Source organism: Paludibacterium purpuratum (genome assembly GCF_004363805.1).
Classification (GTDB): Bacteria; Pseudomonadota; Gammaproteobacteria; order Burkholderiales; family Chromobacteriaceae; genus Paludibacterium; species Paludibacterium purpuratum.
In genome coordinates, this window is record NZ_SNZP01000014.1 from 1 (window position 1) to 57,671 (window position 57,671).

Annotated in this window: 48 protein-coding genes; 20 read left to right on the forward strand and 28 right to left on the reverse strand. The window is 61.5% G+C overall.

The window, feature by feature from the left end:
* From DFP86_RS15615 to DFP86_RS15625, 3 genes are all read right to left on the reverse strand, one after another.
* Window positions 1–641, reverse strand: a 641-nt coding sequence (locus DFP86_RS15615; protein ID WP_208108362.1) for a hypothetical protein, incomplete at its 3' end; no start/stop codon positions are given.
* Between the two features lie 248 nt (window positions 642–889).
* Window positions 890–3,022, reverse strand: a complete 2,133-nt coding sequence (locus DFP86_RS15620) for a putative bifunctional diguanylate cyclase/phosphodiesterase (RefSeq protein ID WP_133682945.1) — start codon at window positions 3,020–3,022, stop codon at window positions 890–892.
* The gene (locus DFP86_RS15625) at window positions 3,019–4,800 is read right to left on the reverse strand and encodes a hybrid sensor histidine kinase/response regulator (RefSeq protein WP_133682947.1); all 1,782 of its coding nucleotides are present in this window, start codon (window positions 4,798–4,800) and stop codon (window positions 3,019–3,021) included. The genes DFP86_RS15620 and DFP86_RS15625 overlap by 4 nt, the downstream gene beginning before the upstream one ends.
* A gap of 405 nt (window positions 4,801–5,205) precedes the next feature.
* On the opposite strand from DFP86_RS15625, the gene DFP86_RS15630 reads away from it, so the two are divergent.
* The 4 genes from DFP86_RS15630 to potE all read left to right on the forward strand — a co-directional run bounded on the left by DFP86_RS15630 (window position 5,206) and on the right by potE (window position 11,912).
* Window positions 5,206–6,342: a histidine decarboxylase gene (locus DFP86_RS15630; protein WP_133682949.1), complete on the forward strand. Its 1,137-nt coding sequence runs from the start codon at window positions 5,206–5,208 to the stop codon at window positions 6,340–6,342.
* Between the two features lie 117 nt (window positions 6,343–6,459).
* Entirely contained in the window at window positions 6,460–7,506 is a 1,047-nt protein-coding gene (locus tag DFP86_RS15635; protein WP_133682951.1) for an ATP phosphoribosyltransferase regulatory subunit, read from the forward strand.
* Between the two features lie 2 nt (window positions 7,507–7,508).
* Window positions 7,509–9,350, forward strand: a complete 1,842-nt coding sequence (locus DFP86_RS15640; RefSeq protein ID WP_133682953.1) for an ATP phosphoribosyltransferase regulatory subunit — start codon at window positions 7,509–7,511, stop codon at window positions 9,348–9,350.
* 1,212 nt (window positions 9,351–10,562) lie between these two features.
* Window positions 10,563–11,912 carry a putrescine-ornithine antiporter gene (gene potE / locus DFP86_RS15645; protein ID WP_166642301.1) on the forward strand — a complete coding sequence of 450 codons (1,350 nt, stop codon included), beginning with the start codon at window positions 10,563–10,565 and terminating at the stop codon, window positions 11,910–11,912.
* A gap of 267 nt (window positions 11,913–12,179) precedes the next feature.
* Here the strand turns inward: potE and DFP86_RS15650 are convergent, their stop codons facing one another.
* Both DFP86_RS15650 and DFP86_RS15655 read right to left on the reverse strand, forming a co-directional pair.
* On the reverse strand, window positions 12,180–13,805 hold the full coding sequence (locus tag DFP86_RS15650) for a GNAT family N-acetyltransferase (RefSeq protein WP_133682956.1): 1,626 nt from the start codon (window positions 13,803–13,805) through the stop codon (window positions 12,180–12,182).
* Between the two features lie 418 nt (window positions 13,806–14,223).
* Window positions 14,224–15,849, reverse strand: coding sequence for a methyl-accepting chemotaxis protein (locus tag DFP86_RS15655; RefSeq protein ID WP_133682959.1), 1,626 nt, complete (start codon window positions 15,847–15,849; stop codon window positions 14,224–14,226).
* 207 nt (window positions 15,850–16,056) lie between these two features.
* On the opposite strand from DFP86_RS15655, the gene DFP86_RS15660 reads away from it, so the two are divergent.
* Complete coding sequence (locus DFP86_RS15660; protein WP_133682960.1) at window positions 16,057–16,416, forward strand: translation initiation factor Sui1; 360 nt, start codon at window positions 16,057–16,059, stop codon at window positions 16,414–16,416.
* Between the two features lie 11 nt (window positions 16,417–16,427).
* Here DFP86_RS15660 and DFP86_RS15665 read toward each other — a convergent pair whose 3' ends face one another.
* Genes DFP86_RS15665 through DFP86_RS15675 form a run of 3 tightly spaced genes read right to left on the reverse strand, consistent with a single transcriptional unit; the run spans window position 16,428 to window position 17,944 of the window.
* Window positions 16,428–16,760 (reverse strand): MGMT family protein, encoded by a 333-nt coding sequence (locus DFP86_RS15665; protein ID WP_133682962.1) that lies wholly within the window; start codon window positions 16,758–16,760, stop codon window positions 16,428–16,430.
* A 12-nt stretch (window positions 16,761–16,772) separates the two neighbouring features.
* Entirely contained in the window at window positions 16,773–17,585 is an 813-nt protein-coding gene (locus tag DFP86_RS15670) for a copper resistance D family protein (RefSeq protein ID WP_133682964.1), read from the reverse strand.
* Window positions 17,582–17,944 carry a copper resistance CopC family protein gene (locus DFP86_RS15675; RefSeq protein ID WP_133682966.1) on the reverse strand — a complete coding sequence of 121 codons (363 nt, stop codon included), beginning with the start codon at window positions 17,942–17,944 and terminating at the stop codon, window positions 17,582–17,584. Before DFP86_RS15675 ends, DFP86_RS15670 begins: the two co-directional genes overlap by 4 nt.
* 637 nt (window positions 17,945–18,581) lie before the next feature.
* On the opposite strand from DFP86_RS15675, the gene DFP86_RS15680 reads away from it, so the two are divergent.
* From DFP86_RS15680 to DFP86_RS15695, 4 genes are all read left to right on the forward strand, one after another.
* Window positions 18,582–19,364, forward strand: coding sequence for an ABC transporter substrate-binding protein (locus tag DFP86_RS15680; protein WP_133682968.1), 783 nt, complete (start codon window positions 18,582–18,584; stop codon window positions 19,362–19,364).
* 158 nt (window positions 19,365–19,522) lie between these two features.
* The gene (locus DFP86_RS15685; RefSeq protein WP_133682970.1) at window positions 19,523–20,212 is read left to right on the forward strand and encodes an ABC transporter permease; all 690 of its coding nucleotides are present in this window, start codon (window positions 19,523–19,525) and stop codon (window positions 20,210–20,212) included.
* Window positions 20,209–20,925: an ABC transporter permease gene (locus DFP86_RS15690; RefSeq protein ID WP_133682973.1), complete on the forward strand. Its 717-nt coding sequence runs from the start codon at window positions 20,209–20,211 to the stop codon at window positions 20,923–20,925. The genes DFP86_RS15685 and DFP86_RS15690 overlap by 4 nt, the downstream gene beginning before the upstream one ends.
* A gap of 12 nt (window positions 20,926–20,937) precedes the next feature.
* Window positions 20,938–21,705: an ABC transporter ATP-binding protein gene (locus DFP86_RS15695; RefSeq protein WP_133682975.1), complete on the forward strand. Its 768-nt coding sequence runs from the start codon at window positions 20,938–20,940 to the stop codon at window positions 21,703–21,705.
* A gap of 32 nt (window positions 21,706–21,737) precedes the next feature.
* Here DFP86_RS15695 and DFP86_RS15700 read toward each other — a convergent pair whose 3' ends face one another.
* A complete protein-coding gene (locus tag DFP86_RS15700) occupies window positions 21,738–22,865 on the reverse strand; it encodes a succinylglutamate desuccinylase/aspartoacylase family protein (protein ID WP_133682977.1) in 1,128 nt (375 codons plus the stop codon).
* 146 nt (window positions 22,866–23,011) lie between these two features.
* On the opposite strand from DFP86_RS15700, the gene DFP86_RS15705 reads away from it, so the two are divergent.
* Complete coding sequence (locus DFP86_RS15705; protein ID WP_166642302.1) at window positions 23,012–23,686, forward strand: TetR/AcrR family transcriptional regulator; 675 nt, start codon at window positions 23,012–23,014, stop codon at window positions 23,684–23,686.
* On the opposite strand, the gene DFP86_RS15710 is transcribed toward DFP86_RS15705, so the two are convergent.
* The 4 genes from DFP86_RS15710 to DFP86_RS15725 all read right to left on the reverse strand — a co-directional run bounded on the left by DFP86_RS15710 (window position 23,654) and on the right by DFP86_RS15725 (window position 29,052).
* Window positions 23,654–24,973 (reverse strand): sigma-54-dependent transcriptional regulator, encoded by a 1,320-nt coding sequence (locus DFP86_RS15710; protein WP_133682981.1) that lies wholly within the window; start codon window positions 24,971–24,973, stop codon window positions 23,654–23,656. The two genes, DFP86_RS15705 and DFP86_RS15710, sit on opposite strands and share 33 nt — an antisense overlap.
* On the reverse strand, window positions 24,966–26,828 hold the full coding sequence (locus tag DFP86_RS15715) for a sensor histidine kinase (RefSeq protein WP_133682983.1): 1,863 nt from the start codon (window positions 26,826–26,828) through the stop codon (window positions 24,966–24,968). The genes DFP86_RS15710 and DFP86_RS15715 overlap by 8 nt, the downstream gene beginning before the upstream one ends.
* Window positions 26,829–26,977: 149 nt before the next feature.
* Window positions 26,978–28,261 carry a dicarboxylate/amino acid:cation symporter gene (locus tag DFP86_RS15720; RefSeq protein WP_133682985.1) on the reverse strand — a complete coding sequence of 428 codons (1,284 nt, stop codon included), beginning with the start codon at window positions 28,259–28,261 and terminating at the stop codon, window positions 26,978–26,980.
* Between the two features lie 335 nt (window positions 28,262–28,596).
* The gene (locus DFP86_RS15725; RefSeq protein WP_133682987.1) at window positions 28,597–29,052 is read right to left on the reverse strand and encodes a MaoC family dehydratase; all 456 of its coding nucleotides are present in this window, start codon (window positions 29,050–29,052) and stop codon (window positions 28,597–28,599) included.
* A 125-nt stretch (window positions 29,053–29,177) separates the two neighbouring features.
* On the opposite strand from DFP86_RS15725, the gene DFP86_RS15730 reads away from it, so the two are divergent.
* Window positions 29,178–29,750, forward strand: a complete 573-nt coding sequence (locus DFP86_RS15730; RefSeq protein ID WP_133682989.1) for a flavodoxin family protein — start codon at window positions 29,178–29,180, stop codon at window positions 29,748–29,750.
* Between the two features lie 14 nt (window positions 29,751–29,764).
* Here DFP86_RS15730 and DFP86_RS15735 read toward each other — a convergent pair whose 3' ends face one another.
* Together DFP86_RS15735 and folE are read right to left on the reverse strand one after the other, a co-directional pair.
* Window positions 29,765–30,190 (reverse strand): BLUF domain-containing protein, encoded by a 426-nt coding sequence (locus DFP86_RS15735; RefSeq protein WP_133682991.1) that lies wholly within the window; start codon window positions 30,188–30,190, stop codon window positions 29,765–29,767.
* A gap of 2 nt (window positions 30,191–30,192) precedes the next feature.
* On the reverse strand, window positions 30,193–30,900 hold the full coding sequence (gene folE / locus DFP86_RS15740) for a GTP cyclohydrolase I (protein WP_133682993.1): 708 nt from the start codon (window positions 30,898–30,900) through the stop codon (window positions 30,193–30,195).
* 78 nt (window positions 30,901–30,978) lie between these two features.
* Here folE and ggt point away from each other — a divergent pair, with 78 nt between their 5' ends.
* The 3 genes from ggt to DFP86_RS15755 all read left to right on the forward strand — a co-directional run bounded on the left by ggt (window position 30,979) and on the right by DFP86_RS15755 (window position 36,022).
* Window positions 30,979–32,742 (forward strand): gamma-glutamyltransferase, encoded by a 1,764-nt coding sequence (gene ggt / locus DFP86_RS15745; protein WP_133682995.1) that lies wholly within the window; start codon window positions 30,979–30,981, stop codon window positions 32,740–32,742.
* 79 nt (window positions 32,743–32,821) lie between these two features.
* Window positions 32,822–34,726, forward strand: coding sequence for an SAM-dependent methyltransferase (locus tag DFP86_RS15750; RefSeq protein ID WP_133682997.1), 1,905 nt, complete (start codon window positions 32,822–32,824; stop codon window positions 34,724–34,726).
* 72 nt (window positions 34,727–34,798) lie between these two features.
* Window positions 34,799–36,022, forward strand: coding sequence for an ArsB/NhaD family transporter (locus DFP86_RS15755; protein ID WP_133682998.1), 1,224 nt, complete (start codon window positions 34,799–34,801; stop codon window positions 36,020–36,022).
* Here the strand turns inward: DFP86_RS15755 and DFP86_RS15760 are convergent.
* Complete coding sequence (locus DFP86_RS15760; protein WP_166642303.1) at window positions 36,019–37,344, reverse strand: HD-GYP domain-containing protein; 1,326 nt, start codon at window positions 37,342–37,344, stop codon at window positions 36,019–36,021. The genes DFP86_RS15755 and DFP86_RS15760 overlap by 4 nt on opposite strands.
* A 133-nt stretch (window positions 37,345–37,477) precedes the next feature.
* On the opposite strand from DFP86_RS15760, the gene DFP86_RS15765 reads away from it, so the two are divergent.
* Window positions 37,478–40,087 carry a M16 family metallopeptidase gene (locus tag DFP86_RS15765; RefSeq protein WP_133683002.1) on the forward strand — a complete coding sequence of 870 codons (2,610 nt, stop codon included), beginning with the start codon at window positions 37,478–37,480 and terminating at the stop codon, window positions 40,085–40,087.
* Window positions 40,088–40,134: 47 nt separating this feature from the next.
* On the opposite strand, the gene DFP86_RS15770 is transcribed toward DFP86_RS15765, so the two are convergent.
* On the reverse strand, window positions 40,135–40,893 hold the full coding sequence (locus tag DFP86_RS15770; RefSeq protein WP_133683004.1) for an SDR family NAD(P)-dependent oxidoreductase: 759 nt from the start codon (window positions 40,891–40,893) through the stop codon (window positions 40,135–40,137).
* Between the two features lie 249 nt (window positions 40,894–41,142).
* Here DFP86_RS15770 and DFP86_RS15775 point away from each other — a divergent pair, with 249 nt between their 5' ends.
* Entirely contained in the window at window positions 41,143–41,994 is an 852-nt protein-coding gene (locus tag DFP86_RS15775; RefSeq protein WP_133683006.1) for an arylamine N-acetyltransferase family protein, read from the forward strand.
* Here the strand turns inward: DFP86_RS15775 and DFP86_RS15780 are convergent.
* Both DFP86_RS15780 and DFP86_RS15785 read right to left on the reverse strand, forming a co-directional pair.
* Window positions 41,954–42,817 carry a pirin family protein gene (locus tag DFP86_RS15780; RefSeq protein ID WP_133683008.1) on the reverse strand — a complete coding sequence of 288 codons (864 nt, stop codon included), beginning with the start codon at window positions 42,815–42,817 and terminating at the stop codon, window positions 41,954–41,956. The genes DFP86_RS15775 and DFP86_RS15780 overlap by 41 nt on opposite strands.
* Complete coding sequence (locus DFP86_RS15785) at window positions 42,814–43,221, reverse strand: OsmC family protein (protein WP_133683010.1); 408 nt, start codon at window positions 43,219–43,221, stop codon at window positions 42,814–42,816. Before DFP86_RS15785 ends, DFP86_RS15780 begins: the two co-directional genes overlap by 4 nt.
* A gap of 86 nt (window positions 43,222–43,307) precedes the next feature.
* Here DFP86_RS15785 and DFP86_RS15790 point away from each other — a divergent pair, with 86 nt between their 5' ends.
* From DFP86_RS15790 to DFP86_RS15805, 4 genes are all read left to right on the forward strand, one after another.
* Window positions 43,308–44,525 carry an MFS transporter gene (locus tag DFP86_RS15790; protein WP_166642305.1) on the forward strand — a complete coding sequence of 406 codons (1,218 nt, stop codon included), beginning with the start codon at window positions 43,308–43,310 and terminating at the stop codon, window positions 44,523–44,525.
* A 125-nt stretch (window positions 44,526–44,650) separates the two neighbouring features.
* A complete protein-coding gene (hcp, locus tag DFP86_RS15795) occupies window positions 44,651–46,300 on the forward strand; it encodes a hydroxylamine reductase (RefSeq protein WP_133683015.1) in 1,650 nt (549 codons plus the stop codon).
* Window positions 46,301–46,346: 46 nt separating this feature from the next.
* Window positions 46,347–47,360, forward strand: a complete 1,014-nt coding sequence (locus tag DFP86_RS15800; protein WP_133683017.1) for a 2Fe-2S iron-sulfur cluster-binding protein — start codon at window positions 46,347–46,349, stop codon at window positions 47,358–47,360.
* Window positions 47,361–47,425: 65 nt separating this feature from the next.
* Window positions 47,426–48,367: an Rpn family recombination-promoting nuclease/putative transposase gene (locus DFP86_RS15805; protein WP_133683156.1), complete on the forward strand. Its 942-nt coding sequence runs from the start codon at window positions 47,426–47,428 to the stop codon at window positions 48,365–48,367.
* Window positions 48,368–48,474: 107 nt separating this feature from the next.
* Here DFP86_RS15805 and mmsB read toward each other — a convergent pair whose 3' ends face one another.
* From mmsB to DFP86_RS15850, 9 genes are all read right to left on the reverse strand, one after another.
* Entirely contained in the window at window positions 48,475–49,359 is an 885-nt protein-coding gene (gene mmsB, locus DFP86_RS15810; protein WP_133683019.1) for a 3-hydroxyisobutyrate dehydrogenase, read from the reverse strand.
* An 11-nt stretch (window positions 49,360–49,370) separates the two neighbouring features.
* Window positions 49,371–50,891, reverse strand: coding sequence for a CoA-acylating methylmalonate-semialdehyde dehydrogenase (locus tag DFP86_RS15815; protein WP_133683021.1), 1,521 nt, complete (start codon window positions 50,889–50,891; stop codon window positions 49,371–49,373).
* A gap of 214 nt (window positions 50,892–51,105) precedes the next feature.
* Window positions 51,106–52,263, reverse strand: a complete 1,158-nt coding sequence (gene nagA, locus DFP86_RS15820) for an N-acetylglucosamine-6-phosphate deacetylase (RefSeq protein ID WP_133683023.1) — start codon at window positions 52,261–52,263, stop codon at window positions 51,106–51,108.
* Entirely contained in the window at window positions 52,253–52,687 is a 435-nt protein-coding gene (gene agaF, locus DFP86_RS15825) for a PTS galactosamine/N-acetylgalactosamine transporter subunit IIA (protein ID WP_133683025.1), read from the reverse strand. The genes nagA and agaF overlap by 11 nt, the downstream gene beginning before the upstream one ends.
* Before the next feature lie 99 nt (window positions 52,688–52,786).
* The gene (locus tag DFP86_RS15830) at window positions 52,787–53,680 is read right to left on the reverse strand and encodes a PTS system mannose/fructose/sorbose family transporter subunit IID (protein WP_133683027.1); all 894 of its coding nucleotides are present in this window, start codon (window positions 53,678–53,680) and stop codon (window positions 52,787–52,789) included.
* Entirely contained in the window at window positions 53,670–54,440 is a 771-nt protein-coding gene (gene agaW, locus DFP86_RS15835; RefSeq protein WP_133683029.1) for a PTS N-acetylgalactosamine transporter subunit IIC, read from the reverse strand. The genes DFP86_RS15830 and agaW overlap by 11 nt, the downstream gene beginning before the upstream one ends.
* Window positions 54,441–54,474: 34 nt before the next feature.
* On the reverse strand, window positions 54,475–54,954 hold the full coding sequence (gene agaV, locus DFP86_RS15840) for a PTS N-acetylgalactosamine transporter subunit IIB (RefSeq protein WP_133683031.1): 480 nt from the start codon (window positions 54,952–54,954) through the stop codon (window positions 54,475–54,477).
* A 71-nt stretch (window positions 54,955–55,025) separates the two neighbouring features.
* Complete coding sequence (locus DFP86_RS15845) at window positions 55,026–56,354, reverse strand: class II D-tagatose-bisphosphate aldolase, non-catalytic subunit (RefSeq protein ID WP_208108363.1); 1,329 nt, start codon at window positions 56,352–56,354, stop codon at window positions 55,026–55,028.
* Entirely contained in the window at window positions 56,351–57,553 is a 1,203-nt protein-coding gene (locus DFP86_RS15850; RefSeq protein WP_133683035.1) for an SIS domain-containing protein, read from the reverse strand. Before DFP86_RS15850 ends, DFP86_RS15845 begins: the two co-directional genes overlap by 4 nt.
* Window positions 57,554–57,671 lie beyond the last annotated feature (118 nt).

Sequence of the window (57,671 nt, forward strand, 5' to 3'; positions counted from 1 at the left end):
CTCAAGGCGCGCGGTTGCGTGTTCCAGGCCTTGACCGCCTCGGCGGCGATGCTTGCATAGTCGGGCGGGCGGTTGTAGCCGGGCGCCTGCGGCGGCGGGGTCGAACTGCCGGCCAAATGACTGAGCATGCCGATTTCCGGCAGCGGATGATTGCCATGCGCCTGCGGCCGGCCCGGCAGGCTGTACTGGTCGTTCAAGCTGATTTCCAGTTGCTGCAGGATCGGGTGGTAACTATCCTGATGCAGCGCGCCCCAGCCACGCCGCTTGGCTTCCGCCGTGGTGAGCCAAAAGAGGCTGTCCGGTACCTGGCACGGGCCGTCCGGGTTGACTTCGGTGTTGTTCGGATCGAAGAGTACTTGGCGCTCGGCTGGATCTTGGAAGGTGCCCTTGGTGGCGGCGCCAATCCCTTCAAGCGTGCCATTGGGCGGCGCCCATGCGGCCCCCTTGTTGTCCGCTAACTTCAAATTCGTCCCCATGATCCCCGGCACGAAGATCACCGGAATCACGTTGTGCGGCGGATTCACGCACAGCGCGCGCTGCTTGAAGCTGTCCGGGCTTTTGACCGATTCGAAATACGGGTTGCCCTGTTTGTCGAACTGCAGTTTGACGCGGCGGGTCGCCGTGTTCAGTACGTCGGCCATTATCCGTTCCGTTTCATAGGCAGGTTTAAGACATCGATCATCTTGCCTTTGGCGACAAACAGTCAGGAGAGATCCATGAGTGCCGAGGCGCTGTCGCTGAACTTCACGACAGGCTTATTTAAAATAAAGTCATGGATTTTAATGGCGTGTTATTGCTCGGGACAAGGAGAACTGGCTTAAAGGACAGGTATTTAAGACGCCTCTGAACAGGCTATTTGCGCCGGTACGTAGCTTGCCCAAAGGAGTTCTCAGGGTTTTTGGGGGGCCGCGAACCGTTGCGCCACAGCTTCCGGCGCCATCGGCTTGGCGCATAGATAACCCTGCACGTAGTCACAGCCCAGCCGGCGGAGGATGTCGAGCTGGGCTTGGCTTTCGACACCTTCCGCCACAACCTTGAGCCGCAGGTTATGCGCCAGTTGGATGATGGACGCCGTGATGGCCACGTCCTTCTCGCTGGTGTCGATATGGTCGATGAACGACTTGTCGATTTTGAGCGCATCGATGTCGAAATCGATCAGGTAGGCCAGCGACGAGTAGCCTGTGCCGAAATCGTCGATCGACAGGCGCACGCCCAATTCGTGCAACTGATCCAGCACCTTGCGATGCACGCTGGTGTTCTCCATCAGGATGCCTTCGGTCACCTCCAATTCCAGCATGGCGGGAGCCAGCCCGTTTTCGCGCAGGATGCGCGCGATGGCCGGCACCAGTTGAGCGTTGGTGAACTGACGCGGCGATAGGTTCACCGCCACCGGGCAGTCGTCCGTCAACAGCCCGGTTTGCTGCCAGACGCGCCGCTGCCGCACTGCGGTTTCCAATACCCACTCGCCGACCCGGTTGATCTGGCCGGTCTGCTCCATCAATGGAATGAAAATGTCGGGTTGGACGGCGACATGATTGCGTCGCCAGCGTAGCAGTGCCTCCAAGCCGACGACCCGCTGGCCGCTAATGTCGAATTGCGGCTGATAATCGAGGTAGAACTCCTGCTGGTCGAGTCCATGGCGGATGCCCTGTTCGAGCAGCATGCTTGCCTTGGCGCGCGCGTTGAGTTCTGGGGTAAAGAACTCGAAGGTGTTGCGTCCCAAGCTCTTGGCGCGGTACATGGCCAGGTCGGCGGCCAGCATCAGACTGTCGGTGTCGCTGCAATTGTCCGGGAACAGCGCGATGCCGATACAGGCCCCCATCGACAGCTTGTGGTCCTGTAACTCGAACGGCGCTTCCATGGCCTGCAGTAGCTTGCGTGCCACCCTCGCCGCGTGCTCCACATCCTCCAAGTCGTCGACGATCACCGTGAACTCGTCGCCGCCCAAGCGGGCGATCACGTCCTTGGCGCGTAGCGCATCCTTCAATCGCTGAGCGGTCGCCTTGAGCACAAGATCGCCAAAATCGTGGCCCAAGGTATCGTTGATATCCTTGAAATGATCCAGATCGATAAAAAACAGGGCCAAGTGCCGCCCGGAGCGGGCGCTGCGCAAGACGCTACCGGCCAGTGTCTGCTTGAGACCATGCCGGTTCAATAAGCCGGTCAGGGCATCGGTGACGGCTTGCTGACGCAACTGCTCTTCCAATTTTTTGCGTTGGCTGATGTCCTGGAAGATGATCACCGATCCGCTGTTTGCGCCCGGCAGCGGCGCGCAACTCAACGTCACCGGCAAAGGGGCGCCGTCCAATCGTTGCAACAGAGTATCGGCCAGGCGTAGTGCCCGGCGCGACTTCCAGTAGCGGTAGAACACGGTGTTTTCCCAACTGGGTTCCTGCGCGGCGGGCGGGTGGCCGATCTCGGTGAAGTGTGTGCCCAGCAACCGATCCGGTTCGGCGGCCAACAAGCGCAGAGCGGTCGGGTTGGCGAAATCGACTCGTCCTTCGGGCGATAGCCCCAGCACGCCTTCGTCGGCGGCGTTGAGCATCGACTCGTAGTAGACTTTCTGCGCTTCCAATAGCAAATTGACACGCTCCAGATCGCGCTTGTAGCGATCCAGTTCGAGAAACTGCTGTACCTTGCCGCGCAGCACGGCGGCACTGACCGGTTTGAGAATGAAATCGATTGCGCCGTCTCGATAGCCTTCCACAATTTCTTGTTCGTCGCGGGCATAGGCGGTGACAAAAATAGTGGGCGTTTCGCGTGTGCGGCGGTTTGCGCGCATGGCGCGTAGTACCTCGAAACCGTCCATACCCGGCATATTGACGTCCAAAAGAACCAGCGCGACTTCCTCGCGGTACAGCACTTCCAGTGCGGCCTCACCCGATTTGGCTTGCAGCAGCGCCGCCCCGCAATCGCTCAGGATGGCGTCCAGTACAGCCAGATTATCGTCACGATCATCGACCAGCAGAATCTGTTGCATGCGTTCATCCGCCAGTTGTTCCCAGTCGATGGCATCGTTCATGGCGACCTCGACATGCCAGCTTCATCCAACATCTTGCCAAGCAAATGCAGTAACGCCTGACGCTGCACCGGTTTGGCCATGTAGTCGTCGGCGCCGGCCGCCAGGCACTTCTCGCGATCGCCTTTCATCGCCAAAGCGGTCAATGCCAGGATCGGCTTGCGGAATTGCAAGTCGTTGCGTAAAGAGGCCGTGGCCTGATAACCGTCCATGACCGGCATCATCATATCCATCATGACCAACTCGATTTCCGGTTGGCGTTTCACCGCTTCCAGCGCTTCCTGACCGTTGCGTGCGACGCGTACATCGAGCCCGGCCTCTTCCAGCAAGCTTGTCATGGCGAAGATATTGCGGATTTCGTCGTCCACCAGCAGCACCTTGCGGCCGGCAAGGAGTTTCAGCAGCTCGGGATCGTGCGGCTGAACCGGGTGATGCGGGTCGTCCAGATGACGCTGCGGCAGGCTGGGCGGCCGCTTGGTCACCAGCGGCAGATACAGCGTGAAGGTACTGCCGACGTCCACCGTACTTTCCACCCCGAGGCTGCCGCCGAGCAAAGAGGCCAATTGGCGGGCAATGGCCAGTCCCAGCCCGCTGCCGCTGTAGCGTCGGCTGGCGGTGCCGTCGAGCTGGACAAAGGCCTGAAAGATCTCTTCCTGCTTGCTGGGTGGGATACCGCTGCCGGTGTCGCTGACCGAGATGCGCAGCTCCTCCGCATTGATGTCGGCATCGATCAGGATGCCGACCCGGCCGCCGGCCGAGGTGAATTTGCTGGCATTGGAAAACAGGTTTTTGACGATCTGGTATAAGCGTTTGAAGTCCACGATCACCACATCGGGCACTTGCGGCGATACCTCGCAGCTCAGGGTCAACTGCCGGGCTTCGGCCACGGGCGTGAACGCCCGGCGCATGTAGTCGCGTAGTTCCTTGGGCGCCAAGGGTTCTTCGTGGATCTCGAGCTTGCCGGCCTCGATGCGCGATAGGTCGAGGATGTCCTCGATCAGCGCCAGCAGATCTTGTCCCGATTGATGGATGATTTCCGCGTAATTGAGCTGCTTGGGCAGCAGATTGTTTTGCGAGTTGGCGCAGAGTTGTTCGCTCAGAATCAGGATGCTGTTGAGCGGCGTGCGTAACTCGTGCGACATATTGGCAAGGAATTCCGATTTATAGCGGCTGGCCTGGGCCACTTGTGCCGCCTGAGCATGAAAGCGCGCTTCGTTGTCCTTGCGCTCGGTGATATCGATGATCGAACTGAGCACCATGGTGCCCTTGCTGGTGGCCAGCGGGTTCAGTCCGATTTCCACCGGAAATTCGCTGCCATCCTTGCGGCAGGCGAACAACTCGCGGCCCTGCCCCATCGGGCGTGCCGCCAGCGCCTGCATGAAGCTTTGCCGTAGATGTACATGGTTGCGGCGCAAATCGGGCGGTAGCAAGGTCTCGATCGGTTTGCCGAGCAATTCGTCGTGCGCGTAGCCGAACCAGGCCTCGGTACGGGCATTGAGCGCCGCGATATGTCCCTCGCTATCTACCACCACGACCGCATTGGGAATGGCTTCGATAAAGGGCGCGAGCCGGCCACGGAAGCGTTGCCATGGTTCCAGCCTGGAAATGAACACGCGGATCTGGCTGGAGAACAACACCGCCAGCAGGGTGAACAATGGCGGCAACCACAACCACTCCTGGCGATGGCCGATGATGAGCAGACCTGTGGCCACGCCGCACAGGATGACCCAGGAGAGGGCGACGCGCCAGGAGGTGGGGGGGAGATAGGCTGAACTTGTCATGTAATCGTCCTCGGCAGATGGCGCGGAGGTTGCGGCCTATCGGCCAGGGCGTGGAGAGCTTGGGATCCTCTGAACCAGGTAGTCGGATCTATTTGATGTGAACTAGATGGTTTTTGAAATATCGACGCTAGCCTATGGCATTGCAAGTCATTTTTATTCTCAACTGACCGCATGAGCAGCCTGATTTTTACCTCACATATTTTCAAAAAAGGGGACGGGGTAAGATAGCGGCCGTTACGCGATAAAATGGCAAAAATTGTGGCCAATACATGGTTGGATTGCGCAGGATTTGGCTTGTATGACTTCCCCTAAGCGAGCAGAGGTTTACATTAGCCCCTTCTTAAAAATGCACGTCAGGACCACCTGGAGGAATTCAGGGACGGCTGGCTCGGAAGGAAGAACAACATGCCTCTGTCCATCGAAAACCAGAACAAGCTGGATGCTTTCTGGGCGCACTGCGTCAAGAACCAGTACTTCAACATCGGCTATCCGGAATCGGCCGACTTCGACTACGGCAGCCTGGAGCGTTTCATGCGCTTCTCGCTCAATAACTGTGGCGATTGGGGGGAGTACTGTAATTACTTGCTCAATTCCTTCGAATTCGAGAAAGACGTCATCAAGCATTTTGCCCAGCTCTATCGCATTCCGTTCAGCCAGTGCTGGGGCTATGTCACCAACGGCGGCACCGAAGGCAATATGTTCGGCTGCTATCTGGCGCGCGAGCTGTTCCCTGACGGCACCTTGTTTTACTCGCGCGATACGCATTATTCGGTTGCCAAGATCGTCAGGTTGTTGCGCATCAAGTCGCAAGTGGTCGACGCTTTGCCCAATGGCGAGATCGATTACCAGGATCTGATGCGTAAGATCGAAGCCAGCGGCGACCGCCACCCGATCCTGTTCGCCAATCTGGGCACCACGGTCAAAGGCGCCGTCGACGACATCGGCCGCATGCAACGCCTGATGAGCCAGGCCGGCTTTGCGCGCGAGGATTACTACATTCACGGCGATGCGGCGTTGAGCGGCATGATTTTGCCGTTTGTCGACCAACCGCAGCCGCATAACTTCGCCGACGGCATCGATTCGATCAGCGTATCGGGCCACAAGATGATCGGTTCGCCGATTCCCTGCGGCATTGCGCTGGCCCGCAAGAAGCTGGTCGATCAAATCTCGGTCGAAATCGACTATATCGCGGCACACGACAAGACCATCACCGGTTCGCGCAACGGCCATACGCCGCTGCTGCTGTGGTACGCCATCCACGCCGCCGACTTCGAAGAGCAGAAAAAGCGTATCGGACACTGCCTGGCGATGGCGCAATACGCGGTTGACCGTTTCCAGGCCTGCGGCATCGATGCATGGCGCAACAAAAACTCGATCACGGTGGTTTTCCCCTGCCCGTCCGAGGATGTGTGGAAAAAGCACTGCCTGGCGACATCGGGCCAATATGCCCATCTGATCACCACGGCCCACCACCTCGACAGCAGCCGCATCGATGCGCTGATCGACGACGTCGTGGCGGATTTGGCGGAAGAGGCAGCCTAAGGGCCTGTTGACGCGCTTTTTGCGGCTGCTGACGGTCGGCGTTTTCTGACACAATGAGGGACCCTCTGAATCAGGTTCAGAGGGTTCTTTGGTTTTTTGGAGAGGACGGGACGAGACATGGCGCCGATCGGGCCGTCGCACGGCACCGCCATGGAGGCGGACAATCTGAGGCATTGGGTCGAAGCACAGATTCGCGCCATCATGCACCGCTATGGCTACCAGGAGATTCGGCTGCCGGCACTGGAGGGGGCGGCATTCGCCGACGAGCGCGATGTGGCAGCCGTGGATCGATTGCGGCCGGATGGCCTGCCGTCCTGCGTGCGCGCTGTCTTGGCGGCGCATGCACCGGCACGTCGCGGCATCGAGCGGCTCTGGTTTTTGGGGCCGGTGCTGTGGCATGGGCCGCAAGGGCCGCGTCAGACCGTTCAGTTCGGCGTGGTCGCATTCAATGCGCCGGGCGCGGCCATCGAGGCCGAACTGGTGCTGCTGATCAGCGAACTATGGCAGGCGCTGGGTGTGGCGCCATCGCTCGAATTGCGCGTCGGCAACCTCGGTTCCTGGCAGGAACAACATCGATCCGCTGCACGATTCGGGCTGCAGACCCGGCGGCATTTTGCCGAATTCACCCATCTACTGGACTCCTTGGCCCTACCTTGGCGACCCGACCCGCACTGCGCCGCCGGGCGCGGCTACTTCAACCATACCGTTTTCGACTGGCGCTGGCGCCCTACGCCCGACGAGCCCGGATTGTGTAACGGCGGCCGTTGCGACGATCTGGCTTCGCGTCTGTCGGCGCGCGCGCTGCCGGCGGCCGGCCTGGCCATCGATATCGAACGGCTGATGGCGTGTCTCGGCCACTATCATCGGCCGGCGACCCAAGCGCCGCCCAGAGTGACGTTGCGCGCCGAGCGACGCGAGCAAGCCACGGATCTGGTGCTGCTCGGCCGTACACTGCGAGCCCGCCTGCCCGGCTATCACATTCATACGCTGCTTTCCGGCATGGCGCTGGACGAGGTTCCCGATCCGGCCGACTGGCGCTTGATTCTGCGCCGAGATGGCCTACTGACGGTCTGGTCGCGTCGACGAGGGGTGCTCGGCGAATTGGCGCGCGACGCATTGATCGCTCTACTCAATAACCCGGGCGCCGACGGGCGCGAGGAGTGACCGTGCCGAGAAAAGAGCGCCTGCTGATCTCCGAGCTACCGCAGTTGCTGGCATTTCGCGGCAACAACGGCGAGCCACTGTTCCATGATGAAGACGACTATCGAACCTTTGTCGGTCAACTTCGCCAAGCCGTCGCCGACCCGTCGATCCGTCTGCATGCCTTTGCCTTGTTGCCGACCCAGGTCTATCTATTGTTGACCGTGGCCGATAAGGCCGCGTTGGCGCGCTTCACGCAGTATCTGGGGCGTGTCTACGTCCCCTATTTCAACCGGCGGCATGGCCGTAGCGGCGTGCTGTGGGAGGGGCGCTACCGTAATGCCGGCATTGAGCCGGCCAGCTATTTCCTGCTGTGCCAGAAATACATCGAACTGCGCGCTCTGGAGGCAGGGAGCGAGATCGATCCGACGTTGGTCTGCAGCGGCCCTTGCCATCTCGGTCAGCACCGCCTGGATTTTCTGACGCCGCATGCGACTTACCTGAGTTTGGCGCCGGACGACGGTGGCCGGCAGGCGCGCTACCGTCACTTTCTGGCGCAGGCGCTGGGTGCGACGCTGGTTCACCGGGTGGAGACCTGTCTGCGTCAGAACAGCGTGCTGGGGAATCTGAACTTCTGCCTGGCACTGGAAAATCGTCTGCAAGTGCCGGTGCGCGCTCGTCCCAGCGGCCGCCCGCGCAAACACTACCCGGACCGTCTTGAGTATTGGAACCGGTTGGAGGCCGTGGCGCGCCAAGTGCTGCCGGCCGAGGATTACCGCGAAATCCGCCTGCCGCTGTTGGATGAGGACGCGGAAGAAGATGACTGGGCGGCTCGGCTACTCAGCGACGGCACCATGGGATGCTTGCAGGCCATCGCCGAGCAGCATTTGACCGACATGCCGGCCCGCCTGTGGTACCAGGGGCCGATATTCCGCACCCACCACCTGGATGGCCGCCAGCTGGAGCAGTTTCATCAGATTGGCGCCGAGGCGCTCGGCTTCGATGATGTCGATATCGAGCTGGAGCAACTGCTGCTGGAATACACGCTCCTGCAACGGTTGAAGTTGATGCCGCTGGTCGAGCTGCAGATCAACACGCTCGGCACGCCGCGCGAGCTGGCGCGTTACCGCCAGATGTTGCGTCAACACTTCGAGTCGGTGCTGGCGCCGCTCGATCCGATGGCCCAGGCCAGCCTATCTTCCGCGCCCGAGGTGCTGCTCGGCGGCCGGCTGGCCGGCGTCCCGCGCGAGCTGATCGATTCGGCGCCGGGCATCATGAACTGCCTATCCAGTGCCAGTCTGGTGCGTTTCGAGCGATTGACGGCGGCGCTGACCTTGGCCGGCCTGCCCCATACCGTGCGCACGGATTTGTTTCCGCATCGACCTTATTACCAGCAAAGTTTTCACGAGTGGCAGACGGCGAGCCTGGACGAATTGCCGGTGCTGTGCCGTGGCGGTCGCTACGACGAAGTCGCCTCGCGTGTCATCGGTCGGCCGACACCTGCCTGCGGTTTCGCCTTCATGGTCGAGCCTTTGCTGCAGTTGGCGGAGAAGGCCCGTAGCCAGCCGGCCCTCTCCGGTGCCCGGCTGGATATCGCCATCCTGCAGGAGGCCGACGGGGATGTGGCCGGCGCCATGCAACTGGCGCGCATGTTGCGCGAAGCCTTCCCCTTGCTGGCGGTCGGCAACGACTTTACCGTCGGGCAACGCGCTTCGCGTGTGCGGCACGCCTTGAAGGCCGGCGCGCGTATCCTTTTGACTGTGGCCGAGCATGGGCGCCGGATTGAACTGTGGGATGCGGAGGCGCAGATGCGTCAAGACTGCACGCGCGAAGCGCTTATCAGTAAAGTTCGGCTGATTTTGTCTTGAAAATTACGCTCTCCGAATCTCGCAGCGCAACATGATCTGTGATCGCGTGCTCAAACCGCAATTTGGGCCTGAAGTGCCGGTTCGGGCATGCCAGCCGGCCACCATTTTACTGTGTGATATTAAGCAATAATCGTGCCATCATTGTTTTGTTCGACATTCGCCCATACAAAGGCGTTGTTGACGTGGTTTTTGTAAGTGTTTGAAAAACAAAGTTTTTGAATCTTGCAGTGGAAGACGTCAATACTCAATCCTGCTGGTATGCGGCGCTTTTTCGATTGTCCATACTAGAAAAGTATATGATATGACGTCGTGCCAGTCGGTGAATTGAAATAACAGAAATTCCCCGTTTTGTTTATCTCCGCATGGCGTTCGTTCATGCGTCTTGTTTTGCGTTTTTGCAACTTTTCTTTTTTAAATCAACAGATTGCCATCTTCGTGATGACATGATGGCATTCTGCGCTATATCAAAAGTTAGTAGAGTCAGGCTGGTGTTATCGCGTGCCTATGCTATAAAGCAGAAAATAAACTTCAACAGATAATCTTTATACATTGATATGCTGAAATACGGTAGCAGAGGCGTTCATTCCTGGCCTAATACGGTAGGTATTGTTGAGGTTTGGCATCCTATTGCACGCTGGCGGCCCCACTCCGATCTTTTGCCCTGCCAGTCATGCCGAGCCTGAAATGCCCGTCCAGATTGAATCTTCTCGCCCCTGCAGTGAAATCGCCTATCAGTGTAAGCAGAAAAACATCCAGCACGATGTTGACAAAAATTCATGCATCTTGGTTGGCGATAATATGCCAAAGACATTGCCGCCATGTTGCACTGCAAAATTAGGAATTGAATTAGATTTTGATGTGCGTCAAAAAGGGAAGTTGTCAGACCAAGCACATTATATACAATTCTGAATATTACCAATTTCTCATATTTATTTAAGGCGCAGAGGTTGCGAAGGATCCGAGCCGCCAAGTTGTTCTGGTAGGGCGAAATGTTCGATAAGCGCTCGACCACAGGTGTGACCCGGTAGTCACGGGAGCAGTAACTTTACCCGGCCTTTTCGTAATGAGAGTCCGGGCGCATTCTGGAAAAAGGCGATGGTTTTGGTGTCCACCGTTGCCAGGAATGTGGAAGCCAATTGGCCGGTGTCGCGTCGCATAGCGCGGGGTGCCAGACTGATTGAATGTTCGATGCAGTACATTGGGAGCAATAATATGTCTTCTACCTCGCATAAAATGGGGCTGTCCTCGCTGACAGTCTTCGTCGCGCTGAACATGATGGGTTCCGGGATTTTCCTGTTGCCATCCAGTTTGGCCAAGGTGGGTTCGATCAGTATTTTGGGTTGGATCATCTCTACCCTCGGTTCCATCGCCCTGGCGGTGTCGTTCTCCAAGCTGAGCTTCCTGTGCCCGAAGGAAGGCGGTATGTACGCCTATGCACGTGACGGCGTAGGCGAATACGCAGCCTTCACCGAAACCTGGTGCTACTGGCTGTCGCTGTGGGTCGGTAACGTCGCCATCGCCATTGCCGGTATCGGCTACATGTCGTACTTCGTTCCAGAGCTGGCAAAGCCGATGCCCGGTGCGATCGCCGCCATCATCGCCATCTGGTTCTTCACCTTCCTGAACTATCCGGGCGCAGGCTTCATCGGCCGCATCCAGAAGTTCACCTCGCTGGGTATGTTGATCCCGGTGGGCGGTATGGCCGTCCTGGGCTGGTTCTTCTTCCACCCGGATTACATCACCGGTAGCTGGATCGTCGACAAGAAGCAAAGCGGCTGGGATGCTGTGATGGCCGCGTCTTCCCTGACCCTGTGGGCCTTCCTGGGTCTGGAATCCGCCTGCGTCGTGACCGGTGTGGTCGAGAACCCGAAGAAGAACGTGCCGATCGCCACCATGCTGGGTACCCTGTTCGCCGCCGTAGTCTACATCCTGTCGACCTTCGCCATCATGGGCGTGGTACCGGCCAAGGAACTGGCGACTTCCGCAGCACCGTTCAGCACCGCCGCACAGTATATGTTCGGCAACTGGGCCGGTTCGTTCGTCAGCTTCTGCGCCGTGGTTGCCTGCTTGGGCTCGCTCAACGGTTGGGTTCTGACCACCGGCCAAGTGTCCAAGGCCGCTGCCGACGACGGCATGTTCCCGAAGATCTTCGCCGAAACCAACAAGTTCGGCACCCCGTTCAAGGGCATGATCATCACTGGTGTTCTGATGACCTTCATGGGCTATATGACGGTTTCGCCGGACCTGGCTTCGCAATTCCAGATCATCACCCTGCTGTGCGTGTTCACTAACGTGGTGCCGTACATCCTGTCTGTTGCAGGGATTTACAAGATCATGAAGGACACCAATGTCAGCGCTAGCGACTTCACCAAGTACGGCCTGATCGCCCTGCTGGCCATCGTTTATTGCTTCTACGTGTTGGCCGGTTCGGGCAAGGACATTGTGTTCTACGGCTCGCTGACCATGCTGCTGTCGATCCCGATGTACGGCTGGATTGCCTACTCGGTCGAGCAAAAGCGTAAGGCGCAAGCCGCTGCAGCCGCCACTGAAGCTAACGCCTAACGATCAAGTACCTCAGCTTCTTATCAAGCTGACTTTGGCCGGTCGCAAGACCGGCCATTTTTTCGGCAACGGACAGTCGTTCATGGGATGACCGCCCGACAACAAGACCCGGCAGGCTAGCCTGCCGGGTCTTGTTATTTGGGCGATGACGAAAGCGCGGGCATGCACAGGCTGCCAGGTAATGTCAGGCTGGGGCTAGGCAAGATGCGGCGTAGGGAAAAGGCATCGCCCCAAGCCGGGTGGCTTGGGACGGGCGATTGGACGGGGTTAGAGGATCAGGCGCAGCGCCGTGGTCGACGAAGAACTGGTGCCTTGCAGTTCGGAAGAGACATACAGTTTGGTTGGCATATCGGCGCGTGCCATCTTTTCGAAGCCATGCGCGGCGAACAAGCTGTCGGTATTGCCGGATAGCAAGTAGAGCGCACCGATCTGCTTGGCGCGCGCTCGTTCGATCAGCGAACGCAACAAACGTTTGGCCACCGATTTCCCGCGCATATTGGATGCGACGACCAGCGAGCGGATCAGGCCGATGTCGCCATAGACCTCCATGCCGATCGCGCCGACGACACGGCCGTTTTCCGTGGCGACCACGAAGTGCATCAGATGGTTGAGCGCGCCTTGTACCGGCAGGCGATTGGCGGTCAGGAGATTGCGAATTTCGTTCCAGTCGGTCGGCGATGCGGGCTGGAACTGGATATCGTCGTCAGGCTCGGCCTCGACTGGCGCCGGCTGTTCGATCCATTCCTGTTCCGGCTGCTGCTCGCGTTGCAGTAGCTTGTTGAAGAGCGAGCCTTGCGATAGCAACTTTTGGAACAGCGAGCCCGAGCGCGGCGCATCTTCCGGCAGGGGCGATTCGCGTTGTGCGACAGGGCGCTGTGCGACCGGTTGTGCAGGCGCAGCCGACACGGGGCGGGCCGGCGAACGGGGTGGTGCAGCCGCAGCGACCGCGGGGCGGGTACTGGGGGCCGCGGCGCGCGATCCGTGCTCTTGGTTAATGCTCGGCGGCATAGCCGGGTGCGGCATCCGCGGTTTTTCGACCGGTTCCGGATGTCGTTCTTCCGCTGGCGTGCTCGTGCGCGACAAAGGCGTTCTGGGGGGCGTACGCGACAGCAGCGGCCGGGTCGGCAGCGTCTTGGAGCCGACGATGCGGGTATGGGCGACCGGCATCGGTGGGCGCACCTTGTCTGCCAGCGGCGAAATCGGGCGGGGCGGCGCTTCTTGCTGCGCGGCTTGCGGTTCTGCACTGGATTCCGCTATCAGCACGACCTCCGCCTCGGCCTCGATCGTGGCCAGCTCAGGCTGTGCGATGGCGTCTTCCGCCGCCTCAGCCAGTTCGACGACCGGCTCATGGTCGATCGATATCGGTTCGGCTGCCGGCATCGGCGGCGCCTCTTCGACAGGTTCGACCGCCCAATCGGCTGTCGCCACGGCGGCAACGACAGTCGCCACCGGTGCCGCCGCGGCTTCGGCATCGACGCCTTGCATGCCGCCGATCAATAGCGTCAACGCCTGGTGAATTTGTTGGCGCTGATCGGCGCTTAGCGGTTGCATGAGTTGCTCGGCATGCGCATCCAGCGATTCGTTCAGCGCTTGATAGCGTTTTCTGCCTTTGGCCGTGAGCTCGAGCCAGCGGCTGCGGCGATCGTTGTCATGACGGGATTTGGCCACCAGGCCGGTCTGAACCAAGCTTTCGACTGCGCGACTGACCCAGCCTTTGTCCAAGCTGAGGCGGCGTCCGAGTTCTTGCTGGGTAAGTAGGCCGGCACGACCCAATTCCATCAGCACATGGCTCTGTGTTGACGAGGTGTCATGGCCGCTCGTGACATGCTCGCGCTGGGCCTGGGTATACAGGCGGGTCAGCTCGCGTAGCAAGTTTCCGATAGAGGGCTGCATTGCGGGTTCCTGAAGATGGTTTGCTGCTCCAGAAAGCAAGATATATTTCGAGTATGTTGTTGTCAACAACAACCAACAAAGATTAATCAGTTTTGCTATTAAAGTGCACAAATAGTGACACGACGACAATCGGATGTTTCTGATGATTGTTGTACATCAACTATATTTCATGGCGTCGAAGAGTTAAAGGAAAGTTGAGAAAATTTTGATGCCATGCATCGGAAAGTGTCGCTAATTACGCGTATGGTCCGCATGGCGGGGAGGGTATGAGACAATGGCAGTTAAGTTGTCATTGACAATTGTTTTGCGGAAAGACCTTTCATTTCATGAGGTTGGATTTTTCTGTGTTGAATGTTGCCGCGGTCCAAGGCCGGCGTGGTGAACACCTGCCTTGGACGGCGCTCGTCTGTTCGATGACTTATGTATGGAAGCGCGAAACCAAGGCATGCAACCGTTCGGCCAACTGCTCCAACTCCTCGGCCGCGCCGACTGTCTGCTGGATCGAGGCATCGTTCTCGCGTGCAAGCTCGGCAATGGCGTCGATATTGCTGGCAACCGTATTGCTCACTTGCAGTTGCTGCACGGTGACCGAAACGATCTGTTGCAGACCATCGCAAACCTCGGCCGCGGAGGCGTTGGCGCTGTCGAGCACGCCGGCCACCCGTTCAGCGGATTGATGGCTGGACGTCAAAAATTCGAGGCTGGTCATGACGGTCTGCCGCACCGTCTCGGAACGTTGGCCGAGCGACCGGGTCACCTCGTCGATCTCACGGGCCGAGATGGCGGACTTTTCAGCCAGTTTTCTTACCTCGTCGGCTACCACGGCGAAGCCGCGACCGGCTTCGCCGGCGCGTGCCGCCTCGATGGCGGCATTAAGCGCCAGCAAATTGGTTTGGTCGGCAATCTCGCGTACCTGTTGCGTCATGCCGGTAATGGCCGTGGTCGAGGCCATTAATTGACTCTCGGCATCTGCCACCACGCGCACCGCTTGCTCGACTTGGTTTAGATCCAGCTGCAGCGTCGCCAGGCTTTTTACGCCCTCCTCGGCTCGGGCCAGACTTTCCTTGGCTCGACCATTGACTAGGTTGGCACTGTCGGCGATATCGCCGATATGGCCGGCCAGTGTGATGACCGATTCGGCGGCGACGTGCGACTGACTGGTTTGTTGCTGCGAACTGTCGCTCAGACTGGCGGTTTGCGCCGAGAGGGTATGAACGGCGTCGTTGACCGCCGTGGCAGATGCGCCGACCTTGCGCACCAGGTCGGCGATGGTTTCCAGCATTTGGTTGAAGCGTATGGCGGTGCGGCCGATTTCATCGGCATGGCGGTCGTTGAGCCGCTGCGTCAAATCGCCTTCGCCCTTGGCGAGGGTCGCCAGCCGGTGTTCCATCGACAATAGCGGGCGCGTGACCACACGGCGGATGAACAGGAACACAGTCAATAGCAGGGGCAGGGAGATCACGATGGCGAAGGCGATGCATTGGTTGCGGAAGCTGGCCACGGAGTCGGCGGTCTTCTTGAGCGAGATGCGCATGCTGACCAGCCCCAGCGGCGTTTTCTCCGCCACCATGTGACAGCTGATACAGTTCTTGCCCAAATACTGCTTGGAGGCCAGCGCCGGGTAGATGACCCGCAGATGTTCGCCGATATCGGGTGTCGATTCGATGCGAATCACCGGTTGGCCATTGGCCAACGCCTGTCGCTCGGCGTCGTCGCTGGGCTGGGCCTCGCTGCCGGCGCCAGGTCCAAATTGTTTGACCACCGCCGGACCGCGCACCACACGCAGATCGCGTATCGCGGAAAGTTCTTTAATTTGATCGAGAAAGACGTTGCGCTGGTTGACGGTGCCGGTGATCATCATGCCCGTGAGCCCGGCCAGCGTCATTTCGTTGATCGAATGTGCCATGTCGGTGGCTTGGTCGATGGCGATATCGCGTGTGACCTGGGTTTCCCAGGCAATCATCGCTCCCCACGCAATCACCAAGCAGCACCATATCGCGCCGGTTAGGCGCAGCCAGATCGGCCAATCGGAAAGTCTGCGCATGCTTCACCCCGGTACGCCCTTGAGCGTCCGCTCCCCCTTGTAGTTTGAGATGTACTTTGCATGACAATATCATTGCCTAAGGCAGCATATCCTAGATGCATGGCGAGTTCTCTTAATCAGGATCAAATCGAGCGGGATAAATCACGGTTGCCGCATGCGGCATCTGGCCCTATGCTGCGCTGCGATTCGCATGGTTCGGAGGGATGTATGAAGTCTGGAAAAGGCGGCGGCCTGGTTTATTCGACCGAACACGGCAGGATGTGCCCGCAATGTCGGCAACCGATCGATGCCTGTACCTGTGCGCGGCAGTCGGCGACGCCAACGGGCGATGGGACGGTACGTATTCGTTGCGAGACCAAGGGGCGTCAAGGCAAGGGCGTCACAGTGATACGCGGTGTGCCGTTGGTCGCCGACGAGTTGGCGCGCTTCGCCAAGTCGCTGCGGCAACGTTGCGGCAGCGGCGGCACCGTCAAGGATGGCGTGATCGAAATCCAAGGCGATCATGTCGTGCTGCTGATACCGCTATTGCAACAGCAAGGCTGGGTGGTGAAACGCAACGGCGGCTGACGAGATTAAAATCAGGGTCGCGGTATCTCGTCCGGGTACCAAGCCAGCTCGCGCATGTTTACCCGGCCGCGCGGATCGAATGTCACGCCTTCCGCTTCCAGTTGCACGCGTTGCCACTCGTCCTCGCCGGTAAGCCCGCGCACCGGGATGCCGCCTTGCGCATTGAGTACTCGAAACCAAGGCAGCGGTTCGGGCGATGCGGCCAACGCCTTCGCCACCATGCGCACATGGCGCGGAAAGCCCGCTGCCCGGGCGACAGCGCCGTAGCTCATGACCCGTCCGGGTGGAATGGCGGCCACGATGCGCTGCATCGCCTTCAGCATGGAATCGGTTGATGAACGCATGGTTTCGAGTCCTTAGCCCGGCATGGTGACGGCGAGCCGCGCCGCCAGCAGCAGTACCACGGTTAACAGCAGACCCTCGAGACGCAGAATCTGCCAGAAACGCCGATGCGCGCGGCCATCGAGGCGCGCGATGTGCGGGAGATAGCGCCAGCGGTTGAGTGCGCCCAACGTCACAGCCAATCCGATCAGTCCTCCCTTGGCCAAGAGCCAGCCCGTGTAATCGGCATTGGCCTGCCAAGGCGCGTCATGCGTAATGCGGGTCAAATTCCACACACCGGTCAGGACGATCAATCCCAGCGACCATCCCGCCAGGCTCGACAAACGTTGGCCAAGTGCGGTGGCCTGGTCGCGCCGCGGCGGGTGCAAGCTGGCCGAGAACACTGTGCCGGCCCAGGCGGCCATGCCGCTCAAATGCAGTGTCTGCACCAGTAATGCCGGGGAGACCCAGCCGGCATCGGCCGCGTGGCCCGTCGCGGCCCGCGCGACGATCAGCGTCAGCACCGCGACCCAACGAATCGAGCGCCGGTTTCCCGCCAAGCACAACATGCCCCAGGCAGCGAATGCCAGCAACTGCGTCCGTCCAAAATGGGTATGCCAAAGCACCTGGCCCAGTGCGGCAGGAAAGGCCGAGAGGGCGGTATCGGTCATATTGATCGTGGCCAGGGCCACATAGCCGAGCAGCGCGCCGCCGATCAGGGCGGTCGGCGCGGCGCGGCGTTGCGGTGCCGTCGGGCCGAGCAGCAGCCCGGCGGCCAGCAGCGCGATCCCGGCATCCAGTAGCGCGGCAAAGGCCGGCTGGCCCCAGTTGTCGATCAGTTCGGTCATTGAACGTTGAAGGTATAGCTACCATGCGTACGGTGGCCATCCTTGGCGACGGCCACCCATTTCACCGTATAGCGGCCTGTCGCCAGCGTCGGCAAAGGTCGGCGCATGGTATCGGGCGCGGCGCTGTCGACGGCGGATGGCGAGCCGGCAACTTTTTTGCCTTGGGCGTCGCTGACTTCGATCGAACTGAGCGCCGGTTCCAACTGCTCGGTAAAACGCATTTGGACTTCGTGCGGCGCGGCGACCGCGGCATTGGCGGCCGGCACCATGGTGGCAGGATGGGCATGCGCCCAGACGGTCTGATGGGCGATCAGCAATAAAATCGCGCCGAAGAGTTGACGCAGGGGGACGCGGGGCATGCGGTTCTCCATGAAAAGCGGGTAACTAAGTGTAAGCAGGCGCGAAAGCCGCCATGATACAAGACAGGAATGATTGTCATCTATCAAACGTGTCTCGTGGCTGTCCTGTGGCGATATGTCGCATGCATGGTTTGTGCCGACCCATTCGCTGCCACCAGGGGACGGCACGAATCGGGAGTGGGAAGAATCAGCCTGTCATGTGAACGGCACGGGCTTTTCCGGTGCAAAACTGCAACAGTGCCGGAAAATCATGCTATTTCCATGTCATTTGATTTTTGTGAGAAATATCAATTCATGCAGGAGCCGAAGTTGCATGAGAAAAAACTGATATTTACCGTATATCGGCCGATTGGGCAGGTTGACATCTATTTGACATGGGTTATGCAGTCAATCTCACGGGCAAACGACCTGAGTAGGGCAACATCTCCCTACCGCATTAGAAAAATAAATTCGATAGACATAGCGTCACATTTATATAACATTCGACCTCGTGAGCTTCCGCACACAGGGAGCCTGCTTTGCCAATAGAGGGCATTAGCCCCGAAGAACGAGTGAAATCCACCCCGATACCCGGCCAGTCGCTTTTGGCGCGGGTTTTTTCATCGTTGCAGTGAATCTTGTCTCTGAGGAGAAACAAGTGAAGAAAACGTTTGCAGCAGTAGCCGCTCTGGGGCTGATGGCGGTATCCGCCGGCGCATGGGCGAGTCAATGGCAGGAAGTGCGTTTCGGTGTGGACGCCAGTTACGCACCGTTCGAATCCAAGGGACCCGACGGCAAGCTGGTCGGCTTCGACATCGATCTCGGCAACGAGATTTGTCATCGCCTGCAAGCCCGGTGTGTGTGGGTGGAAAATGACTTCGACGGCATGATTCCGGCACTCAAGGCGAAGAAATTCGACGGCATCCTGTCGTCCATGTCGGTGACCGAAGCCCGTCTGAAGGAAATCGGCTTCTCCAACAAGCTGTTCAATACCCCGACCCGTATGGTCGCCAAGGCCGGCGCCGGTCTGATGCCGACCCCCGCTTCGCTCAAGGGCAAGCGCGTGGGCGTCGAGCAGGGCACCATCCAGGAAGCCTATGCCAAGGCGCACTGGGCGCCCGCCGGCGTAGAAGTTGTGCCGTATAAGGACCAGAACGCGGTGTTGGCCGACCTGCAGGCCGGCCGTCTGGATGCCTCGCTGCAAGACGCCGTGCAAGCCGACCAAGGCTTCCTGCAGAAGCCGGAAGGTAAGGGCTTCGCCTTCGCCGGCAAAGATCTTGTCGATGCCAAGACCCTGGGTACCGGCGCCGGGATCGGTCTGCGCAAGGAAGACACCGCGCTGAAGGCCGCGATCGACAAGGCCATCGCCGCCATGCTCAAGGACGGCACCTACAAGAAAATCGAAAAGAAATACTTCTCCTTCGACGTCTACGGTAAGTAATCGGCCGTGGTGGCCACCGGCGCCTGTGTTGGACCGGTGGCAAAGCGACCAGCATGATCGGCCTTTCGGCCGTTCATGTCGGTGGCTTGTCTTTTGCGAGCGGGATCAGGATGCGCTAGGTGCCGCGCCGCCATCGCTATCCTGAGAAAGGGAAGAGCATGTTCTTGTATGGATTCGGTCCCATCATCTGGCAGGGGACCATGGTGACATTGGAGCTGGCGGTATTGTCGCTGCTCTTGGCGTTTGTCATCGGTCTGTTCGGCGCGGCCGCCAAGTTGTCCAGCAATCCGCTGTTGAGCGCCGTGTCGACCCTCTACACGACGCTGATCCGAGGTGTGCCGGATTTGGTGTTGATGTTGTTGATCTTCTATAGCCTGCAGATCGGTCTGAACAAGCTGACCGATTGGCAGCATCTGGCGCAGATCGATCTCAATCCGTTCGCCTCAGGGGTGATTACGCTGGGTTTCATCTACGGTGCCTACTTCACCGAAACCTTGCGCGGTGCCTTCATGGCGGTGCCCGGCGGGCAGATCGAGGCTGGCCGCGCCTACGGCATGAGCCATTGGCAGGTGTTCCACCGCATCCAGTTCCCGCAGATGATGCGGTTTGCCTTGCCCGGCATTTCGAATAACTGGCAGGTGATGCTCAAGGCCACCGCGCTGGTGTCCATCATCGGCCTGGCCGACGTGGTCAAGCTGTCGATCGACGCCGGCAAGAGCACCTATAAAGTCTTTTTCTTCACCACCGTCGCCGGCGTGGTTTACCTGCTGCTGACCACGGTGTCCAACCTGGTTCTGATGTGGCTCGAACGCCGCTATTCGATTGGTGTGCGGGAGGCCGAACTATGATCGACATCATCCAGCAATTCTGGCGCCAGTTCCTGTGGAGCGATGGCTATCACTTGTCCGGGCTCGCCGTGACCATGTGGCTGTTGTCGCTGTCCATCGCGATGGGCTTTGTCGTTTCGATTCCGCTGGCGGTGGTGCGGGTGTCGAAGGCCAAATGGGCGGCGCGCGCCGTCTGGTTGTTTACCTACGTGTTCCGCGGCACGCCGCTGTACGTGCAACTGCTGTTCTTTTATAGCGGCGTCTATAGCCTGGAGGCGGTGCGTAACGTCGACCTGCTCAATGCCTTTTTCCGCGACGGTTACAACTGCACGATCCTGGCGTTTGCGCTCAATACCTGTGCGTACACCACCGAAATCTTCGCCGGCGCCATCAAGGCGACGCCGTATGGCGAGATCGAGGCCGGACGCGCCTACGGGATGAGCAAGTTCACGCTGTACCGGCGTGTGATCATCCCCTCCGCCTTGCGCCGTGCACTGCCGGCCTACAGCAACGAGGTGATTCTGATGTTGCATTCCACCACGGTCGCCTTTACCGCCACCGTGCCGGACATCCTCAAGGTGGCACGCGACGCCAATTCCGCGACCTACGACTCGTTCAACGCGTTCGGCCTGGCGGCGCTACTTTACCTGAGCATCACCTTCATTCTGGTCGGCCTGTTCCGTAAGGCCGAAAAGACTTGGCTCGCGCACTTGCGCCCGGCCAGCTCTCACTGATTGGATTCATCGATGGACAAGTTGATTATTCAGAACATTCACAAGCGCTTCGGCGATCACGAAGTGCTCAAGGGGATTTCCCTGACCGCCAAGGCCGGCGACGTGATCAGCATCATCGGCTCCTCGGGTTCGGGCAAGAGTACCTTTCTGCGCTGTATCAACTGCCTGGAGAAGCCGCACGAAGGCACCATCAGCCTCAACGGCGAGGCGTTGCGCATGCAACGCGCCAAGAGCGGCGAACTGATTCCGGCCGACCACGACCAGTTGCAGAAGATGCGTACCCGGCTCGCCATGGTGTTTCAGCACTTCAACCTGTGGGGCCACATGACCGTGCTGGAAAACGTCATCGAGGCACCCGTGCATGTGCTCGGCATGAGCAAAGCCGAGGCGACCGAGCGGGCGATCAAATACCTGCGCAAGGTTGGTCTGGACGAACGGGCCCAGGGCAAATATCCGGCACACTTGTCCGGCGGCCAGCAGCAGCGCGTGGCCATCGCGCGCGCACTGGCGATGGAGCCCGAGGTGATGCTGTTCGATGAGCCGACTTCGGCGCTCGACCCGGAGCTGGTGGGCGAGGTGCTCAAGGTGATGCAGGCGCTGGCCGAGGAAGGCCGTACCATGATCGTGGTGACGCATGAAATGGGCTTCGCCCGGAATGTCTCCAACCACGTGATGTTCCTGCATCAGGGCTTGGTGGAAGAGCAAGGCTCGCCGGAAGAAGTTTTCGGCAATACCAAGAGCGAACGTCTGAAGGCTTTCCTGTCGGGTAGTCTCAAATAAGCCGGGGCGGGGCGTCCGCCCCGCTGCCCGCGTCAGGCCGTCAACAATTTCCCGCTTTTGAACGCTTCGTGGCTCGCCACCTTGGCGATGCCCATGCCGGCCGTGGCATAGGTGCGGTGGCTGGTGGCGTACAGCATGCCGGCACGGTTGGCGCGGACCTCGCCGACCTGTTCGCCGATCGGATCGATCACTTCCGCAATCAGCTCGCCGCACGCCACCTCGCGGCCCGGTTCGGCGTGGTAGACGACCAGGCCGGCCTGCGGTGCGGTGAGGTCCTCCGAGCCTGCCAGCGGTGTGGCCGGGTAGCGCAGTTCTGGCAGCGGCGGCACCACCTCGTCGATAACGCCGCGCAAGCGCAGGAAATTCAGAATGCCCTCCGCGTCCTGCCGAGCCAGCGTGTGGTTCACTTCGAACTGACCGCGCAACTCCACGGTGACGGCCAGGCAGCTCATTTCGATGTTGGCCGACTGACCATCGGCGGCCAGCTGTTCGCGCAGTTGCCACCAGGGCTGGCTGCAGGCCTCGTCGAACGGTTGGTCGCCCGATTCGGTGGCCAGCAGGGTGGCGCAGGCGCCGAGATAGCGTGCCAGCGGCTCGCATTGCGTCCACAGCGGAGTGCCGGTGTATAGATGCAGCGCGGCGCGGAAGTCGCAGTGCAGATCGAGGACGACGTCGGCATCGGCCGCCAGCGCCAGGAGTATCCGGCGTAGCGATTGCAACTCGGTTTCCGGCTGCAGCCGGGTCAGATATTGGCGCATGTGTTGGCGGATCAGGGCGGTGTTGGCGGCCGCGTCGGATCCCAATTGCCCGCGCACATCCATGTCGATCGCATGGTCTAGCGCCGGGTAATGGCGATTGAAGTTCTGGCCGCTTTGCAGCTCGAAGCGGCCCAGCAGATTCAGGCTTTGGTTTTGGTTCAGCCCGATCGGATTGGCGACCGGCACCAGGACGATCTCGCCCCGGAGCCGTCCGGCGGCTTCCAGTTCCTGTAACTGGCGTTTCAGATGCCAGGCGACCAGCATGCCGGGCAGCTCGTCGGCGTGCAGGCTGGCTTGGATGTAGGTCTTCTCGCCGTGGCCGGCGGGGCCGAAATGAAAACTGGCGACCGTGCGCTGACTGCCCAGGCTCGGTGATAGTAATGGATGGTGATGGGTATGCATGTTTTCTCCCCCTGACGGTTTCCCACTTTTGGTTATCTGTTCATGGTATGTCCAGCAAGTGCGATTATGGCAAGGTAAGATGGCATCATGCCGCACATCGACCGATGGTACACTGCCTGCCTTGCCTTCTTCTTTTCTGTTTTCCCATGCCCAGAAAAGCTCTGACCGACGACCAGCGCCGCGCGCGGCGCGCCACGCTGCTACAGGCCGCCCAAGCGCTGTATCGCCAGTCCGGCCAATTGCCGACCGTGGCCCAGATCGCCGAGACGGCGGGCGTGGCCAAGGGGAGCGTGTACCTGTCTTTCCGAACCAAGGAGGCGATCTTCATCGCCCTCTTGGAAGACAGCTTCGAACGTCTGCTCTTTGGATTGACGCCATTGTTGCGCGCCCTGCCGTCCGAACCGGTGGCCGCCGCCGGTCATATCGCGCCGGCGCTGTCGGACTACTTGGCCGAGCAGCGCGAGCTGCTGTCGTTGGCCGGCATGGGCAATGCGGTACTGGAGCAAAACCTGCCGTTGGCCGAGATGCTGGCGTTCAAGCGTCGACTGGCGCAGGGGTTGGCGCAGGCCGGCGCCTTATTGGAAGCGCGCGCGCCGCAGTTGCTAGGACGCGGCGCGGCTTTTCTGTTGCAGACCTGGGGATTATGCGTTGGCTTGTGGCAGGCGCTGGATGCGCATCCAGGGCTGGCCGCATTGCGCGACGAGCCCGATCTTACGATCTTGCGACTCGATTTTCGCACCGAGCTGCGTCACGCGCTCTACGCCATGTGGCTTGGCGCACTCATGGGTTCACAACCCGTACTTCCTGACTTTATCGAATAGCGTGGTCTTGGGCATTTTCAGCGCTTCGCAGGCTCGGCTGAGATTGCCGTCGTGACGGCGCAGCGCCTCGGCGATCAGTACGCGCTCGAAATCCTCCACGCTTTGCGCCAGCGACGGCGTGTCGTTGCCGCGCGCTTCCGGCAAGAGCGGCGAGCGGATCCCGAGTGCGAAGCGCTCGGCCACATTGCGCAGCTCGCGCACATTTCCCGGCCAATCGTGGCCAAGCAATAGCGCCTGTTCGTCCGGTTCCAGCATCGGCGTCGCGCGGTCGAAGCGGGCACAAGCCTGCAGCAGGAAATGCTCGAACAAGAGCGGAATGTCTTCGCGGCGTTCGCGTAGCGGCGGGAGCTCCAGCGAGACGACATTCAGGCGGTAGTAGAGGTCGGAGCGGAACTGGCCGGCATCGCTCATGGCTTTGAGATCGAACTTGGTCGCAGCGACGATGCGGCAGTCGAGCGGTACCGGCGTATTCGAACCCAGGCGCTCGAAGCTGCGCTCCTGCAGCACGCGTAATAGCTTGATTTGCTGCGCGATCGGCATACTTTCGATTTCGTCGAACAGTAAGGTGCCGCCGTTGGCGTACTCGAACTTGCCGATACGTTTCTTCTTGGCATCGGTAAAGGCATGCGCTTCGTGGCCGAACAATTCGCTTTCGAATAGCGTATCGCTCAGGCCGCCGCAATTGAGCGCCACGAACGGCCGTTCGCTACGCTTGCTCGCCATGTGCAGGCAGCGGGCCACCAACTCCTTGCCCGAGCCGGTTTCGCCGTGAATCAGCACGTTGGCCGCGGTATCCGCCAAGTCGGCGATCATGGCGCGGATGCGCGCCATGGCCGGCGAGCGGCCGATCAGGTGCGTCTCCAGCGTGAATTTGCTTTGCAGCTGCTGTTCTAGATTGCGAACCGCCAGTCCCAGGCGGCGCTGTTCCAGCGCCCGCCGTGCCACATCGACCAGCCGTTCCGGCGAGAACGGTTTCTCCAGGAAATCGTAAGCGCCATCCTTCATGGCCTGTACCGCCAGATCGATGTCGCCGTGCCCGGTGATCAGGATGATTGGCAATTCGTCGTCGCGCAGTCGCAATTTTTTCAACAAGGCCATGCCGTCGGTGCCGGGCAGACGAATATCGCTGATGACGATGCCGGCAAAGCCGTGGGCGACCAGCTGCAACGCTTCCTCGGCGCTGCCGGCGCCCGCCACCGCGATGCCCTCCAATTCGAAGGCCTGCATGCAGCCGAGCAATACACTGGGATCGTCCTCGACGATGAAGACAGACATACCTTCAAACATGGACAGGCTCTCCGGAGTGTGCGGGCAGGGTCAGTGTGAAGATCGCCCCGCCATGCGGATGATTGGCCGCCGTCAGCGTGCCGCCGGCTTCGGCGACGATGCTGGCGGATAAAGCCAGGCCCAGGCCGAGTCCGACCCCGGCGGGCTTGGTGGTGTAAAACGGCTCGAACAGATGCTGCAGGCTTTTGGCCGAAAAACCGTGGCCGTTATCGTGCAAAGTGAGTTCGACCCGATTGCCGTCTTGCCGGCTGCGGATGACGATCAGCGCGCCGGGTTGATCTTGCAAGGCATCCAACGCATTGGTCAGCAGGTTGACCAGTACCTGTTCCAGCCTATTCGGGTCGCAATCGGCCAGTAGACCGGGCGCTTCTTCGCGCCGTACCTCGATGGCACCGTGGCGCAGGCGCTGATCGACCAGGAACAGGGCGTTGTCGAGCGTGTGTGTCAACGCCGATTGGCCACTGCTGGTTTGCGATTTGTGGGCGAAGGAGCGTAGCGCGCCGGTGATTCGGCCCATGCGCTCGACCAGTTGCCCGATGGTTTCCAGATTGCCGCTGGCGGTCGCGAGGTTGCCGCGCGCCAGATATTTCACCGTATTGGCCGACAGCGTGGAGAGCGCCGCCAACGGTTGGTTCAGTTCATGGGCGATCTGCGCCGACAGTTGGCCGACCACCGCCATCTTGCCGGCCTGGATCAGTTCTGCCTGGGTCTGGCGCAGGTGCGCTTCGGCGCGCGTACGCTCGGCGACTTCCTCCTTCAATTGGCAGTTGGCTGCCAAGAGGTCGGAAGTGCGCTCCTCGACCTTTTGTTCCAGTTGCAGATAGGCGCGATGCAGCGCCTCGCGTGCCGCCAGCTTGTCGCGCAGCCGGCGCCGGCGTTCATTGAGCAGCACCAGTCCGGTCAGGATCAGGATGGTCAGTACCGCAGCCAATCCGGCGCGGCTATAGGCTAGGCTATAGGCCGGCGCCAGGCTGATCAGTACCGATAGTTGCCAGTTGCTGCCGGCGAGCGGACGCGTCTGCTCCAGATAGCGGTGCAATGCCGAGTCGGCCACACCGGGCGGTGCCTGCCAACGCACCTCGCGGGCATCGCTCGACTGCCGGTGCAGTTCGTCGATTTTCAGCGGCTTGAGCTTGAAACGGTTGTATTGCCGCGTTTCGTCGAATTTGCGCAGATCGGCGCTCGACAAGCTGCCGAGCGTCGCGAATTTCCACTCCGGGCGCGAGGCCAGGATCACCACTCTGTTGGCATCGGCGACCCAGACCAGGGCCTTGTTCTGGCTCCAAGTATGTTCGAGATGCGCCAGACTGATCTTGACGACCGCAACGCCGATGGCGTTGCCGTCGTCATCCAGCGCTTGCGATAGGTAGTAGCCCGGCTCGTTGCGCGTGGTGCCGATACCGAAAAAGTGGCTGCTCTTGCCGATGATGGCTTCTTTGAAATAGGGGCGGAAGGCATCGTTTTCGCCGAGGAAACTGTCCGGCTGCTGCCAGTTGCTGGTGGCGAGCACCTGCCCCTGATTGTTCATGATGTAGATGGCCGTCGCGCCGGTGCGCTCGGTCAGGTGTTCCAGGTAGCGGTTGACCTGGCGCTGCAACTCTGGGTCCCGCGGCGTGTGCAACAGACCGACCACCGCCGGCGACAGGCCGAGCACGCCCGGCAGCCGAGCAAAGCGCTCCATTTCGCTGTCGAGCGTGGCGGCATACAGATCCAGGCGCTGGTTGGCGCCGTTTTCCAGTTCGGCCAGCGAGGACGACAAGCTAGCTTTGAAGGCCCAGAACGCAAAGCCCGTGACGATGAAGGAAATCAGCGCCAGATACAGGATGGAACCGGACAAGGAACGACGCTTGGACATGGGGTCGTAAACACAGAAAAGTAGCTATCCCGGCGAGAATAGTCAGAATGCCTGGGCAAGGCAAACTGCATGGTCAAGCTTTGGTAAATAAAAATGCCGTTCACTCAAACAGTGAACGGCATACGGGCGGATTCCCAATCGATGGGCGATCAGGCTTCCTGGTTTGCCAGCTGTCCTTCCGTTTCGACCGCGGCCGTGCTGGGCTCGGTTTGCGGTGCGTTCAGCATGTTTTCCATCTTGGCCACGGTAGTGGTGGCGATCGAGTTGGCCATCACGTTGGTGGCGGTGCGGATCATATCCAGGAACTGGTCGATACCCAGGATCAGCAGGATGCCGGCTTCCGGCAGATGGAACATCGGCAGCACGGCGGCTACCACCACCAGCGAGGCGCGCGGTACGCCGGCGATGCCCTTGCTGGTGACCATCAGCACCAACAGCATGGTCAGCTGGCTGCCGAGCGACATCGGTACGTTATAGACCTGCGAGATGAACAGCGCGGCGAACGATGCGTACATCACCGAGGCGGCCAGGTTGAACGAGTAACCCAGCGGCAGCACGAAGCCGGAAATCTTGCTGTCGACGCCGAAAGCGTCCAGTTGCTCCAGTACCTTCGGGAAGGCGGCTTCGGAGCTTGCGGTGGCGAAACCCAGCATCATCGGTGCGCGGATCTTCTTCATCAGCGCGAAGATGTCGCGGCCCAGGTACATGTAACCGATGCCCAGCAGGAACACCCACAGCGTGGCGATGGCCACCAGGAAGGCGCCCAGGAAGCGGGCGTAGATGATCAGCACGCCCAGACCTTGGGTGGAGATGGTGGAGGCCACGGCACCGAACACGCCGAGCGGGGCAAAGGCCATCACGATGCCGGTCAGCTTGAGCATGGTGTGCGCCACGTCGTCCAGCATTTTCAGCAAGGTGGTCGGGAAGCGGTTCTTGAGCTGCGCCATCGAAATGCCGAAGAACAGCGAGAACACGACGATCTGCAGCATTTCATTGTTGGTCATGGCCTCGAAGAAGCTCTTCGGGAACATGTGCGAAATGAAGTCGTGCAGATTGAGCGCGTTGGTTTTCAGACCGCTGGTGCCGGTCGGCATCGGCAGGTTGTAGCCCACGCCCGGTTGCAGCACGTTGGCGTAGAACATGCCGATCAACAGCGATACCAGCGATGCCACGATGAACCAGACCATGGCCTTGGCGCCGACGCGGCCGACCGACTTGGTATCCGAACTGGCGATACCGACCACCAGCGTGGAGAACACCAGCGGGCCGATGATCATCTTGATCATGCGCAGGAAAACATCGGTGAGAATGGAGAAATTGGCGGCGACGTTCTTGGCCGATGCCGCATCCAGTGAGTTATGACACAAGAAGCCGACGACGATACCGAGGATCAGCGCAATGCCGACCCACATCGTGATTTTATTCGATTTCATACAATCTCCGGTTCAAAAGCCGGCACGCTTTAACGGTGTCGATTCCGGTCCGTCGTCGCGTAGCCCTGTCCATTCGGTAACCTCCCGCAGGAGATGCCATTTGGTTGTGTGTGTGTGCACGATGCTGCGGCTGTCCCGCTGCCGCTGGCGGTTCATGACCGCCTTGTTGTCATCGTTGCCGCTTTAATAGCACGCGGCGTGCCAGCGACAAATCGGACGGTCGATAAGTTAAGGTGTTGATAAATAAATAAAAAATAAAACGCGCCGGGCGGCGCGTTTGGTTTTCCGTACTAGATGGGGTCAATGGCGTTCGAAAATCCGAACGCAAGGGCGTGTTATTCGACGCGGACGGGGACCGATAAGCGCGATGTCATGAGTTGCACGATGTCGCCGTGTTGATTACGGGTTTCGCTTTTTAGCGTGACCAAGCCGCGTGCCGGACGGGCCGGCGACGTTTTGATATCGGTGACTTCGCTGATGACCCGCAGTACATCGCCCGGCCTGGTCGGGCGCGGCCAGCGCAGCTCGGCGCCGGCGCCGACCAGGCCGCCTTCGACCGCCAGGCCGCTGCCGACCAACAGGCGCATGGTGACCGAGGCCGTGTGCCAGCCGCTGGCGGCGAGTCCGGCGAACAGCGTGTCGACGGCCGCGGCTTCGTCCAGATGAAAGGGTTGTGGGTCGAACTGTGCCGCGAAAGCCTTGATGGCTTCGCTGGTCATTTCATATTGCGTGCTGACGAAAGTCTGCCCTAGAGCGAAGTCCTGCAAATGTGTCGGAGCTGGGTGCGACATGGGCTTGGCGTCCTCCGTGCAAAATGGTTTGGTCGGAAATCGATTCTATGCCGATAGTCTATAAACAGACTATCGGCGCCCCCGGGATCGGGGCGCGCTATTTTTTGACGACAAGGAGATTGCAGATGACCCACATTGCCATCGTGTACTTCAGTGGTTACGGACATACCGCCAAACAGGCCGAAGCGGTGTACGAGGGGGCGGCCGCGGTGGCCGGCGCCACGGTCGCGATGTATCGCATCGACGCCGAGGGCAATTTGCCGGATGGCACCTTCGATGCGTTGGCCAAGGCCGATGCGATCATCTACGGCAGCCCGACCTACATGGGCGGCCCGGCTTGGCAATTCAAGAAATTCGCCGATGCCTCGTCCAAACCCTGGTTTGTCCAGGCGTGGAAGAACAAGCTGGCCGCCGGCTTCACCAACTCGGCCTCGGTCAATGGCGACAAGGGCTCGACCATCAACTACCTGTTCACGCTGTCGCAGCAGCACAGTCAGATCTGGGTCGGTACCGGCTTGATGCCGGCCAATACCAAGGCGCACGGTCCGGCGGACGTCAATTGGACCGCCGGCTTCGCGGGGGCCTTGTCCATTTCGCCGTCGGATGCTTCGCCGGACGAGGCGCCCCGCTCAGGCGATCTGGAAACCGCCCGGCAGCTGGGGCGCCGTGTGGCCGAGCTTGCCGGCCGCCTCGCCTGACATTCCGCCACCGCTCAACCGCGCGTGCCGAGCGCGCCGGCTTCGGCCAGCGCCTCCAGGAGCCGCGCGGTGCTCTCGCCGCTGACCGTGAACGGATCGAGCTGTGCTTGATCCGAGTAGCGCAGCAAGAGCGACATATTTAGCTTGTCGAGCGCGACGCGCGCCATGGCCCAGTTGGCGTAGCGGCGTTCGACGATCTCTTCGTAGCTCAGCAGCGTCACGTCCTGGTGGCGCGGGTCTTTCGCCAAGAGCTGGAATAGCCGGTTGACTTCGTCCCGCCCGCCTTCCAGTACCTGAACAAAGGTGTTGCGGCTGTAGCACAGCAGGCCGGTGATGCCCTTGGTCGGATTGTGCACTTGGGCTTGCGACAGGATGTCTTCGATCAGCCGCCCGGAAATGGCTTCTTGGGTATGACTGGCATAAATCAGGCGCACCAACATGATTATCCCCTGTGGATCAGCGACAAGAACTCGCGCCGCAGATTGGCGTCGCGCAGAAACGAGCCGCGCATCACGCTATTGGTCATTTTGGACTGGTTGTCCTTGACCCCGCGCCAATGCATGCAGAAGTGGTCGGCTTCCATGACGATGGCCAACCCATCCGGCTGTAGCTTATTCATCAGCAAATCCGCCATGTGCGACACGGCCTCTTCTTGGATTTGCGGCCGGGTCATCACCCAATCGATCAGGCGTGCATACTTGGACAGCCCAATCAGGTTGGAGTGTTCGTTGGGCATCACGCCGACCCAGACCTTGCCCATGATCGGGCACAGATGGTGCGAGCAGGCGCTGCGCACCATGATCGGGCCGACGATCATCAATTCGTTCAATTGCTCGACATTGGGAAACTCGGTCGAGGCCGGCATGGGCACATAGCGCCCCTTGAACACCTCGCGCACGAACATCTTGGCGACGCGCTTGGCGGTTTCCTGGGTGTTGTGGTCATGCTCGGTATCGATCACCAAGCTTTGCAGCACGTGCTGCATGTGCTGTTGTACCTCTGCCTGCAATTGTTCCAGTTCACCATCCTCGATGAACTCAGCGATATTGTCATTGGCATGAAAGCGCTTGCCGGCGGCTTGTAATCTCTCGCGGATGCGCTGGGAAACGGGCGAGGTTTCCTGGCCGCGCGTTTGTTCGGATTTGTTCATGGCGTGAAGACCTGGCTCAATAATGCTAAAACTTTATGCATATGTTTTAGGTTTTTTACGATGAAGGCAAGTATACGCATGAAAAGCTTACTTTTGGCCATCCCCAGCAAATTCAATCGCTTATCTTTTGTGGGGTTATTGACCCTGCTGGTCGCGGTTCGGGCGCTGGCCGGCCCGGCTGCGCCCGAGGCCGCGACGGGGTTCGCCGCCAAGGCGGCGGTCGAGAGCCGCCATCAGATGATCATCACGGCGACGCCGCTGTCGAGCCAGGCCGGTATGGCTATGCTTGCGCGCGGCGGCAGCGCGATCGATGCCGCCATTGCCGCCCAGGCGATGCTGGGATTGACCGAGCCGCAATCCTCCGGCATCGGTGGCGGCGCCTTTCTGGTGTATTTCGACGGTCGGCGCGTGGCGACCTTCGATGGGCGTGAAACCGCACCGGCCGCGGCCCGTCCTGATCGCTTTCTAAATGCCGAAGGTCAGGCGTTGGATTTCTACCGAGCGGTGGTCGGCGGCCGTTCGGTCGGCGTGCCGGGCGTGCTGGCCATGCTGTCCTTGGCCCACAAGCGTTACGGCCGCCTACCTTGGGCGATGCTGTTCCAGCCGGCGATCTCCCAGGCCGAGCGTGGTTTCCCGATCTCGCCGCGCTTGTATGGCCTGCTGGCAGGGGAACGTTTCCTCGCGCGGAGCGAGCCGGCGAAAAGTTATTTCTACCGCGCCGACGGCAGTCCCAAGCCGATCGGAACGATGCTGAAAAACCCCGCTTATGCCGCGACCTTGCGTCTGATCGCCCGCCGGGGGCCGGCGGCGTTCTACCGGGGCGAACTGGCGCGCGACATCGTCGCTGCCGTGGATCGGGCCGCGGGCAGCCCTGGCGATATGACCCTGGCCGACCTGAGAAACTATCGTGCCATCGAGCGCGAACCGGTGTGCGGCAGTTATCGCGACTACCGCTTGTGCGGCATGGGGCCGCCGAGCTCGGGCGGGGTGGCGGTATTGCAAATGCTGAAGGTGCTGGAGCGTTTCCCGCTCGCAAGCTATGCGCCGCAGTCGGTCGATGCCGTCCACTTGTTCAGCGAGGCCGGCCGCCTGGCGTTTGCCGATCGCGGCAAGTACCTGGCCGACCCCGATTTTGTGCGGGTGCCGACGCAAGCATTGCTCGATCCGGCGTACTTGGCGGGCCGCAGCCAGCTGATCGATCCACTCAAGTCGATGGGCAAGGCGCAGCCTGGCACCCTACCTGGCCAGCCGGTCGCCTGGGGCGCCGACAGTGCTGTGGAGCTGCCCTGCACCAGCCAGCTGACGATCGTCGATCGTTTCGGCCATGCCCTGAGCATGACCACCACCATCGAAGATCAATTCGGTAGTCGCATCATGGTGCCGGGGCGTGGGTTTCTGTTGAATAACCAGTTGACCGACTTTTCCTTCAATCCGGTCGACCAAGGACAGCCGGTGGCCAATCGCGTCGAGGGCGGCAAGCGGCCGCGTAGCGCCATGGCGCCGATGCTGGTGTTCGATGCAGAAGGCAAGCTGTATGCCATCGCGGGTTCCCCCGGCGGCAGTGCGATCATCAACTATGTGGCCCAGACCTTGATCGGGATGTTGGACTGGCATCTCGATCCGCAGCAGGCGGTATCGTTGCCGCATTACGGTAGCCGCAACGGTCCGACCGAGCTGGAGGCCGGCCGCGATTTGGATCAACTGGCGCCGCTCTTGGCGGCGCGAGGCCATCAAATTGAGCAGACCGATCTGACCAGCGGCTTGGCCGCCCTTGCGCGCTCGCGCTCGGGATGGGTCGGCGGTGCCGACCCGCGTCGCGAAGGCATGGTGCTCGGGAACTGACCGAAAGTGCGCAATATTGTCTAATCACTTGATCCTGACGTAACGTCATATTCTATGGTGCTGTCAGGAGGAAGGCTGCATGTGGCTGAAAATCGGTGAATTGGCACGGCGTACCGGGCTGACGGTGCGTACTTTGCATCACTACGACCATATCGGTTTGCTGTCGCCATCCGGGCGTAGCGGCGGCGGTTTCCGGCTGTATGGTCGGGACGATGTCGAACGGCTGCACCGTATTCTGGTACTGCGCCAACTCGGGTACGCCCTGGACGATATCCGCCAGTTGCTGGCGGTGCCCGAACCGGATCCGCGCCTGCTCGATCGGCAGATTGCCTTCCTCGATCGACAACTCCGACAGACCCAGATCCTGAAAGCCCGCCTGGAACGGCTACGCGCGCGCTTGGCCGAGCCTCATGGCGTGGAAATCGGCGACTGGCTGTCGATCCTGGAGATGATGGCCATGTTGGAAAAGCATTTATCCCCCGAGGAGTTGCAGACGCTACGCGAGCAGGAAGCTCGCAGCGGCGGCGAGCTCAACCGGGTCTGGACCGAATTGATGACGGCAGTGAGCGCGGCGATGGCGCAAGGCGCGACGCCGGATAGCGAAACGGGGCGAGAGCTCGGTTGGCGTTGGGGGCTGTTGCTGCGCGATATCACCGGCAACGATGTTTCGCTGGCGCTGAAGCTACGCGACTTGTATGTCGCCGAGTCGCGCGCGCAACAGATTCGCGGGCTGACGCCTACGATGATGGGTTGGTTGGCCGATGGTGCCGCCCATGCCCACGTGGCGTTGCTGGCACCGTTTTTGAGCAAGGCCGAGCAGCAGACGGTCCTGCAGCGCCAGCGGCGCCATGGCCCGTCCTGGGCGGTGCTGATCGCCGAAGTCAGACAGGCCATGCGACAGGGCATGGCGGTGGACGACGAACGAGCGCAAGCGTTGGCTCGGCGCTGGCTGGACTTGTTCGCCGACTCGTATTTCGGCGACGACAAGCAATTGGAGAGCCGGGTTCGTCGGGCATTCCTGCAGGAACCGCGCCTGACCCAGCATATCGGCGTCGACCAAGACTTGATTTCCTGGGTTCACCGAGCCATGGAGCACGTATACACCCCTTTTCGTACCCAGAGCGACAATCGCGCGCCCAAGCCCAGCGCCTTCATGGTCGCCGTGCAACGCGCGGCGCACCAATGGTATGACCGGCCGCTGGTGTTTACCGACCCGATGGCCATGACCATGGCCGGCGAGGTCGAGGCCGAGGCCATCCGCACCGAACTCGAACGTTTCGATAATCCGTTTGCGCTAGGGCTGCGCACTGCGCTGGCGGTGCGAAGCCGGTTGGCGGAAGACTTGTGGGCCGAAGCCGAACGGCGTGGCGTGCGCCAATACGTGATCCTCGGCGCCGGGCTCGATACCTATGCCTATCGAGGCGCCGCCGCGCCGGATACGCAGGTATTCGAAGTGGATCTGCCGGACACCCAGCAGTGGAAGCGCGCGCACATGGCCGAGTGCGGCATCGCCGAGCCGGCCTCGGTGCGCTATGTCCCGGTTTGCTTCGAACGGCAGACGCTGGCCGATGCGCTACAAGCGGCGGGCTTCAAGCACGACGAACCGGCGTTCTTTTCCTGGCTGGGGGTGGTGATGTACCTGGAGCCGGACGCCGTGATGCAGACGTTGGCTTTCATCGCCGGCTGCCCGGCCGGCAGCGGCGTGGTGTTCGACTACTCGCTGGCGTCGTCGGCGATGGGTGCTTTGGAGCAGAGCATCCAAGCCGGCATGGTGGCGCGGCTCGCGCAGATGGGAGAGCCGGTGAAGAGCTTCTTCGAGCCGGCGGCATTGTGCGAAAAGCTCGAGGCGCTGGGATTCGCCCTGGTCGACGACTATTCGGCGCAACGGCTTAACCAGCACTACCTCGCCGGGCGCGAAGACAATATGCACTATGCCGGCATCTCGCATATCATGCATGCCGCGCGTTCCGCCGCCGCGGAGTAAGCCGGTGAGCGCTCGGGCGACTTTCATTTATGATAGGCATTTCATGCAAAGCGCCCGATAGCGATTCCCCCTATGCCGCACAATCCGACCGATGTCGCCGCCATCCTGATTTTCCTGTTCACCTATCTGGTGGTGGCCATCGGCCGCTTGCCCAAGCTACAGCTCGACCGGGCCGGCGCGGCCGTGCTGGGGGCCAGCCTGATGGTCGCCTTCGGTGTCATGTCGTTGGCCGAAGCCTGGCGCGCCATCGACTTCGAGACCCTGTTGCTGCTGCTGGGCATGATGATCCTGGTGGCCAATCTGCGCTTATCGGGCTTTTTCGCCCTGGTGAACCGTTGGGCGGTGGAGCGGGCCCGGCATCCGTTGGCGCTATTGATCGCCGTGACCCTGGTTTCCGGCGTCCTGTCGGCCTTCCTGGTCAACGATATGGTCTGCTTGGTGTTGACGCCGCTGGTGTTGGACATGGTCTTGCTGCTCGGCCGCAATCCGGTGCCGTACCTTTTGGCGGTGGCGATGGGATCGAACATCGGCAGCGTGGCCACATTGACCGGCAACCCGCAGAACATCATCGTCGGCAGCCTATCGCATATTCCCTATCCGCTGTTCTTCGCCCGACTGGCGCCGGTGGCGCTGATGGGATTGGCGCTATGCGTGTTGGTGATCGGCCTGGCCTTTCGCCGCGAGTTCGCCAGCGGGGGCTTTGCGCCCGTCGAGGCGCAGCCGGTGCGATTTCATGGCGTGCTGGTGGTCAAATCGCTGCTGGCGACGCTGGTGTTGGTGGTCAGCCTGTTCGCCGGCGCACCGGCCGCCGGTGTCGCCATGTTGATCGGTTCGTTGCTGCTACTGACGCGGCGGGTGAAAGCGCACAAGGTGTATCGGGAGGTCGATGGTCCGCTGCTGATGTTGTTCGGCGGCTTGTTCGTGGTGGTCGCCGGGCTGGAAAAAACCGTAATGAGCCCGGCGTTGCTGGCCCAGGCCGGGCATTGGCCGCTGGGGCACGTGCCGCTGCTCTCCATCGTCACCGCCGTGCTGTCTAACATCGTCAGCAATGTGCCGGCCGTGCTGGTGCTCAAGCCCTTCATCGAGCCGCTTGCCAATGCGCAGCAGGCTTGGTTGACGGTCGCCATGGCGTCGACGCTGGCCGGCAACTTCACCCTGGTCGGTTCGGTGGCCAACCTGATCGTCGCGCACCGGGCGCGGGCGCGCGGTGTGGACATCGGCTTCTGGCGCTATTTCCTGGTCGGTGCGCCGCTGACGGTGCTGACCATTCTGTGTGGCGCCTGGTGGCTGAGTTAAGCGTTGCCTTGGCCGCGCCCCTCGGTCATGTCGTCCGCCAAGCGCCAAAACGCGCTTAATTCCTCCCCTTCGCGCTGCTGCACCTCGCGGCAAAGTCTGCCGATGTCATCGTGATGGCGCTTGAGCGTGGCGACCACGGCCGGCTCCAGTTGCTTGGCGGCCACCAGATCCTCCAGGTGCGCGAACACCTGGATTTCGGGTAGTCCCTGTCGGTAGGGACGATCCTCGATCAGCGCGGTGTAGATATCCGCTACCGCCATGATGCGCGCACCCAGGCTGAGCTTGTCCGCGGACTTGTGGAACGGATAGCCGCTGCCGTCGAGACGTTCATGATGGTGCGATGCCCATTCGGCAATATCGCTCAGTCCGTTGATTTTGCTGAGGATGTCGTGCGTGATGTAGCTGTGCGAGCGCATGCGCGCCATCTCTTCCCGCGCCAGTGGGCCCCCGCGGTTGATGTACTCGTTGGGGATGGCCAACTTGCCGGTATCGTGCAAATAACCGGCGATACGCATCTTGGCCGCCTCGGCCGCGCTCATGCCCATGTGGCGGGCGATGGTTTCGGCGCAGATCGCCACACCGGCGGAGTGCGTGGCGGTGAAATGGCTACGCGAGTCGATGATCAACGCAAAGAAGCGCGCAAACAACATCAGCTTCGGCAGATCCAGTTCGATGTCCTCGAACGGCGCCAGCGCCTTGAGAATTTGATCGAGATTGACGGAAAACAGATCCAACCAGAAGCGCTCGGCGCGCGACACCGCCAGGAAAGCCGCCACATGATCGGGGTGGAATACCGCGCCGGCTTTTTCGGCGATGCACAGCCGGATCTCCTCCATGTCCGCCAGGATATTGTCCCGCCCCTGCGCCAATACTTCGATGCGGTCGGCCAAGTGGATCAGATGGCTCAACATCGGCACCGGGCGTTGTTCGAACCGCTGTCCGGCCCCGTCTTCCCACGGGACATGATGGTATGCCACCAGCGATGCATATGGTCGGAAGGCTTCGAATTGTCCCAGCAGGTGGGCGCCCATCTGCGCGTGCCGGTGCGGTTCGATCTCCTCGAACGCCAAGAGACGCAACCTGTCGTGCAGCGCCAGCGCGCCGATATCGTGAAAGATCGAGGCGATGAACAGACTGCGGTAATCGTCCATCGACAGCTGCATGGCCAGACCGATCTGGGCGGCGATCAGGCAAGTGCGTTTTTGGTGCGAGCCCAGCCGCGGGTCGAGCAGATCGAGCGTTGTGGACAAGGCCGCGACCATGTCGAACAGGCGAACGTTGAGCACGGCGTGGGAATGGGCATCGGTATGGACGACGGCCATCGCATCCTCTCGGGCGCAAGACGTAAAAGATGACATAGCCATATTATAGTTATCTGCCAACACTTTGCTTGCCGCGCATGCTTTTCGATGGCTGATTGTAAATTTAGCATGATCTCTCTTTTAACGAGAGGTGATGAGTAAAATGGCAATCTCTTCGATAAATAAGTTACCCCCAGGCATCCAATACGTGCGGACGTTGTCCGGCTTCAATGAATACCGGCTGGACAACGGTCTGCAAATCCTGCTTGGCGTCGATGCCACCACACCGGCGCCGGTCCAGATCGATCTGGTGTACCAGGTCGGTTCCAAGCACGAAAACTATGGCGAAACCGGCATGGCGCATGTGTTGGAGCACATGGTGTTCAAGCAAGCGGATTGCGACACCTGCAGTGCTTTGCAGAAACTCAAGCAACGCGCGCTGAGCTATAACGCGGAAACATATTTCGATTACACCCTGTACAACGCCGTTTTCGTCAGCGACGGCACGCTGGCGGACAATCTGGCCTGGTTTATGGGCTGGCTGGCCGGCATGATGAACCAACAAAGCTTTTTGGCGCAGCATCGGCTCGATCTCGAGAAAGTCGTCGTGCGCAACGAGTACGAGATCAACGAAGACGAAGACGACAAAGCATTGCGCGACGAGTGCCTGGCCGCCATGTTCAAATGGCACAACTACGGCAACGCCATCATCGGCGCGCCCAGCGACGTGGCGCACAGCGACGCCGAGCTGCTCGCCGCTTTCTACCGGCGGCATTACCGGCCGGATAACGCCAGCCTGATCGTCAGTGGCCAGATCGACCCCAGCGTGTTGCTAGAGGGGATCGTCGCTCATTTTTCGCCGATCCAATGCCCCGCTCGACCATTGCCGGCGCCGGTCACCGTCGAGCCGCAGCAGCAAGGCGAGCGAGAAGTGACCCTGCGTCGCGTCGGTGAGGCGCCCGTCTTGCTGCTGGGCTATCGCGGTCCGGCGTTCGCGCATCCGGATACGGCGGCGCTTTGGTTGCTCGCCAAGATTTTCCAGGCCCGCCTGACCATGCGCCGGGACGCGCTGCAGTCGATCGTCGTCATGGACTCGAACGCCATCGGCATTTTGCCGGCGGCCGATTTCAATATCCTGGAGTGTAAGCTGACGCTACATTCCCATGCCGAGCTACCGAAGGCCCGCGCCGCGATGCTCGCGCTGTTCGAGGCTGGAGAACGTCTGAGCCAGGCGGAGCTGGATGCCGTGCGCCAAGGGCTGTCGCGAAGCGATCATGCCGCGGAAGAAGGCCATGAGGACATTATTCTCGGTGTGCAGTGCGGAGACTGGCGTTTAGCCGTTTGGCATGGGCGGCGCCTTCTCGCGCTCTCGCTGGCCGAGGTACAGACCGCGGCCGATATCTTGCTGCAGCCGGCCAATCGGACGCTCGGCATGCTTGTGCCGGTCGACCAAGCACCGGTTGCGTGGCAGCCGGCGCCGGCGATCGACCTCGATGCCTTGTTGGCGGCTCCTCAGGGCTTGGCGCAAGGCGTCGCGCCGGCCGCGGGTATCGTGTTTGACGAGCTCGAGGCGGGTGCACTACGCCACACGCTTGATAACGGCGCGCAAGTTGCCTGGTTTGCCCGTCCGGGGTACGGCAGTGCCAAGGCGTTTTGTCGGTTTACTTTGAGCGATGCCCAATCGGGTCAGCAATATTTGCTGCCGTATTTGCTACGACAACTCGTGCGGCTCAGTGCCCCGGAGTTCGAAGGGGGTGTGGTCGCCGACGTGGCCTTCATGCAGCTCGATATCGCGATGGAAGCGTGGACACCCGGGGTGCTCGAGCATGATATCGCCGTGCTATGTCGTGCGTTGGGACGTAGTGTCAAGTTATCGGCCGACGAATGCCAGCATCTGCTCACCGGCCTGGATAACGACCTGGATCGTTACGGACATCTGACTTCCGCCGCGCCTTACCCGGCTGGTCATTCGCTCTATCACCCCAGTGCCGGCGACTGGCAGACCGCCATCCGGGCGGCGGATCCTTATAGGTTGCAACAGATGTTGCAAGGCACGCTGAGTGCTTGCCGCACGACACTGGGCGTCGTAGGCGACATCGACCAGGGCTTGTTGCGACAATCGCTCCAGGACGGCTTTGGCGATTGGCCTGCCGCGCAGCCCTTCCGGCCGCTGATCCTGGATGTGCCGCAGCCCACAGCCCAGCGCGAAGAGGTGTGCACCCCCGGAAAAAAGAATGCGCGTATGGCCACTTTCCTTGCCGTTCCGCCATTCAGTCATGCGGACTACCCCGCGCTCAAAATGGCCAGCCGCTTGTTGGGCTTGCGCCTGTTTGTGCGCATCCGGGAGCAAATGGGGCTCAGTTATTCGATGGCCTCCGACTTCTACTTGCCTGCGTACGGGGCGCCTTTTTCAATTTGGTCTTTCCAGGTGACTTTCGCCCCGCAGAATCGCACGCGTGTCGAACAAGGTTTTGACGAAGAGTTGGCGTGCGCACGCCGCGACGGCTTCGACGAGCAGGAACTGGGGGATGTCAAACGCTATTTCGCTAACCGGAGGTGGTATCAGGCCTGGAGAAATCGGTATGTTCCCATGGATGGCGACAGCGATCCTGCCGGCATACTGGCGATCGGCGCCCAGATCGATGACGATCTGCGGCATTACGACAGGCTAGCCGCGCTGACGCTCGACGAGGTCAACGCGGCGCTACGGCGTTATCTGAATCCGGCGAGCAAGCATCGCCGTCTCACCGGCGATTTCGCCTAATCGGCCGCGCGGCAAACCGCTGTCGGTTTGCCGCGTGCCGGTTTACCCTACAACATCATCCCGCCCGATACTTCGATGCGCTGGCCGTTGATCCAGCGGCAGTCCTCGGTCAGCAACGCGGCCACCGCGCCGCCGATATCGTCCGGCAGCCCTGCGCGTCCAAGCGCGGTTTGACTGGCGACAAAGGCGTTGAGCTGTGGATTGTCGCGCACCATGCCGCCGCCGAAGTCGGTCTCGATCGCGCCAGGCGCCACCACGTTGACGGCGATACCGCGCGGGCCGAGTTCCTTGGCCAGATAACGGGTCAGCACTTCCACCGCCCCCTTCATCGCCGCATAGGCGGCGTAGCCCGGCAGGGCGAAACGCGCCAAACCGGAAGACAGGTTGACGATGCGACCGCCATTCTCGATCAGCGGCAGCAACGCCTGGGTCAGGAAGAACACGCCCTTGAAATGAATGTTGACCAGTTGGTCGAACTGCGCCTCGGTGGTGTCGGCGAAAGCGGCGTGGATGCCGATGCCGGCATTGTTGACCAGGAAGTCCAAAGTATCGCGCTGCCAGTGCGCCTTGAGTGTGGTTTGTACCGCGCGGGCGAAGTCGGCGAAACCGACGCTGTCGGCGACATCCAGCGGCAGCGCCACCGCGCGCCGGCCTTGGGCGGAAATTTCGCGTACCACCGACTGCGCCTCTTCCTGCTGGCTGCGATAAGTCAGGATGACGTCGATACCGTGCGCCGCCAGGTGCAGTGCCATACTTTTGCCCAGGCCGCGGCTGCCGCCAGTCACTAATGCGATCTTGTTGCTCATGAGATTCTCCTTCGGAGGGGGCTTCGCTGCAAAATACGAACGATCTCGTCCGCGTCTGACAGGCAGTTTAGGTCGCGCGACTTGTCGGATAAAGCTGGATAATCTGGATAGACTTTCCATGAATTGCGCACAATAGTATGACGGAGATGCGTGCTATGCCGCATAGACCGCTCCGACAACAGATAAGCGCATTGTCATAGCGGCGAGCCGGTTGCATGATTCTCATATGGCGCGATAGAGGGGAATAGCATGGACCAGCAGACAAGACAGGCGTATCTGGCGCGCATCGGCATTCGCCAGGCGGTCGAGATCTCGCCCGAGGGGCTGGCACAACTCCATTTGCAACATCTGCGTACCGTGCCATTCGAGAATTTAAGCCTTTTTCTCGATCAGCCCGTGCAGCTTAACGAGGCCGCGCTGGTGGACAAGTTGGTGCGCCAGCGGCGCGGTGGTTTCTGCTATGAGGTCAACCACGCTTTTGCAAGGTTGTTGGCCAGCCTGGGTTTTGACGTCAGCCTGTTGGCTGCGCAGGTATTCGACGGCACGGTTTACGGACCGCCGTTCGACCATCTGCTGCTGCGGGTGCGTTTCGACGGCGGCGACTATCTGGCCGATGTCGGATTCGGCGATTCGTTTCTACTGCCCTTGCCGCTCTTGCCGGGGGCATGCAGCCATCAGCCGGGTGCCAGCTACCGGCTGGCAAGCACGCAAGGGCAGTTGTCGCTACTGCAGTGCAAGCAGGTGGATGACTGGCGACCGCTGTACCGGTTCTCGCCGGACGTGCATGACATCACGGACTTCGAGCCCATGAACCGCTTCCACCAGCATTCGCCGGCATCGCACTTCACGCGCCGTCCGATCTGCTCGCTGGCCCGCCCGGACGGTCGTATCAGCCTGAGCGGTGCGAGACTGATCATTACATTGGGAGCCGACCGGCTGGAGCAGCCGATCGGCGACGCCGTCACTTTACGCCAGTGCCTGAAGAAACATTTCGGCATCGATCTGTCCGGCGAGCAAGCGGCACTGCTGTTTGCGCGTGGCTGCGCAGCCGGAGATGCCGTTACGTCGGCAACGGGATCCACTCCTTCTCGCCGTCGATGACGCCCATGCGTTGGGCCTGCCAGTCCGCTTTCGCTTGTTCGATTCGTTCGCGCCGGCTGGAGATGAAGTTCCACCACATCGCGCGCGGGCCATCCAGCGGCGCGCCGCCGATCAGCACAACCCGGGCGCCGGCCGGTGCGTTGAGCTCGGCGGCGCCTTGCGCCAGGCAGGCCATGGTATGCCTCGAGACGCTGGCTCCACCGATCTCGACCTCGCCGTCGACCACATACACCGCGCGTTCGGCGACATGCTCCGGCAGCGGTAGGCGCTGTCCGGGGGCTAGCTGAAGATCCAGGTAGAGTGTCTCGCTGAAGGTCGCCACTGGCGAGCGCACACCGTAAGCCTCGCCGATCAACACGCGCACGATCGCGCCGTCTACGTCGAGCTGCGGCAGGTCCTCGGCCGGGGTGTGGACGAAGGCCGGCTCGCATTCCTCGGCGTCTTGCGGCAGCGCGCACCACAGTTGCAGGCCGTGCAGGTCGTAGCTTTGGTCCAGTAGATCCGCCGGCTTGCGTTCCGAGTGCACAATGCCGCGCCCGGCGGTCATCCAGTTGATGGCGCCCGGTTCGATACGCTGCACCGAACCCAGACTGTCGCGATGCATCATCGCGCCCGCGAACAGGTAAGTGACGGTGGCCAGTCCGATATGCGGATGCGGCCGCACATCGTGCGCGTTACCGGGCGTTTCTCTCACCGGGCCCATGTGGTCGAAAAACACGAACGGGCCCACCGAGCGGCGTGCCGCCGCCGGCAAGCTGCGCCGCACGATGAAGCCGCCGCCCAGATCTTTCTCGGTCGACGATAGCAATATCGTCTCGGTCATGAGTGTCCCCCGTCCAGGGTTTCGATGACCGTGGTGACTTGGGTCATCAGTTTATGGATAGGACAACGGTCGGCGATGGCCAGCAGCTTTTGCCGCGTCGCCTCATCCAGCGTTTCGTCGAGCGTAATCTCTGCCTGCAAACGATAGGTGCCCTGGCTTTCCTGGCTGTCGTCGCGCGTCACGTCAACGCGGATATCGCCGAGCTGGATGCCTTTGCGCTGTGCATACCACAGCATGGTGAGCGCTTTGCAGGCACCCAGCGCCGCATCGTATAGATCGTGCGGGTTGGGGCCGCTGTCGCTGCCGCCTTCTTGTTGGCTCATATCCACCACCAAGCGATGCTGTCCGATCTGCACCGTGTGGCGCATCGGCGCGGATAAATCGCGTTGGATCACAATGCTCATGCCGTTCCCCTCTCCCATGGTTAGGACAAATACATTTATTCATAAAGTCAGCCATATTGAAAGAAGATTCCCAGGGAGCGATGGCGATGACGGATGAGGCACAAGATGCACCGCAACGGCGCTGGCTTGCTTTGCTTCATGCCGTGGCTAGCCTGTTGCTGGCCTATGCGCTGTTAATGGTCGGCAATTCGTTGGCCAGTACCCAGACCTCGCTCAGCCTGTTGGCCGATGGCGTACCGGTGGCCATGGCCGGGGTGATCCAGTCGGCTTACTACGGCGGGTTCTTTCTCGGCGGCTTCGCCTTCAGCGGTATCGTGCGCCAGTACGGCCATCACCGCGCCTTCGCCGTGCTCGCCGCACTGGTCTGCCTGGTGGCGCTGGCGCAATCGTTGTTGCACGGTTCGCTGCTGTGGCTGCTCAGCCGCTTCACCAATGGTTTGGCGATCTGCGGCGTCTTCATGGTGGTGGAGAGCTGGCTGAATGCCTGTGTCAACAACGAGCAGCGCGGCCAATTGTTTTCGCTTTACATGATTCTCAGCTACTTGGGCGCCGGTGCCGGACAGTGGCTGTTGCGGCTACCGTTCGACCAGCCCGGTTGGCCGTTTATCATTGTTGCCATGCTGTTCACCCTGGCGATTATTCCGGTCACGCTGACGCGGCAGCAGCCTTTGCCGGTCGCGGATGCGCCGCCTGGCAACCTGTGGCGCCAGGCGCTGCGCACGTTGCGGCAACTCAATCGGCGCGCGCCGCTTGGCTGGGCCGGCGCGTTGGTCGCCGGCTGCTTCAATAGCGCCTACTACGCCATGATGCCGGTGATGTTGAGCCAGTTGCATTACGCCAATACGCATATCGGCGACTTCATGGGGCTGACGCTACTGGCGGCGCCGGTGCTGCAATGGCCGATGGGCAAATGGGCCGACCGCGGCAACCGTGCCGAGCTGCTGTCGCGTTCGGCACTGGCGGTGCTGGTGTTGTCGCTGATCCTGAGTCAAGTGCTGTTCACTTGGCTACTGCTGCCGTTGTCGATGTTGTTCGTTTGTATCGCCTTCACTTTCTACGGCACCTTGAGCGGCATCGTGAACGACGCCATGCCGCCGCATCGCCGCGTCGAGGCCAATGCCACCTTGCTGACCATGTACGCACTGGGCGGTACGCTTGGGCCGGTGCTCAGTTCGATGGTCATGGGTTGGCTCGGCCCCGCGGGCTACTTTGTCACCGCCGCGATTTTGGCCGGCGCCATGCTGGCTGCTGCACGTCTCTTCGGCGCGGCACGCCCGATTCCCCACCCGCTGGGGCTCCTCTGAGGTTTTGACCCGCCATCGGCTTGACCCGAATCAAGTTATTCAAAAAGAGGTATGTAGCATGCTCCTTTCGTGGCATCACGCCGCTAGACTGTCGCCCATTCCGATCCCAACTAATGGAGTGAGTCATGTTCTGTATTCAATGCGAGCAAACCATGCGTGCCCCGGGCGGCAAGGGCTGTAGTTTCACCCAGGGCATGTGCGGTAAAAGCGCAGAGACCTCGGACCAGCAGGACTTGCTGGTGGCCGTGTTGCAGGGCTTGTCGGCCTGGGCGCTCAAGGCACGCGAGTTGAACATCGTCGATGCGGCGGTCGATGCCTTCGTGCCGCGCACGCTGTTCGCCACGCTGACCAACGTCAACTTCGATACCCGCCGTATCGTCGAGTACACGCGCGAAGCCGCGTCGTTACGCGATGGCTTGGCCGCCCGCTGCCGTGAGATCGATCGCGCCGCGGATGTGGCGCTGCCGCAAGCCGGCATTCAGCCGGCCGACGACTTGGCCGGGCTCGCCGCACAGGCGGCCGATTGGGCGCTGGACCGCGATGTATTCGACGTCAGCGAAGAGGTGCACGGCTTGCGCCTGTTGGGGTTGTATGGCTTGAAGGGCGCGGCGGCTTATATGGAGCACGCCCGCGTGCTGGATCGTCAGGATGCCGGTTTGGCGCAAGGTTTCCACGAAAAGATGGTGGCACTGGCCGATCCCTCGGATGACATCGAAGCGCTGCTGGCGCTGTCGCTCGACATCGGCCAGCTCAATTTCCGCATCATGGCCATGCTGGACGACGGCGAGACGGCGATGTTCGGTCATCCGGCGCCGACCCAGGTCAACGTCAACCCGGTGGCCGGCAAGGCGATTCTGATTTCCGGCCACGACCTGAAGGATCTGCGCGCGCTTCTGGAGCAGACCGAGGGAACCGGCATCAACGTCTACACCAACGGTGAAATGCTGCCGGCGCACGGTTACCCGGAGCTCAAGCGCTTCAAGCACTTGGCCGGCAACTACGGTAGTGCCTGGCAGAACCAGCAACGCGAGTTCGCCGCTTTCCCCGGCCCGATCGTCATGACCTCCAATTGCATCATCGACCCGAACGTCGGCCGCTACAGCGATCGCATCTATACCCGCAGCATTGTCGGCTGGCCGGGCGTCAAGCACTTGGAAGGCGAAAGCTTTGCGCCGGTGATCGAGCAGGCGCTGGCGATGCCGGGCTTCGCCGAGACCGCCGAACCGCACCAGATCACGGTGGGTTTCGGTCGTCAGACGCTGTTGTCCGCAGCCGATACCGTGATCGACATGGTAGCCGCCAAGCAGCTGCGCCATGTGTTCCTGGTGGGCGGTTGCGACGGCAGCCGGCAGGAGCGCAGCTACTATGCCGACTTCGCGCGCCAGGTGCCGCAAGACTGTGTCGTGATGACGCTGGCCTGTGGCAAATACCGTTTCAACAAGCATGATTTCGGTACCATCAACGGCCTGCCGCGGCTGTTGGATGTCGGTCAGTGCAACGACGCCTACTCGGCGGTGATGCTGGCCGTGACCCTGGCCGAAAAACTCGGCTGCGGCGTCAACGATCTGCCGCTGACGCTGGTGTTGTCCTGGTTCGAGCAGAAGGCCATCGTGATCCTGCTGACCCTGCTTTCGCTTGGCGTGCGCAACATCTACACCGGCCCGACGGCGCCGGCGTTCCTTAACGACACGCTGATGGGCGTGCTGGCGGAACGCTTCGGTATGCGCGAAATCGGCACGGTGGAAGAAGATATGGCCGCCATGTTGCCGGCCTGACGTCATACGGCCCCGGCGTCCGCCGGGGCATTTCCGGAGAAAAGCTGTGCAGGACGTTCTATCCCTTTGCCCGCGGGAGGCCACCGTGCGTGCCGTGCGGCGCGAGACCCCCGATGTCTGGACGCTGGAACTCGAACCGGGCGGCCATTACGATTACCTGCCCGGGCAATATGCCCTGGTTGGCGTCGACCATGACCGCCAGGTGCGCGCATATACGTTGTCATCGACACCGGGGCTGAGTACGGGCTTGAGCTTGACGGTGCGCCGCATCGAGCAGGGCATCGGTTCCAACTGGCTCACGGGCCAAGTACAACCTGGCGATACGCTGCGGTTGTCGCCGGCACAAGGTCGCTTCACGCCTGGACACGCCCCCGGCGACGCCTATCTGTTTCTCGCCGCCGGTTGCGGCATCACGCCGGTGATGTCGATGACGCGCTGGCTGCTGTCGCATCGGCCCGAGGTTCATCTGACGGTGCTGTACCACGTCCGGCGCGAACAGGATGTGATCTTTGCCGACGAATGGCGTGCGCTGGTGCGCCAGTATCCGCGACAACTGACGCTGCACCGGTTGATTCGCGAGCACGGCCGCGAACATACCCAGTTGAGTGCGACACTGTTGGCTGGCCTGGTGCCGGATATCGCCGCCCGCACGGTGATGAGCTGTGGCCCCGAGTCCTATATGCAAAGCGCCAGTTTGCTGGCGAGTCAACTGGGCGTGCCATCGGAGCGCATCCATAGCGAAACCTTCCTGCCCAAGAACACGCCGGCCGTCGAGGCCGTGCCTGTCGACGCGCCACGCCACCGGATCGTGCTCGAACCGTGGGGCGATCGCGCCGAGGCGGTGCAAGGCGGCAATCTGTTGGCAGCGCTGGAGGCACAGGGCGTGCCGATGATCGCCGCCTGCCGCAGCGGCGACTGCGGCAGTTGCAAGCTCAAGGTGTTGTCGGGCGACTACCGGATGGGGGCGCAAACCGCGCTGTCGGCGCAGGAGTTGGCCGAGGGTTGGGTGCTGGCTTGCTGCTGTAGCGTGGAAGGCGACTTGGTGGTGTCGCAGGGGTAGGGCGTTTGTGTGTCGCTCGACCGCGCTGACGTGCCCTGTCAGGCATGGATCGTTATCATCGCGCCATGCCTACCGCCACCCCGCACGACGCCGTGTTCAAGCAATTCCTATCCGACCCGGATACGGCGCGTGATTTCCTCGACATCCACCTGCCGCCGGCGTTGCATGATGTGTGCGACCTATCGACACTTAGCCTGGAACACGGCAGCTTCATCGACCCCGATCTCACGGCTTATTACTCGGACATCCTCTACTCGGTTAAGACACGGGGTGCGCCGGGCTACGTCTACTGCTTGATCGAGCACCAGTCGACCCCCGATAAGCTGATGGCCTTTCGCTTGATGCGCTATTGCCTTGCCGCCATGCAAAGCCATCTGCACAAAGGGCACGATACTCTGCCGCTGGTGGTGCCTTTGCTGTTCTACCACGGCTGCCAAAGCCCTTATCCGCACAGCACCCACTGGTTCGATTTGTTTATCCAGCCGGAACTGGCGGTCAGGCTCTATAACCGGCCCTTCCCGCTGGTTGACGTCACGGTGATACCGGACGAGGAAATCCTGCGGCATAAGCGCGTCGCGCTGCTGGAGCTGGTGCAAAAGCACATCCGCCAGCGTGATATGATGGAACTGATCGACAAGCTAAGCTACCTACTGAAGCTTGGCTCATGCAGCCAAGCACAGCTTGAGTCGCTGTTGAATTACATGCTGCAGGCCGGCGAAACGGCGGAGCCGAAAACCCTGTTGCATGAATTGGCGCACATTGCGCCGCAGTATGAGGAGACCGTGATGACCATTGCAGACAAACTACGTGATGCTGCCCGGCAAGAAGGTCGGCAAGAAGGTCGGCAAGAAGGCCGGCAAGAAGGCCGACAAGAAGGTCGTCAGGAAGGCCGAAAAGAGAGCCTGCAGGAAGTCGCACGCGCCATGCTGGCCAACGGCATCGACCGCGCCATCGTCATGCAATGCACCGGTTTGACCGAATCGGAGCTTGACCGGCTGTATCACTGATCCTCCCCACGAAGTAGGTCTCCTTCCGCCAAACACATCGTGGGCGTTCGCCGCAGGCAACGCACCATGCCCGATTGGCGCGTTGCGTCGCGAACGCGTCCTACAACTCAGCTAGGCCGGTAGAGTTTGATGATGGCCGAAAAATCCAACCGCCCGTCGCCGCGCTGGCTCAAGGCTTGGTAGAGCTGTTCCGCCTGTGCGCCCATGAAGGCCGGTTGATGCGCCGATTTGGCGGCGCAGGTGGCGAGTCCTAGATCCTTGAGCATCAGATCGACGCCGAAACCGCCGCTGTAGCCGCGCCCCGCCGGTGCGCCTTCGACGATGCCAGGGTAAGGATTGTAGGTGTCCGAACTCCAACAGCGCCCGCTGGAGGTATTGATGATGCCTGCCAGGATCGTGGCATCGATGCCGAGCGCGGTGCCAAGCGACATGGCCTCGGCCACTGCCGCCATCGAGACCCCCAATACCAGGTTGTTGCAGATTTTGGCGACCTGGCCCATGCCGACATCGCCGCAGTGCACGATGTTTTTTCCCATGCAGGTAAGCAGCGGGCCGATGCGTTCGAACAAGGCCGGTGTGGCGCCGACCATGAAGGTCAGACTACCGGCCGCCGCGCCGCCGGTGCCGCCGGAAACCGGCGCGTCGGCGAACGGATTGCCTTGGCGCCCGGCCAGTTCGGCGCAGGCCAGGGCACTCGCCGGATCGACGGTGCTGCAATCGACGAGCGGCACGTCCGGGCCGATGCCCGCCAGTACACCCTCTTCGCTCGTCAACACGCTACGCACATGGGCCGCTGCCGGCAGCATGGTGAACACACATTCGGCGCCCTCCACTGCGGCGCGCGGCGATACGACGGCTTGCGCCCCGGCTGCCGCCAACGCTTGCATGGCGCCCGGATTCAGATCGAACACCCGCAGTGCATGGCCGGCTTTGAGTAGGTTGTGCGCCATGGGCCCGCCCATATTGCCCAAACCGATAAAAGCGATATTCATGTCGATACTCCTCAGCGCAGGCGAATGGTGGTGTTGACGCCGCCTTCCGCGGTTTCGTCGTCGAACCAGCGCGCAGTGACGGTCTTGGTTTGGGTGTAGAACTGCACGACCTGTTTGCCGTAAGGGCCGAGATCGCCCAGCTTCGAGCCGCGCGAACCGGTAAAACTGAAGAAGGGCAGCGGTACCGGGATCGGTACATTGATACCGACCTGACCGACGTCGATTTCCGACTGGAACTTGCGCGCCGCCGCGCCGCTTTGTGTGAACAGCCCGACGCCATTGCCGAACGGGTTGCGGTTTACCAGCGCGATGGCCTCGTCCAGTGTGTCGACGGTCAGGACCAAGAGCACCGGGCCGAAGATTTCCTGCCGGTAGATCTCCATCTCGGTGCTGACATCGGCGAACAAGGTTGGCGCGATGAAATTGCCCTGCGGGTAACCGGGTACAAGGATGCCGCGACCGTCGAGTACCAGCTTGGCCCCTTCGCGCACGCCCGATTCGATCAGACCGAGAATGCGCGCCTGCGCGGCGCGCGAGATGACCGGGCCGATGTCGGTGCCCGGCTCGCAGCCGGCGTTGACCTTAAGCGTCCGGGCGCGCTCGACGATATCCGGCAGCCAGGCCGATGCGGCACCGACCAGCACCGCGACCGATGTGGCCATGCAACGCTGCCCGGCTGCGCCGAAGCCGGCGCCCACCAGTGCATTGACCGTCTGCTCTCGATTGGCATCCGGCAACACCACCGCATGGTTCTTGGCGCCCATCATGGCCTGTACGCGCTTACCATGTTCGCTGGCCAGCCGGTGAACGTGGGTGCCGACAGCCGTCGAGCCGACAAACGACACTGCCTTGATACGCTCGTGCGTACACAACATGTCGACCACTTCCTTGCCGCCGTGCACCACATTGAGCACCCCATTGGGGATGCCGGCTTCCAGCGCCAATTCGACCAATTGCATGGTCGACAACGGGTCTTGCTCAGACGGTTTGAGTACGAAGGTATTGCCGCAGACGATGGCCATCGGGAACATCCACAGCGGAATCATCGCCGGAAAGTTGAACGGCGTGATGCCGGCGCACACGCCGATCGGCTGGCGCAGCGTGTAAGTATCGACGCCGCCGGCGACGTTCTCGGCGAATTCGCCCAATTGCAGCGTACCGATCGAGCAAGCGTGCTCGACCACTTCCAACCCGCGGAAAATGTCGCCCTCGGCATCGGCCAGCGTCTTGCCCTGTTCGGCGGTCAGGGTCTTGGCAATGCGCGGCAGATTGGCGCGGATCAGTTCCTGGAATTTGAGCATGATGCGCATACGCGCGGAGAGCGGGGTGTTCTTCCAGCCTGCGAAGGCCGCCTGGGCGGCGGCGATGGCGGCTTCGACCTCGGCGGCGGTGGCGAAGGGGACGCGTGCCAGGACTTCTTGGGTTGCGGGGTTGATCACCTCGCGCCAGTCGCGGCTTTGCGAGTCGACGAACTCGCCGTTGATCAACAGTTTGACGATGGCCGGTCCGGGCTTCAGCGGATAGGCGTTCATGATGGTCTCTCTCTCGTTGTGTGGTTGTGCGGGCTTGTCCCAGCCCTGGGTGGTTCGAGCGAATGCCGTGCGTTGCTGCGCGAACGCACGCTACAAGCTTAGGACAGGGAGACTGCAATAGTGCATTGCACGCCGACGAGTGCACACTACGCGAATGCACCTGTCGACCTGGCACTTGGGACAGGTTGGCGCACATGCTACGGGAGTGAGGATTTCAGGCGGTTTGGCGAGCGAACACCTGGCGGCCGCCTACCCAGGTGGCCTGGACGATGCCGTCGTCGTCGATCGCCGTCAGGCTGGCGGTCTTGCCCGGGGCGATATCGCCCAGGTCGTGGCGGCCGAGTGCTCTGGCGCCATTGCGGCTGGCCAGCCGCCAGGCCTCTGCCAGCGGCAGGCCGAGCCAGCGCTGTAGGTTGCCGACCGCGTCGATCAGGTGCAGCGTGCTGCCGGCCAGCCCGCCGTCGTCGGCGCGTACTACGCCGTCTTGCATATGTACGGTCAATTCACCCAGACGGTAATCGCCGTCCGGCATGCCGGTGGCGCGCATGGCATCGGTGATCAACACTAGCCGTTCTGGGCCGACGGCGCGCCAGGCGATGTCGATGGCGGCGGGGTGGACATGGTGGCCATCGGCGATGAGTTCGACCATGGCGTCGTGGCTGACCAAGCCGGCGCCGACCACGCCTGGGTCGCGGTGGTGCAGGCCGCGCATACCGTTGTAGCAGTGCACGATGCCGCCGGCGCCGGACTGCAACGCCGCACGGGTCTGGTCGTAGCTGGCGTCGGAGTGGCCGATCAGCACGCGAACGCCCCGGGCGCGCAGCCAGCCAATGGCGGACGCAGCGCCTGGCAGTTCGGCGGCCAGTGCGACGGTATTGAGGCTACCGTCGGCGAGCGCATGCCAGCGCGCGATTTCGTCGAGGGCAATCGATCGCATCAATGGCACCGGATGCGCGCCGCAACATTTGGCGGTGAAGTAAGGCCCTTCCAGGTAGCTGCCGACCAGTTCGGCGCCGGACAAACCGCGCGCCCGACTTTCGCGTACCTGGATCAGTGCCGCCTCGATTCGTTCGACCGGGGCCGTGACCGTGGTGGCGGCGAAAGCGCCGACGCCATGGCGAGCGAAGTGATGCGACATGGTGTCGAGCGCCGCATGGTCGGCGTCCATGACGTCGGCGCCCAGCGCACCGTGCACATGACTGTCGACCAGCGCCGGCAAGAGCCGCCACGACCCGAGGTCGAGATCGTGTCCGGCATCGGTACCGACCGCAGCGATCCGGCCGTCAGCCGCAATACGCACCACGCCATTGTCGAGCCAGCCCTGAGCGGTCAATACCCGCGCGGCGCGTAGTCGCAAAGGGTTACAGTCCATCGGCCATCTCGCTGTGCTGGCGCTTTTTCGCCAGTTGTTCCGCCAGACTGGTGATGCCGGCGCGGCCGGTCTCCACCGCGCGCTGGCGGCATTCGGCGGCGCTGGCACAGTCGTCGCGTTCGAACAGCATATCGGCGAACAGCGCCAAATTCATCCCGGCTACCACTTCGATGCCGGGCCGTTCCTGCACCAGGCGCGCCGCGGTTCGAAACGGCGAGCCGCCCAGAAGATCGGTCACGATCAGTACCTGTGGATTGGCGCAGCGCGCGAGTGCCGCGCGTAGATCGCGCTCCAATTGCTCGGTGCCGATGCCTTCGGGAAAGTCGACGACGAACAGCTCGGGCTGGGCGCCGAAGACCTGGGTGATGGCTTCGTTCAGGCCGCTGGCGATATGGCCGTGGCCGGACAGGATCAGAGAAATCATTTCACGCTCCGGGCGGTCTGTGCCGCCATACGATTGTACGTGGCCGCACAAGGCGGCCGGCGGCATCGGCGTACCGGGCCGATGCCGCCAAGGGGATGGTTAGAGGAAGCCGATCAGTTTGCCGAGCACGCCGAATACCACGGTCAGACCGATCAGTTTCACCGGCGAGAAGCCCTTCTTCATCAGGCTATAGACCAACAGCGTGAAACCGAGCGGCAGCAAGTTGGGCATCAGCTTGTCCAGTACGCCGGTTTGCAGTTCGATGCGCGCCGCGCCGGCATGTATCTGCAGCGGCGTGCTCAAGTGCACGTAGGAGGCGATCAGTGCGCCGATCACCGACATGCCGACGATGGATGCGGCGTGCGAGATCTTCTTGGTGCTGGTTTTGAGCAGATGCAGCGCACCCAGGCCCGTGCGGTAGCCATAGTGGGCGAGACCGAAGCGCAGGCCGAAATGCAGCGCGTTGAACAGCAACAGGAACAGGATCGGCCCGAACAAGCTGCCCTCCAGCGCCAGCGAGGCGCCGATACCGGCGCAGATCGGCAGCCAGGTCAACCAGAACATCGCGTCGCCGATACCGCCTAGCGGTCCCATCAGCGCGACTTTCACCGCGCGGATGGTCGAGAGCTTCTCTTTGTTCTGCTCCATCGCCAGCACGATGCCGGACAAGAAGGTGACGTCGAACGGATGGACGTTGAGAAACTCCAGGTGCATGCGCATCGAGTTGGATAGGTCTTCCGGCTGCCGATGGATTTTGCGCAGCGCCGGGATCAAGGTGAACAACCAGCCGCCGGCCTGCATGCGTTCGTAGTTGAACGAGGCCTGCAAAGCCAGCGAGCGCCAGGCCATCCGGTTGATATCCTGCGTGCTCAGCGGTTCGGCCGGCGTGCTGTCGTAGTAGTCGTCGCGGCTGGCATCGGCGGTCGCCAATGCCTGTTGCATGCGCTTGTCCGCCTTGGCGGCCAGTTCAGCCTCGGTAGCGTTAAATCCCATCTTGCGCCTCCACTGGGTGGGTTGCGGCCGCCGCTTCCAACCGGGCGGTGTTGAAGAAGTCGATCATGGCGACGGCCAGCGCGGCGAGCGCAATGGCCAGGATCGGCAGATGCAGGTAGGTGACGCCGAGGAAGCCCAGGATGAAATAAGCCACGTAGTTACGGCTGAGCATGATCTTCATCAGCAAGGCGAAACCGATGGCCGGCATCATGCCGCCCGCCACCGACAGTCCATCGAGCAGCCACTGCGGCGCCGCCTTGACCAGGTTGCCCGCGGCGGCGGCACCGAAGTAGACCGGCAGGAAAGCGACGACGAAATAGAAGCAGAACAGCACGCCCATACCGGCGTAGTTGACCCATTCGACGCCGCGCCAGTTGCCGGCCTTCACCATGTCGTCGCACTTGTGCATCAGCGGAGAGAACACCGTGAACAGGATGGTGATACAGCCCTGTACCGCGATGGAAAACGGCACCGCCACGCCGATGGCCACCGTGGGGGGCGACTTGGTCAGGATCGCGAAGGCGGTACCGATGACGCCGCCGATCACCACGTTGGGCGGCTGGGCGCCGGCCAATGGCACCATGCCCATCCACACCAGTTCCAAACTGCCGCCGACCAAGAGGCCGGTATGCAAGTCGCCCAGCACCAATCCGACCAGCGGCCCGAGTACGACCGGGCGATGGAAGTGGGTCAGGCCGTCGAACAGATCGACCCCGGCCAGCCCGGCCAAAAGCGCGATCAATAACGATTCTGTCAGCATGTGTCTCCTCCTTGCGGGTTTATAGAGCAGCTTCTTACAGCAACCGGCTGATCGGTTCGCCGACTTCGTCCGGTACGCGGCGGATTTCGCAGTGGATGCCGCGCGCCTCCAGTTCGCGGAACGCCGCGATATCGTCCTCGTCCACAGAAACGGTTTTGTGGATCTGGCGTTTGCCGTCGGCGAAATGCATGTTGCCGACATTGATCTGCTTGATCGGTACGCCGCCCTCGACCAGGGTCAGCACATCGCGCGGCGTTTTGCACACGATCAGGATCTTCTGCCGCTCTGCCGCTTTGTGGATGACCTCGGCGGTTTTGGACAATGTGAAGTAGCGTGTCTGGACGCCCTCGGCGACCACCATGTCCATCAACTGCTGTTGAACCGGATCGCCGGCCGCTTCGTCGTTGGCGACCAAGATCAGATTGGCGCCCAGGCTGCCGGTCCAGGTGACCCCCACCTGGCCGTGCACCAGGCGGTTGTCGATCCGGGTCAGAAGAATATTTGGCGTACTCATTTCGATTTCCCTGTGTTCTTGATGAGCGTAGTGCGTGTTGTCCCGCCGAATCGGCGATTGCGCCGGCGCAGCTAAAGGTTAAGTGGTTCGCATGGTTGTGTCGCCGAGAAATGGTCGGTTGGGCGGCATGCGGCCGCGTAATGCGCCAGTGTCTGTCGGATGGCATGCAGCGCCAGTGCCCGGCCGGACGGCGCGATCTGCCCCGCGCGCACCGCCTCGAAGGCCGGCGGCCGGTACTGACTCAATAGGGCCAGCGGCAGCGGGCCGGCTGTGGCGGCGAGCAGGCGCTCGATTTCGGTCATCACCGCCGCGTCGCCCAGGTAATAACGCGAACGGTCGCTGAAGCTGAATCGGCGTGCGTAAGCCAGCTCGGCCTCGTTGCCGTGGTAGTGCTTGCGCCAATGCACTGGATTGGCGCGCATCGCCTGATCCAGTACTTCGCGTAGTCGGGACGGTTGCAACGATGGGTCGCGGCCGCACAGTTCGTGTTCGATCAATTCCAGGGCAAACAGCGCTTCACGCAAAGCGAAGGTCAGCGCCGGGCCGACTTTGAGAATGGCGAAACGGTCTTCGACCAACTCGCGCAGAGCCTGCGGTGTCTGGTAATCGGTCGAATGGGCTTCGTACATCCATGGTGCTTGGTTGGCAATGGCTTGCACCAGTGCTTGCGCGGTATCGCGCCGATAGGCATGGATGCTGGCGTCGCCGAATTCCACCCCCGGCTGCACCACCAGCGCCACCACGCGTTCCCAGGCGGCATCCAGCCCCAGCTTACGGAAGGCCGACTGGCTGATGGCCAGCGTCAATCCCACATCTTCGGCCGAGGTCGGCTGTAGGCCCTGTTCTTCGTCGGTGGCGCCGCCCGGCGTCGGCACCTCGGTGCCGATGACATAGACCGGCGGCTGTTTGCCGGGCCGCCTGGCCTGGGCCTGTTCGGCGCGCAGGCACAGGGCGGCGGCACGCTCGGCGATGCATTGATCCGGCAAGGGCTCGGGGTCGTCGGCGCAGCGCATGCTGGCATCCAGGTGGATCTTGTCGAAGCCGGCGAGCACGTAGGCCTCGACCATATCGCCGGCTTTACGCATGGCAAGTGCCGCCGGTTCATCCTGCCAGGGGCTGGGACCCAGATGGTCGCCGCCCAGAATCAGATTCGACAGCGGCAGCCCCTCTTCCCGAGCAAGCGTGTGCACGAAACGGGCGAAGTCGGCCGGGGTCATGCCGGTGTAGCCGCCGAACTGGTTGACTTGGTTGCAGGTGGCTTCGATCAACAGCGGCGAGCCGTCGGCCAGGCTTTGTTGCATGGCGGCGGTCAATACCAGTGGATGGGCCGAGCATATCGATGGGATACCGCTGACCAGCCCTTGCCGGCGTAGGGCGCGGAGACGCAGCAGGGCATTCACGAGCATTCTCCCAATCGTTCGGCGGGGCGTTGCTCGCACGGATAGATGGTGACGCCGCGTACCACGCGCGAAATGCTGCCCGACGGCGAGGGATTGTCCGGACTCAGCCCCAGCGCCAAGGCGCGATAGACGCCAAGCACCTGAGCCGGCAACACGCTGCAGATCGCGCGTTCTTCATCGGCGAGCCCCGCGCCGGCGCCGAGCGACAAGGTCGCCGAAGAGGATGAACGGGCGATCAGGCCGTCGCCCACGCCCAGGTGGAAGAGGCCGGGCACGCTGCCGGCGGCGATTTCCCGCACCAAATCCTGCTCATAGGCGCGCAGATCCGGCCGGCTTGAGAATAGGAAAATCAGCAAGGTGTGCTCGTCGATCACGGCCTTCGGCCCGTGCCGGAAGCCGAGGAAGGAGTCATAGGAACACATCACCGCACCGTTGGTCAGTTCTTGCATTTTCAGATGAGACTCGCGCGCGGCGCCGCGCAATGGTCCGGCACCCAATACGACTGCGCGGTGGAAATCGAGCTCGGCGATGTGGCGTAGAACTTCGCCTTGCTCGTGCAGGATCAGCCGGGCCGTGTCGGCCAGCAGTTCGACGCGGGCCTCGGCCCGCGGCAGTCCGCGCGGATCGCACAGCAGCCAGCCCGCCAGGCTCATGGCGGTGAAGCTGCCGGTCATCGCCAGCCCCTTGTCGTTGGCGGCGGTGGGCAGGGTCAGCACATACACCGGGTGGCGACTGCTGTATTGCGCCAGCTCGCCTTCGGCATTGCAGGTGATGATCAGGTGCATGACGTCGCTCAGGCAGGCGTCGGCCCGCTCAAGCGCCGCGACGCTTTCCGGGCTGCTGCCCGAGCGGGCGAAGGAAATCAACAGGGTCGGCGCATCGTGCGCGAAGCACTCGTCCGGGTGGGTGACGATATCGGTTGTCGGGACTGCGCGCACGGCGCGACCGGTCTTGCGGGCGAATGCGCCTTGCAGCAGTTCGCCGATGAAGGCGGAGGAGCCGGCGCCGGTGAGAACGATTTCGCGGCCGCGGTCGGCTAGCGCCAACATGAGAAAGTCGTTGAGAGGGCGTGCCGCTTCCATCAGGCACTGCCAGGTGGCCAACCACAGATCGGGTTGGCCAAGGATTTCCGGCATGGTGTGGGCGGCATGCAGTGCCTGCTGGGCAGGACGGTCAAACTCGGCAAAGACGGGGTTCATGTCCCTGGTCTCCTATATCGATCAGATTTCGCTCGTCATTTAGGCATAATGACTGCTTATTTGTGAGCGAACATGATTGATACTAATACAAAACGATCATAAACATGCAATATGAAAC

Coding starts and splice junctions, on each gene's coding strand:
- DFP86_RS15665 (WP_133682962.1), bottom strand. CDS start 16,760: ATGCGTTCATCAACCGATTCCATGCTGAAGGCGATGCAGCGCATCGTG.
- hcp (WP_133683015.1), top strand. CDS start 44,651: ATGTTCTGTATTCAATGCGAGCAAACCATGCGTGCCCCGGGCGGCAAG.
- DFP86_RS15775 (WP_133683006.1), top strand. CDS start 41,143: ATGGACCAGCAGACAAGACAGGCGTATCTGGCGCGCATCGGCATTCGC.
- DFP86_RS15830 (WP_133683027.1), bottom strand. CDS start 53,680: ATGGGATTTAACGCTACCGAGGCTGAACTGGCCGCCAAGGCGGACAAG.
- DFP86_RS15630 (WP_133682949.1), top strand. CDS start 5,206: ATGCCTCTGTCCATCGAAAACCAGAACAAGCTGGATGCTTTCTGGGCG.
- DFP86_RS15710 (WP_133682981.1), bottom strand. CDS start 24,973: ATGTTTGAAGGTATGTCTGTCTTCATCGTCGAGGACGATCCCAGTGTA.
- DFP86_RS15715 (WP_133682983.1), bottom strand. CDS start 26,828: ATGTCCAAGCGTCGTTCCTTGTCCGGTTCCATCCTGTATCTGGCGCTG.
- DFP86_RS15720 (WP_133682985.1), bottom strand. CDS start 28,261: ATGAAATCGAATAAAATCACGATGTGGGTCGGCATTGCGCTGATCCTC.
- DFP86_RS15620 (WP_133682945.1), bottom strand. CDS start 3,022: ATGAACGATGCCATCGACTGGGAACAACTGGCGGATGAACGCATGCAA.
- DFP86_RS15815 (WP_133683021.1), bottom strand. CDS start 50,891: ATGAACGCCTATCCGCTGAAGCCCGGACCGGCCATCGTCAAACTGTTG.
- agaV (WP_133683031.1), bottom strand. CDS start 54,954: ATGAGTACGCCAAATATTCTTCTGACCCGGATCGACAACCGCCTGGTG.
- mmsB (WP_133683019.1), bottom strand. CDS start 49,359: ATGAATATCGCTTTTATCGGTTTGGGCAATATGGGCGGGCCCATGGCG.
- DFP86_RS15760 (WP_166642303.1), bottom strand. CDS start 37,344: ATGGCCGTCGTCCATACCGATGCCCATTCCCACGCCGTGCTCAACGTT.
- nagA (WP_133683023.1), bottom strand. CDS start 52,263: ATGGACTGTAACCCTTTGCGACTACGCGCCGCGCGGGTATTGACCGCT.
- DFP86_RS15635 (WP_133682951.1), top strand. CDS start 6,460: ATGGCGCCGATCGGGCCGTCGCACGGCACCGCCATGGAGGCGGACAAT.
- DFP86_RS15785 (WP_133683010.1), bottom strand. CDS start 43,221: ATGAGCATTGTGATCCAACGCGATTTATCCGCGCCGATGCGCCACACG.
- DFP86_RS15755 (WP_133682998.1), top strand. CDS start 34,799: ATGCCGCACAATCCGACCGATGTCGCCGCCATCCTGATTTTCCTGTTC.
- DFP86_RS15700 (WP_133682977.1), bottom strand. CDS start 22,865: ATGCATACCCATCACCATCCATTACTATCACCGAGCCTGGGCAGTCAG.
- DFP86_RS15690 (WP_133682973.1), top strand. CDS start 20,209: ATGATCGACATCATCCAGCAATTCTGGCGCCAGTTCCTGTGGAGCGAT.
- agaW (WP_133683029.1), bottom strand. CDS start 54,440: ATGCTGACAGAATCGTTATTGATCGCGCTTTTGGCCGGGCTGGCCGGG.
- DFP86_RS15780 (WP_133683008.1), bottom strand. CDS start 42,817: ATGACCGAGACGATATTGCTATCGTCGACCGAGAAAGATCTGGGCGGC.
- DFP86_RS15650 (WP_133682956.1), bottom strand. CDS start 13,805: ATGCAGCCCTCTATCGGAAACTTGCTACGCGAGCTGACCCGCCTGTAT.
- DFP86_RS15705 (WP_166642302.1), top strand. CDS start 23,012: ATGCCCAGAAAAGCTCTGACCGACGACCAGCGCCGCGCGCGGCGCGCC.
- DFP86_RS15805 (WP_133683156.1), top strand. CDS start 47,426: ATGCCTACCGCCACCCCGCACGACGCCGTGTTCAAGCAATTCCTATCC.
- potE (WP_166642301.1), top strand. CDS start 10,563: ATGTCTTCTACCTCGCATAAAATGGGGCTGTCCTCGCTGACAGTCTTC.
- DFP86_RS15660 (WP_133682960.1), top strand. CDS start 16,057: ATGAAGTCTGGAAAAGGCGGCGGCCTGGTTTATTCGACCGAACACGGC.
- DFP86_RS15790 (WP_166642305.1), top strand. CDS start 43,308: ATGACGGATGAGGCACAAGATGCACCGCAACGGCGCTGGCTTGCTTTG.
- DFP86_RS15850 (WP_133683035.1), bottom strand. CDS start 57,553: ATGAACCCCGTCTTTGCCGAGTTTGACCGTCCTGCCCAGCAGGCACTG.
- DFP86_RS15675 (WP_133682966.1), bottom strand. CDS start 17,944: ATGCCCCGCGTCCCCCTGCGTCAACTCTTCGGCGCGATTTTATTGCTG.
- ggt (WP_133682995.1), top strand. CDS start 30,979: ATGAAAAGCTTACTTTTGGCCATCCCCAGCAAATTCAATCGCTTATCT.
- DFP86_RS15725 (WP_133682987.1), bottom strand. CDS start 29,052: ATGTCGCACCCAGCTCCGACACATTTGCAGGACTTCGCTCTAGGGCAG.
- DFP86_RS15695 (WP_133682975.1), top strand. CDS start 20,938: ATGGACAAGTTGATTATTCAGAACATTCACAAGCGCTTCGGCGATCAC.
- DFP86_RS15625 (WP_133682947.1), bottom strand. CDS start 4,800: ATGACAAGTTCAGCCTATCTCCCCCCCACCTCCTGGCGCGTCGCCCTC.
- DFP86_RS15730 (WP_133682989.1), top strand. CDS start 29,178: ATGACCCACATTGCCATCGTGTACTTCAGTGGTTACGGACATACCGCC.
- DFP86_RS15670 (WP_133682964.1), bottom strand. CDS start 17,585: ATGACCGAACTGATCGACAACTGGGGCCAGCCGGCCTTTGCCGCGCTA.
- agaF (WP_133683025.1), bottom strand. CDS start 52,687: ATGATTTCTCTGATCCTGTCCGGCCACGGCCATATCGCCAGCGGCCTG.
- DFP86_RS15750 (WP_133682997.1), top strand. CDS start 32,822: ATGTGGCTGAAAATCGGTGAATTGGCACGGCGTACCGGGCTGACGGTG.
- DFP86_RS15765 (WP_133683002.1), top strand. CDS start 37,478: ATGAGTAAAATGGCAATCTCTTCGATAAATAAGTTACCCCCAGGCATC.
- DFP86_RS15735 (WP_133682991.1), bottom strand. CDS start 30,190: ATGTTGGTGCGCCTGATTTATGCCAGTCATACCCAAGAAGCCATTTCC.
- DFP86_RS15685 (WP_133682970.1), top strand. CDS start 19,523: ATGTTCTTGTATGGATTCGGTCCCATCATCTGGCAGGGGACCATGGTG.
- DFP86_RS15655 (WP_133682959.1), bottom strand. CDS start 15,849: ATGCGCAGACTTTCCGATTGGCCGATCTGGCTGCGCCTAACCGGCGCG.
- DFP86_RS15770 (WP_133683004.1), bottom strand. CDS start 40,893: ATGAGCAACAAGATCGCATTAGTGACTGGCGGCAGCCGCGGCCTGGGC.
- folE (WP_133682993.1), bottom strand. CDS start 30,900: ATGAACAAATCCGAACAAACGCGCGGCCAGGAAACCTCGCCCGTTTCC.